This window comes from Crocinitomix algicola (assembly GCF_001661595.2).
Taxonomy (GTDB): Bacteria; Bacteroidota; Bacteroidia; order Flavobacteriales_D; family Crocinitomicaceae; genus Crocinitomix; species Crocinitomix algicola.
This window is the reverse complement of the sequence record NZ_LYPF02000016.1, coordinates 115,344-173,014: the sequence shown is the minus strand read 5'-3', so window position 1 is coordinate 173,014 and position 57,671 is coordinate 115,344. Positions and strand designations below refer to the sequence as shown.

Below are 57,671 nucleotides of genomic sequence, written 5' to 3'. Positions count from 1 at the left end.
CCTGATTTGCATTATTCATATATGAGATATTTTTTACATTTTTTAACATTTTTAGTTGTTGTTAGTTGCCAAACAGAGGTTCATTCAACAGGATTTGAAGAAACGAAATTAGAGCCGTCAATTACTATAAATGAACCCATAAGTGAAGAGTTTGGTCGATCAGCCATAAAAAAACGTATTGCCCTAAAAAAAGCCAATAATGAACCATTAATTGTACATGGTTATATTCCACTTTGTGATAATGAGCATCAAGGAATTGTTCCAACCAGTGAGAGCTTAGGAAACGGTTTAAGTTTAAGAACAAATTTATATTGGGCGACAAGCGGTGGAACGAAAGCTTATTTCGCAAAGGCTCGGGACTGGGAATTAGTTTATAATCAATTGGATCTTGATACGAATGTTTTAGAAAGAGTTGTTTTCAAAAAGAACTATCCTGAATCCACCGTTTATTTTATTGCAGATGCTTACCGTGGAGATCGGATGGAAGAAACCATGAACGACTATCTAGCAGCTATTGCAGGTCATCGTTCACAACAAGTGAATTTACCAAGTCATAAAACCTTAAATGTTGCCGATGAAGCCGATTTAATAATTTTCAATGGACATAATGGGGTTATGGATTATATCGATATTAAACCATGGATTAACAACACCAGTAAACGAACTGATGTCGTCATGAACGCATGTGTTTCCTACGGATATTTACAAGAAGAATTGATGCTGGCCGGTGGTTATCCATTGGTCAGAACTAATTCCCTACTTTTTCCTGGCGCTTATGTTTTAGAACAAATAATTGATGACTGGGTGAATGATATCGATCCTGTTCAACTCTGTTTAAATGCAGGCAGAGCTTATTGTAAAAAACATGACTGTGGTGTAGGAACAAAAGTTTATATCAGTGGATGGTAAAAAAACCTCGCCGAACTGACGAGGCTATATCATCTTACTGTTTGATTAATCGAAGCGTTTGGTTGGATTCATTCTGAATTACTTCAACAAAATAAATTCCGTTGGCAAGTGGCAAATCCAAAGTTAAAATTTGATTTCCAACCACAGTTTGAGACAAGATGATTTGTCCATCTGAACTTGAAACAACCAATTGCAATTCACCAGAAACTCCCAACAAATCGACATTAAATAAACCGGTTGTTGGATTTGGGTAAACGCTAAATTTAGCGCTACTATTCTCTTGAATTGTCATTCCAGTTATCGCAACACATGCTGAAGTGTCAACACACTCACCAATACTTACTTCAACCGCGTAATTGCCGTTTTCTGAAGGCATAAACTCCATATTTGTTTCGCCATCAATTGTTGCATAATCATCGCTACAATCTAACCACTGATATGTTGCATCTTCTTGGTTTGAACTGATTGTAAAGCCGGAAGTACTCGTTCCATTATCAAGATTTGTAATTGTTACTCCAATATTGTCGAATTGTGTACATCCATTCGCGTCAATTACAGTTAAGGTGTATAAACCCGAGCTTGTTACAGTATCAATTTGATCTGTATCACCATCCGACCAATCATAAGAGGCAAATCCAGGGCCAGCATCCAAAAATACGGTATCACCACAATTTGAAATATCCTCACCTAAGTCTAACAACGGTGTTAATTCATAAACGTCGATTGTCGTCACAATAGTACTGTCACAGCCAAATTCAGCAGTCATAAATTCACTGGTATAGCTAATTTCATCCAAAATAGATTCAATTACTGTTCCATCAGGAAACTCAAAAGACTCACCAGAACAAATCGTATACCCTTCTTCTATATAAAATGATTCACCAATAGAAACATCTACAGAATCAGTCTGTTCGCAACCTTCATCATCAGTTACTGTTAGATAAACCCATCCATCAGCGAGAATAGTTTCAATTTGCTCATCACCTCCAGAACTCCAATCATACAAAATGTATCCTTCACCAGCATCCAAAATTCCTTCTTCACATGCCAATAATTCTGACGGTAAATCTAATGTTCCTGCAGGTGAAAATTCTCCTAAATCCCCAACCTCTAGTGTTGGTGGAATAGCGGCATACTTCCTTACACGAATCCAATCCATATTCATTGAACCGGCACCAGAAGATATTCCACCTATTGCTAATCTTAGATCCTCATCCTTAGCATACAAATCATTTGAGGAAAGGATTTCACCCGCGGTTGGAAAATTTCCTACAAGAGATCCCGTTTCAATCCAAGTGAATGACCAAACTCCTTCAGGATCAGTATACCCAACGAGAGGCGAAGCCCAATTATGACCTGAACACCAATCAGATCCACCACCAGTCAATGAAATTCGAGCTTGATCAGCCGCCCCCATTAAACCATAATTTTTTTTACTTGATTCTTTCGCCCAATAAATTGCGGGCCAATTTCCAGAAATACTGTTCATCTTAACCTCTGCAGTATATACTTCTTCAACTGGAAAGGTGCTGTTTGAACCAAGCATTCCACTTGCAGTCCAAGCTAAATTAAAATCACCTTCAAATACAGCGCTATCCGAGATTCCTCCACATAAATATTCTAAGTTGAAATCAGCATCAACAAAACCTTCGTAGAACGCAAAAGTACAGGCTGGATCAGACACTGGATCAGCATCAGGATTACCAATAAAAGCATATAAATCAATCGTCTCACCCGCTCCAATCTCAGGAACCTTAACCCAAATCACCGTTTCAGTTGTATTTATTCCACTTTCAATAAAATAACATAAAGGCTCACAGCAAGTTCCATTTGTAACACGTAAGTCCCTTCCGTCTGCTTCCATTAATCCCATCATTATAGGTGTTTCAGTATCTAATATTACTTGAATTTGATAGTCAGTAAGAGCATCACCAGCGCTATTATCTATTGTTAACGGAATTCTGTTTTCCCAATCTTGCATGCATTCTTGTGCAAAAATTTGATTGTTTAACAAAAAAGTAGAGCTAATAAAAAATAGCGATAGAAGCAGTTTTTTACTTGTTTTCATAGGGATAGATTTTGGTTTTAGATTTTTCAAATATATTAAAAAGCATTGAGATATCCCACATTAATAATCAATCATTCAAATCTTTACAAGCTGAAAACGATCAAGTTTTCAGTCAAAAAGGAGCGCGAATTTCGGCATGAAAATTATCACGAATAATCAACAAAATGCAACATTTATTAAAAACAAGCCATTTTTATAGATAATAAACCCACGAATAGCGCCTAAAATAGTACCTTTGTATCTTCTATTTTACAGAATCGATTTTAAACTGGTAATGGCCGAAAGAAAAAGGATTAAAAATGCATTAATCTCTGTATTTGATAAAACAGGATTAGATGCAATTGTTAAGGAGTTAGACGCGCAAGGTGTCACAATTTATTCAACTGGAGGAACGGAAAAATTCATAAAAGATTTAGGGATCGCTGTTGAGCGCGTTGAGGATTTAACCTCTTACCCTTCTATATTAGGAGGACGTGTTAAAACATTACATCCAAAAATATTTGGGGGTATACTTTCTCGCAGAGATCTTGAGGAAGATCAAAAGCAGGTAGCTGAATATGGAATTCCTGACTTAGATTTGGTAATTGTTGACTTGTATCCTTTTGAGGCAACTGTTGCATCAGGAGCTTCGCATGAAGACATCATTGAAAAAATTGATATAGGAGGAATATCGTTGATTCGGGCAGCGGCAAAAAACTATAAAGACGTTGTTATCGTTCCATCAAAAAAAGAATATCAGAATTTATTGGAAATACTGCAAAACCATAAAGAAGGTACAAGTTTGGAAGAGCGCAAGGAGTTTTCTCGTGCTGCCTTCGAAGTATCTTCTCATTATGACACGCATATTTTCAATTATTTCAACCAAGGTGAAGTAGACGTGTTTAAACAAAGCATTTCAACAGCCAAAGTTTTAAGATACGGAGAAAACCCTCATCAAAAAGGTGTGTTTTACGGTGATTTGGATGCGATGTTTGACAAATTACACGGCAAAGAACTTTCATACAATAATTTATTGGATGTTGATGCCGCTGTTCAGCTCATGGAAGATTTCAAAAATGACAATCCAACCTTTGCCATTTTAAAACACAATAATGCTTGTGGACTAGCAACTCGACCAACAATATCTGAAGCTTATACAGATGCTTTGGCTGGAGATCCAGTTTCTGCTTTTGGAGGAATTTTAATTTCCAATACGGAAATCGATGTAGAAACGGCCAATAAAATTCACGAATTGTTTTGCGAGGTTGTTATTGCTCCAGGATTCGTAGATGAAGCCTTAACTATTTTAAAAGGTAAGAAAAATCGTGTTCTACTCGTACAAAAGGAAGTGTCTTTACCAAAAAAGACTTTTAGAACTATATTGAATGGAGTTCTTGAACAAGATAAAGACTTAATTACGGATCAACAAGTAAATTTTGAATCGAAAACTGAGCAAAATCCGACAGCCCAAGAACTGAATGATTTAGAATTTGCAAACAAACTTGTTAAGCACACAAAATCGAATACAATTGTTTTAGCCAAAAATGGACAACTATTAGCAAGTGGAACCGGACAAACATCGCGTGTCGATGCTTTACGTCAAGCCATTCACAAAGCAAACTCATTCAACTTTGATTTAAAAGGAGCTGTAATGGCATCAGATGCCTTCTTCCCTTTCCCAGATTGTGTTGAAATAGCAGATAATGCTGGGATTACGGCAGTAGTTCAACCAGGTGGATCAATTAAAGATCAAGATTCGATTGACTATTGCAACAAGGCAGGAATGAGTATGGTGTTTACCGGAAATCGACATTTTAAACATTAAACGCACTGAATATCTAATTGTAAAGTGTATATTGAGTAACTTTTTTTAACACTTACAGTAAAAAACAAGATAATTTACAGACTTAATAAATGCCTCAATGGGACTATTTGATTTTTTAACACGCGAGATTGCGATTGACCTAGGGACAGCGAATACCTTAATCATAATGAATGATAAAGTTGCAGTTGACGAACCCTCGATTGTCGCAAAAGATATACAAAGCGGAGCAATTGTTGCTATTGGAAAACAAGCACAACAAATGCATGGGAAAACCCATAAATTAATCGAGACTATTAGGCCTTTAAAGGATGGTGTAATTGCCGATTTTGAATCTGCAGAACAGATGATTAGAGGAATGATTAAAATGATTCATACTGGAAATCGTTTAATTAGTCCTTCGCTTAGAATGGTTGTTTGTATTCCATCTGGTATTACTGAAGTTGAAAAACGTGCCGTTAGAGATAGTTGTGAGCATGCCGGCGCAAAAGAGGTTTATTTGATTCATGAACCAATGGCTGCTGCAATAGGTATTGGAATTGATGTGGAAGAACCGATGGGTAACATGATTATTGACATAGGTGGAGGTACATCAGAAATTGCCGTTATCGCTCTTGGAGGAATTGTATGTGATAAGTCAATACGAGTTGCTGGAGATGACTTTACAACAGACATTGAAGAGTACATGCGCCGCCAGCATAATATTTTGGTCGGTGAACGTACTGCTGAACAAATTAAAATTGAGGTTGGAAGTGCGTTAACTGACTTAGGAGATAAAGCACCAGCTCCGTTTGCTGTTCGAGGTCGTGATTTGATGACTGGAATACCTAAAGAAATTTCTATTACCTATTCAGAAGTTGCTCATGCTTTAGATAAGAGTATTTCGAAAATAGAGGAAGCAATTTTAACTGCATTAGAAATGACCCCACCTGAATTATCAGCTGATATTTATAAAACGGGGATTTATTTAGCGGGGGGTGGATCAATGCTAAGAGGACTGGATAGTCGTATATCAGAAAAAACTAAATTACCGATCCATATCGCAGAAGATCCGTTAAGAGCAGTGGCTCGAGGAACAAGTATCGCACTGAAGAATATCGGTCGTTTCCAATTCTTGATGCGATAATTTTATTCAACGTACGTGACAGAAGAATGTTAATCTACAATGCGAAACTTAATTCAATTCTTAAGAAAGTTTAGAGATTTTTTAATCTTTTTCATTCTTCAGGTAATTGTTTTGACGCTTTTTTTTAACAGTAAAAATTATCATCGTGCAAGAATGGCGAATACTTCTTCGGCTTTTATTGGCTGGTTCGTCGAGAAAAAACACAACATTACTAAGCATTTTGGTTTAGAAGAAGCCAATGAAGCACTTCTGGAAGAAAACGCACGCCTTAGAGCACTTTTACCAGAGAGCTATTATCATTTACAAGGCGACCTATTTTACGTAAATGACACCCTTAAAAAACAACAATTTCAATACATACCCGCTACAGTAATTGATGCCAAATACACCAAACGCAATAATTATTTTACCTTAAATCAGGGCAGCAATCAAGGTGTTGAAAAGGGCATGGGTGTAATTTCATCACAGGGTGTAATTGGCATAGTAACGGATGTCTCCAAACATTTTGCCATTGTAATGACCGTTTTATCGGATAAAATTAGAGTAAATGTAAAGCTTAAAAAAAACAATGAATATTGGTTGTTGAACTGGGATGGGATTGATAATGAATATGGCCAAATTCAAGAAGTTAAAAGAGATATTCCACTCGAAATTGGAGATGAAGTGGTTACGCGGGGCGGAGCTACAAAATTTCCTGAAGGAATTCCCGTTGGTAATATAGCTGAAATTGTAAAAAAAGAAGGCGAACAAACCATCTCATTAAGAATTAAGCTTGCTGTAAATTACAATGCCGTTTACAACGTGTACATTGTAAAAAACTTAATGCAACAAGAACAACTAAAATTAGAAAGTAGGATAGAAGAAGATGAATAATACATGGATAAAATATGGTGTATACTTCGTGTTAATTGTTCTCATTCAAGGACTTGTGGTGGACAATATTCAAATCAATGAATATCTAAATCCGATGATTTATCCGATTATGATTATGATGTTGCCGTTTGAATTGGGTGTCACAGTGACGATGCTTGTCGCGGTTATTTTAGGACTTTCTGTTGATATGTTTAGCAACACATTTGGTTTAAATGCATCTGCTGCTTTGGTAATTGGATATTTAAGACCGGGAATTTTAAATTTAATCAAGCCTCGTGATGGATACGATACGGTGCTTCTTCCCACCATTCACGATATGGGCAAACTTTGGTTTTTAACTTATGCAAGTATTCTTTTATTCATTCATCATTTGTGGTTCTTTGTCATCGAGATTCTTCGATTTGATCAATTTTTTCACATTGTCTTAAAAGCATTATTTAGCATTGTTTTTTCACTTGCTTTGATCATTTTATTTCAATACATTTTTTACAAGCCTTCTAAAAAATGAAAAATATTGATAACAGAAAATATGTCATCGCACTTCTCTTTGTTCTGATTCCAATTACCTTTATTGTTCGTTTATTCTACATGCAAGTGGTGGATGATAAGTGGAAAGAAAGAGCTGCACAAATATCCGAAAATAAAATTCTAACTTATCCTTCTCGCGGAATTGTCTACGATCGAAATCAAACTAAAATAATCGGCAATGAAATTTATTATGATATAAAAGTAGTACCGCGCCAAACCAAAAACACAGACAGTGTCGCTTTTTGCAAATTGGTTGGCATTAGTATGGAAGAATATACCGCTAGAATGATTAAAGCGCGAAAATATTCCATGCGTAAACCTTCGGAAATCGTTCGACAAATTCCACCGGATGAATTTTCTCTTATTGCTCCAGAACTCTATAAATATCCTGGATTTTTTGAAGTAGCAAGAACATTACGCGTATATCCTAAACAAATTGCGGCCCACGTTTTAGGATATATGAATGAGGTCAACAAAGGAGATATATCCAAAGACAACTACTATAAATCGGGTGATTATATTGGAAGGATGGGGATTGAGAAGATGTACGAAAAACAACTGCGTGGTCAACGTGGTGTGAAATATTACTTGCAGGACGCCATTGGTATTGCAACTGGAGAATATGAAAATGGCAAATACGACACATTAGCAAAGCAAGGCAAAAACATCAGTCTTTCAATCGATTGGGAATTGCAAGCTTATGGTGAAAAACTAATGCAAAACAAGCTCGGAAGTATTGTGGCTATTGAACCTTCAACTGGCGAAATATTAGCCATGGTTTCAGCCCCATCTTACGACCCCAACCTACTTGTTGGAAGACATCTAGGAGAAAACTACACGGCACTCTATAAAGACACCTTATTGCCTTTGATTAATCGATCAATTAATACAGCATATATGCCAGGCTCAATTTTTAAAACAGTAATGGCGTTAGCTGGAATGCAGGAAGGGGTTATTACAGAAAATTCGAGTTTTGCTTGCAATAAGAGTTTAATTGGCTGCCACAATCATCCAACAGCACAAAATGTTTCTGATGCGGTTAAAATGTCTTGTAATCCTTATTTTGTTTCATTAACACGAAGAATAGTACAACAGGGTAAAAGCAATAATATTTTTAAAGATGCTGCAATTGGAATGGATATTTGGGCAAAATATGTGAGAAGTTTTGGAATTGGAACTAATTTACATACAGATTTTCCCACTGAAACACGAGGAAACGTTCCGGATACAAAATACTATAATGAACATCTCAACTTCAATTGGGCTTTTAGTACTGTTCAATCAATTGCCATAGGTCAAGGGGAGGTAACTATTACGCCGCTTGAAATGGCAAACCTTGCAGCCATAATTGCAAACAGAGGCTATTATTATTATCCTCATTTCATTAAAGATATTGAAGGAGGAGACGTTCCAGATATATACAGCCAACCCAATTACACCATGGTTGATTCGGCCTATTTTGAACCGGTAATTGATGGAATGTGGCGCGTTGTACATGAGGCGGGAGGAACAGCCCGTCGAGCTAGAATGGACAGTATTGCTGTATGCGGTAAAACAGGAACCGTGGAAAACTTTAAAAATATAAATGGCAAACGTTATCAGCTAACGGACCATTCTAATTTTATGGCTTTTGCACCTCGAGAAAACCCGCAAATTGCAATTTCCGTATTTATTGAAAATTCAGGTTTTGGAGGTACATGGTCTGCACCAGTTGCAAGTTTAATGATCGAAAAATATATCAACCGTACAATTCAAGACACCGTTAAAGAAAATCGAATTTTAAATGCCAACCTCATTCCCGACGAGGATGATATTATAAGAAAATGAGAACGCAGGACAATAAATTATTCTCCAATATTGACTGGGCGCTGCTAGCTACCTATGTGATACTTGTTATATTCGGGATTAGTAATGTATACTCTGCTGTTTATAATCCTGATAAACCTGGCTTGTTTAATCTAGACACCGAACATGGAAAACAGATTATGTGGTTTGGTGTTTCACTTTTTTTAGGAGTCATTGTCCTCTTTCTAGAGTCATCATTCATTCGGAAATACGCTTATTGGGCCTATGGTGCTACCATGCTCTTGTTAATTGGAGTATTGTTTACTTCACCTATTAATGGTGCACGCTCTTGGTTTGGTTTTGGCAGTGTGGGTATTCAACCTTCTGAATTTGCAAAAATTGGTGTTGCTCTTGCTTTAGCCCGCTATATCGACATTAATAGTAGTGCGAAAACCAGAAAAAGAGTGACAAAAAACCTAGGATTAGCCAGTTTATGGGGTCTTGTACCGTTCATTCAAAAAAATAAAGGCATTGCCCTTATTTTAGGTTTGCCTTGTGCGCTTGTATTGCTCCAACCGGACGCGGGAACATTTATTGTATTTACCTCTTTTATTCTTGTTTTATATCGTGAAGGCTACGCAGGTAATATATTACTTTTTATTCTCGTTGCGGTCATAATCGCGGTCATTACTTTACTTGTTTCTGATTCAAGTTTTCTATTTCCAATATTTAAAATTAAACTATCCGGAAATACAGGCATCATCTTAGCACTTATCGTCATCGCCGGAATTCTCGCTTTACTGGTTAAATCTTTCATCTTAAAAAGGAATCGTAAATCACTTTATCGCTCAATCATCGGCAGTTTTATTGTTGCCGTAATTTTTGTGAATTTCGTAGAATTGGGATACTCCACAATTCTGCAGCCGCACCAAAAAGTACGAATTGATTTATTACTCGGTAAAATTGATGACCCAGACGGGAAAGGATATAATATTAACCGAGCAAAGGCTGCAATTGGATCGGGCGGATTTATGGGAAAAGGTTACAAATCCGCCACACTAGCAAATGCCAGTCAGAAGCATGTACCAATGCAAAGTACTGACTTTATTTTTTGTACTTGGTCAGAAGAGCGAGGCTTTGTAGGCTCTTTATTTTTGGTTCTTTTGTACACGTTTCTATTGCTGAAAATTGTAGTAATAGCCGAGCGTCAACGTTCAATTTTTACAAGAGTTTATGGCTATTGTGTTGGAGCCATTTTCTTTTATCACTTTTTAATTAATGTAGGAATGGCAATCGGTTTAGCCCCAGTGATTGGAATTCCTTTACCATTCTTTAGTTACGGAGGATCAGCAATGATGTCATTTTCTGTCCTCATTTTTATTCTTCTCAAATTAGACTCAGAACGTAAAATTGTCTTGAAATAATGCCTATTCGATCATTCTCCCCAGGAGCTCAAGTAATATTTTTCATTTTTATCATGATTTTCATGTCGCTTATGGGTGACTTGATTTTTTCGCTGGCATTATCCGCTGTTGTTGATTATGATGTACTCCTAAATATAAATTGGAAAGATCCTCGAATGTTAATAAGCCGAATTTTCTTTTCTCAGGTTTTCTACTTTCTACTATCCTTCCTTTTGTTTTTGAAATTATCTGGTCAACGATATTCAGATTTGATTCATACAGACCGTTTAAAATGGAGGCCCATTTTGTTCACGCTAATAGCCTTGATTTTATTGTATTTCTCAATGCCAATACTGTCATGGATCAATGAACTTATACGTCCCATATTACCGCCTGGAGTATTAGCATACCAGGCTAAAAATGAAGCATTGCAAGAATTAATCGTTTATCACAATAATCCTGTTCAGTTAATTTTTTCAATTGTTGTATTAGGACTAGTTCCAGCTATATTTGAAGAGCTAGTATTCAGAGGTTTTTTAATTAATAAAATGCTTGCCTCTGGCATTAGTGAGGTGGGGGCGATTCTAATGTCTTCAACAATATTTGCTATGAGTCATATGCAACCTTTAAATGTACTTGTTATGTTTGCTGCGGGATGCTTACTAGCTTTTATCTATCTGCGCTTTAAAAATATAAAATACAATATCATATTGCATTTTCTTTTTAACGGTGTACAACTCTTTATAGCTTATTCGATAGCAAACGGTTATTTTGAGTTAGGTTTTTGATAATTTATCAACAGGTGTTGTCATAAACATCTTAGATTAAACGATGTTAACTGTATGTATTTAATACATATTCATAGCGCTTACTAACCTGCTGCCATTAGCCAAAAAATAGAATTACGTAAAGAAGGATATCAAACCCAAACGGTAAAAATTAGGAAACTGGAACTATTTATACGGTAAACGAGGATCTTTCCTTACAAACTGAAGTTGAAGTTAATAACCTAAGTAACTCGATTGCAATTGATGGCTACATGGTAGGTGATACCAAACGAGTAGTTGAGATGGATCCGTTTGAAAATTCAATAACAATCTCCTCAATTGGTGCATCAAATGAAGTAAAAACAACAACCATTAAAGATGTAATGTACCTTGATCATCTTCAACTTGATGATTTTATATACGGCTATCGACGCTCTCCTGTAAACAATAACTTTATTTGTTATGATGGAAAAAAATTAAATCTGTATAATGAGAATTTAGACCTAAAGAATTCTTACCAAACAAAGTATTCAATTATCGAAGCTCACTTACTTTCGGATGATGTAATTATTTCATTAGAAATGAATGACAATGAATTGTATATCGGTGTACGTGATCATGGGAAGGAAGAATATCATGCCGTGGAATTGGATAAGTCCCAAGACAATAATTTTTTTAGATTGAATGTAAATGAAGAAGATGTAAAACGCTACGTTTCTTCCATTATGGGTGAACATAAAAAGTCTGATTTTTATCCAAATAGTACACAAATATTAACCTATAATTTAGTAGACCTGAAATTAGAGGACACAAAAGTGGAACGATTGAGTGAAAAAGTTACGTCAAGCAAGCGATCTAAATACTTGGTGAACAAAGGTGTTGTTTCAGATAAAAACAGTGCTTTTTTGAATTTAGAAGAACAATGGATTGTTACTACCACATCATCTACAGGAACCGGATCACGCACCTATTATACAGGTAGATTAGTTATTGTAAATGGCACCATTGGTAAACACAATGAAAAAATAATTGACAAATTTGCTAAATCTATGATTAATCAAGATAAATTATCTTTTCAAGTGGAACTAAAAAATGATAAACTGTTCTATTTATTTAATTCACACTTGAAAGAAAGACCTGCGATTAATCAGGTGGTTCTCAATAAAGAATTAGAGCCTCTGACGTGGAATATTCAGGACATTTATGCTGATCAAGGAACATTGTTATTGGGGTCAATTGGTTTTGATATGGAAGATGGTAGAAGAATGTATGTTCACCAATATAAAAGTAAATTAGGCTTTGCTATTTTCGATGTGAATTAGTCTTTCTTCTGAAAATTAAGAAAAGTATTCCCGCAATAATTATGGCACCAATTATAAATATCATTTTATAGTTGGTGCTGTTGTTTTCAGGTGTTGATTCCTCATGTGTTTCGAGTAATTCGTTTTCTGCTTTAGCTATTTCAATTGATTGGAAAGGCTGGATTGAATCAAGTTTAACCAAAGACAATAAGGATTTGGGATCGTGATTATGTTTTGTCCAATCAATTTTAAATTCATCAGAATTATTGTCGTCGATGATGTCTCTATAACGTACTCCTGAAATAGTTATATCCATGCCATCATGGAACGAATCATCAGCTTTAACTCCTTTATTTTTTGCTCTTAATTCCAACATTTTTTGAGTTTTAGCTCGAACGAGGTCTTGATCTGCTCCATAATATCCTTCTGCCATGTTATAAAATGCTTTTGCATATTCAAACGAAAATGTTTCTGCGTAACAATCACCTAAATCAATAAGCAAAGAAGCCATGATTGGGTCGGGCCCAGGACAAAATGGAAAGCGCTCCCGAATTTGAATTTCGATATGGTTACGAACTGAAGTATCCACAATTTCTTTCGCTGTGAGTTGCAAAACAGATCGATTATCTAACAAATTAGGTTGATCCAACATAGCGATCTTAGTCTCTAAAATTCGCACATGGACCCATTCGCTACCTTCATGCGAGTTTGGGTTGATGTCAAGTCCTTTTTGTATATAAACTAAAGCACTATCCAATTGTCCGTTTAGTTCATAAGCTGTTCCTAAATTGGCTGCAATTTTATATTCATTTGGCAGGTGAACACTTAAAACTTGCAAAATTTCTAATGCTTCTGCCGTTTTTCCTGCTTTCATTAACAAAATGGCGTAATCGGATAATAGGTATGGAGATTTTTCAACTTCTATTTTTTTTAATAAATCGGGAAGATTACGGTTAATTTTAGGTAAGTTGAAGTTTTTATTGAATCCTCTAAACCCAGTTTGCCCTAATTCATGAATATTTCCATGGGCGTCAACAGTGTGGTAGGTGTTAACACAGGATTGACCATTAAATCCGAATAGAATAAATACAAATAATAAGCACAATTTTATTTGCATAAGCTTATGTTTTATGTGTTGATATCCTCTTCTTCAACCAAAGGTTCATTTCTAAACCTTAAAAAAAGTTGTATTAAGGCCACAACATCTTTCTGACAATAGGTTACTATGCGTTCCAAGTCATTTTCTTCATAATAAACTCTGGCTACATCAGCTCCAGAAATGTCATCTTTAGGAGTTGGTACATTAAACAGATGACACAATAAACTCATTGAGGTATAATGCTTATAATCTCCAAACTTCCAAAGTTCCATTGTATCAAGATGATTAATTTCCCATGGTTTTTTCCCGGCAATGTCTAAGGCCGCTGGTAAATCTATACCAAGCACTAACATACGTCTAGCAATAAATGGAAAATCAAACTCTTTGGCGTTGTGTCCGCACAAAATGTGAAATGGAGAATTATAATGCCGATTTAATAAGTCTGCAAATTCGGTTAATAATTCCTTCTCATCATCACTGGCAAATGATTTCATTCGAATTGACTTTGCTCCAGACTGTTCTGTTACAATTCCGCAAGAGATGCAAACAATTTTACCAAATTCAGCAAACACCCCTGCTCTTTCGTATACCTGTTCATTGGTTAGTTCGTCGCGTTCTTGAATAAATTTGTTCTTGTGCAAGTATAATTCGGCAGTTTTATCGTCTAGATCTTTGAATTCATATACTTGCGGAACAGTTTCGATATCCAGAAACAGTACTTTTTCAATATTAACTTTTCTTAATTGCATGGGTTATATTTTAGTTTGAAATTACAAAAAATAACAACCGATTCAAACTTATCATTTTTATTCCTGATTCAACCTTTACCCAATAACATTGATTGCCTTAAACTTATTTGCGTAGGATAATAAAAAATCAAGTTTGAAAAAAATCTTTATTTACTTACCAAGGATTACTAAATGCGGGGTTTTCAATAAAAGAGCTATCAGAAAGAGATAACAAAAACATTTTTAAATAGTATTTCTCTTCTGGACTTAATTGCACACCACCTTCGTCAACTGATTTCATTAAAGGGTCAATTGTTGAGGAATGTTGTAAACCTTCAGAATAATGATTAATCACTTCATCTAAAGTTTCAAAACGACCGTCATGCATGTAAGGAGCAGTAAATGCTAAATTTCGAAGTGTTGGTGTTTTAAACTTTCCATCGTCCGCAGGGTTACCCGTAAATTCTCCAAGTCCTTTATCCGTTATTACAGCATCTAAACCGTTATTGTGAAATAAATTATCTGTCCATAACGGATTAAAATTATCGCCATGACAATGAAAGCAATCCCCTTTTTCTTCATCAATGAATAAAACGAAACCTTGATATGCTGCAAATTCATCGGCCGTACTCCAACCACTACTCCCAATTGCACGGTTAGCGTTCATAAATTTATCCATTGGTGCATCTCCTGAAATTAATGTACGCTCAAATTGAGCTAATGCATTTGCCACCATTACCGAATCGATTGTAGATGTACCATAAATTTTTTCAAAAAGTAAGGGGTACTCTTCATCTTCTTGTAATTTCTCAACAACTTGATTCCAATTGCTATGCAATTCAACCGGGTCATTTACTGGAGCAAAAGCCTGATCTTCTAAGGTAGCCTTTCTACCATCCCAAAAGAAAGAACTCATCCAACCTAAATTAACTAATGACATTGAATTTCTCCGACCAGCTATTCCATCTATTCCAACACTTGTTGGTTTATTTTGATCACTAAAAGATTGATCTGGAGCGTGACATCCTGCACAAGACATTGTATTGTCGGCCGATAACCGGGTGTCATAAAAAAGCTTACGACCCAATTCAACTCCCTCAACGGTCATTGGGTTGTTTGAAGGAACTGAAATAGGGGGCAAATATTTCTCAATTCTTTCAGGATAATTAAACTGATAGGGTGTCGTATCGCCTAATTTTATATCAGGATCCTTACGGCATCCCGCTACTAATATTAAACACAAGAACAAAAAACCTATTTTATTAACCAGAGGCATAGTACAAAATTACGGAAAGTTTCCAGTGTTATCAAACGAATTAATAGAGAGAATATTTTGACAAAGAAGAATTCATTTTTTACTTATAACTTTGTAATTCGAAGGAAAATCATGACAAGAAAAGTAAACTACATCCACAAAGGACTAATTGATTACAAAGAAGGGTGGGATTATCAAGAGACACTTTTTAAAGCAGCAATTGATCTAAAAATTGACCTACGCGATGGTAAAACGGAAGAGTTACCGCAAAACCACTTAATTTTTTGTGAGCATCCTCACGTTTATACTTTAGGTAAAAGTGGTGCTGAAACTAATCTTTTAATCTCAGAAGAGGCATTAAAACAATACGGCGCCCAGTTTTATAAAATTAATCGAGGTGGGGATATCACGTACCATGGCCCTGGGCAATTGGTTATGTATCCAATTTTTGATTTAGACCAGTTTTTTACGGACATTCATAAATACATGCGCTTTTTAGAAGAAGCTGTGATTTTAACCTTAAGTGAATTCGGTATAAAAGGCGGCAGGGTTGAAGGTTTAACAGGTGTTTGGATTGATGGAGGAACACCAAATGAGCGAAAAATATGCGCAATGGGCGTTAAAAGCTCTAGGTGGGTAACTATGCATGGAATTGCTTTAAATGTAAACACAGACATGTCTTATTTTAATCATATGGTTCCTTGCGGAATTGTAGACAAAGCCGTAACTTCCATGGAAAAAGAACTAAATCAAGAAATTGACCTAAAATTAGTGGAAAAAGCGCTTAAGATTAACATGGCCAATATTTTTGATTTCGATTATATTGATTAATTATGATCCGCTTCATTAAAAAAACCTTAAAATGGTTGGGAATAGTTATTTTAGGTCTCCTAGTGATTGCTAATTTGGCTATCATCTTTTCTGGTAGAACGTATATCTATAAGGGAATAGCGAATACCTATTTTAGAGGTCATATCCGACCAACAATTCACGATTTGGAAGTGTTTAATAACCGAACCGTTGAAAATGGTGTGCCACAGCCATGGCTGGAAGACAAAAATTTAGGAGAATATGTCCTCTCAGCAGAACAACGAAGAACGGTAGAATTATTAGAGCCAGCATCATTTTTGGTTGCATGGGGAGACACCCTTATCTATGAAGAATATTGGGGAGAAAATAATCGAGAACAAATTACCAACTCTTTCTCGATGGCAAAATCCATAGTTTCATTATTGATTGGAGTTGCGTTGGATGAGGGCTATATAAAATCGATAGATGAACCAGTTGCCAATTATTTACCCGAATTTAATGATGAAAAAAAGAAGATCACAATTCGACACATTCTTACAATGAGCTCAGGTTTATCGTGGAGTGAAAGTTACGTCAGTCCGTTTTGTGATGTTGCTGAGTTATACTACGATACAGATGATAGGGATTTGGCCTTAAACCGAAGAACGATTGAAGAGGAACCAGGTCATACTTTTCAATATAAAAGTGGAGATACGCAAGTGTTAATGTATATCTTAAAAGAAGCAACAGGCCAGTCAGTTTCAAAATATGCCGCTGAAAAACTCTGGAAAAAAATGGGAGCCGAATCAGAGGCAATGTGGAGTTTGGCAGGCGATGAAAAAAGTGCCGAAAAAGCGTTCTGCTGTTTTTATGCAACTTCACGGGATTTTTTAAGACTAGGAAAACTGGTAAATAACCGCGGAAATTGGAATGGAGAACAATTGGTTAGTGCAAAATATATCGATGAATTTTCAAGTTTAGCTCCATTAAAAAAAACCAACGGTAAACCTAATCAAGTTTATGGTTTTCAATATTGGATTTATACAGGATTACCGTATGATGTAACCTATTTTAGAGGAATGTCGGGTCAGTATATTATTTCTATTCCATCCAAAGATTTAGTGATTGTTAGAACAGGTTCTAAAACTTTTCCCAATTGGAAAAACACCGAAGACAAAAAAGACGATGCGCTTGAAGGACATTATCAAGAATTACCCACCTATATTGGCATTGGATTGAGTGTTATGGCGCAAGCTGATGGTGTGTAAATTCCTTTATAATTCACTTTCGGTAGGTAGAAACTCTTGAATGCAATAAATGGTTTATTAACGAGGTTTTTTCGGAATCTCCAAACTTAAAACACGATTTTTCTTCCGTGGATAACACTTATTTTAGTGGTTTTTTTCAATTTTTAATCATATAGCATGTTTAACTCGCCTTTTATGCTCTTGCTATGATTTCATATGTATAATTATTCCTACTTTTAAATGATAAGCCGTTAATTAGTTTTAATTGATATCAACCGTATTATTGACCTGTAAGATATCGTTGAAGAAGAAAATGGTATAGCCAACGGTACGTACCTCATAACCGTTATCGATGTAAGAACACAAGAACGATTTGAAACACAAAAGGTGGTTGTACAGCATTAAAATGCATGACTAAGTTATTACTCCATATCACGCTTATTGGTAGCCTTTTTCAGTTGCCAAATTTATTTGGACAACCCCCAATTAATGAACGGTATGTGATTGATGATGAAACTTATTCCGTTTTTTCGACTGTTTTTAGTAATGACTCTTGTTATTATGTGAGTGGGTTACAAGGCTCAATTCCCAGTTTTACTAACGCCTCAAGTGCATTAGCAAAATATCGTTTTGACGGTACTATAGAAAATTTGGGAGTGATCCACAATGATACATTGGGAATAGCTTTTATGAATATGAGTCATATGATTAAAACCATAGATGGTAATTTTACTCATATTGCTATTGCTCAAAAATCTGGGATTCCTTCCTCTTTTATTTTTGTTAAAATGAATCCGAACGGAGATACGCTATTAACTAATTACTATTCAGAATTTTACTCAAGTGATGGATTAATAGGGAAAAACCCTGGAAAATTAATTCAAAAATCCGATGGTACTTTTTATGGTTTTGTAAGTGTACAGCGCGAAGATGATTTAAGAGGGGCAACAGTTTTTTATAAACTGAACGAAAATGGTGTTTTACTTGATTATAATATATATTATGGTTTAGACCCTATCTATTATCGTATTTTAAACCCTCACGGTCTAGTAAAATACAATGATGACGAATTTATTATCTTGGCATCACTTCAAAAACCTAGCGTTCCAACTGAAGAGCAACGGTTTCATACTAAATTAATAAAGGTGAACAGCGAAGGCGAAATACTTGAAGAGCACACCTACTGGGATGATCCTTTAAGTTTTGACTGCAAAGGCTTAACCAAAACACCCGATGGTGGTTTATTGTATTGTGGCAGAATTGGTCAATATTTTCCAGATTTTGGAGGATATAATGATTACAAATTAAGAATTGTAAAGTTAAACAGTGATTTTGAAGAAGAATGGGAAATTGAATTGGGTGAGTATACAATTTTATCGTATTTAGGATTTAATCAAATAAAACCAATTAATGATTCGGAATACGTGGCAGTTGGTTTTCATACTACCTCAGAAGATTATCAAACTGGGATTTTAGTAAAGTTCAACCTTTCTGGTGAAAAGATTTGGGAAAGACGTTACCGTAAAATCCCGCATTACGGATCCGAAATTGCTCAACACAGGCTCTATGATGTAGACATAACTCCGGACAATGGATTTGTTATGGTGGGTGATGCCATTAACCATTATGAAACCGAAGACCTTCCCGGTCAGAAGGCATGGCTCATTAAAGTAGATAGTTTTGGTTGTTTAGTACCCGGTTGTCATGAATTAGATTTAGGAATAAGTGAAAATATAACAAATTACGAAAGCGTTCCGGTCTACCCTAACCCTGCCACAAACAGTCTTTTTTACTATCACCACCAGGATAATTTTGAACCGGTACAGGTTACAATTTTTTCTGCTAATGGACAAACTGTTCAAACTTGGCAAATAAATACCAATGACATTACTTGCGAGGTGGATGTTTCCGATTTCCAAGTAGGAATGTACATTTTAAAAGTCACTGACAAAAAAGGAGTTGTATTAGAAACTCAGCAGTTTGTGAAAGAGTAGTTTTCAACGGACAAAACAGCGGCTTTCAGTGTAACCTAATATAAGAACGGTATAGAGCGTTAGTTAGCCATAGCCCTGATTGAACGGCATGTTTGAAATCCTTTTTTAGATTTCGAAAAAAGATTGAGTAGTGAAAGCAGGTTCCCGGCTTCTAATAATTTCCCTCTAAAATAAGACACAACCAATCATCATAAAGTACATTTAAGCGCTTATCATTCTTTAGCTCTTCATACGACGGGTAAATATCAGCAGTTATTCCATTGCGAACCCAAATAATTTTTAAACCGGGAGTTTTTTGGATGTGCCGTATCATTTCGTCATGCATCGTCTTATAATTGGAGTTGACAATTAAGGAATGGAGGTTATATTTTTCGTTGAGTAATTTTACCTGTTTTTTATAGTTAGAATAGTAATTTACTGCTGCTTGATCATTTGTATAAATGATATCTGCCTCTATTTTTTCAATTTCAGAAGTAAACGAAAATTCGTCCCAAGAGGCTGAATTATAACCCGTACCAACCTTACTAAATTGGTATAAATAAGTAGCATTAAAAGCAAATAATAATGTAACTAAAACGGGGAATAGGAATTTTAATTTTGACGCTTTTTTCCAGTGAAAGATTTTACTTTTTGAGGCCACTATAAAGAAAACTAAAAGGTTTATATAGAGGGGGAAGAGTGTTCTGAACTCCACAGGAATACAGGCGTCAATAAAAGCAATACAAATCCAAATGAAAGCAATATAACCGTAAAAATGAAGGCATAAAAACCAATCTATGACATGAATAGTTTTGCGCTTTATGGTTTTTGCAAGGAGGTAAATGAATGGCAATAAACTAAGTATGCAACCTGCAAAAAGTCTTACTGTTGCATTAATTTGAACTGGGAGAATAAAGTTACCTATTTCCGTTGGCATTGACACCCAGTTCTGCGCAGTGATGGGATTATAATGAATAAACCGTGCTTGCGATTCATGAAAAAATTTACTGTATAGTACGTAAACCAATACACTCAAGAAAAAACTCAGAAATATGAGTAAGGCGGTACGGTTGTTTTTTTTTAAGATATAGGCAAGTCCTAAGGCGATGCCAACAACAACACCAACTAAACGGGTAAGACACAAGAGCACCATAAAAAGCAAAAGAAGTCGCAAGTTTTTTTTTAGTGGTGCGTTACTTATTAAGCCTATAATCGAAAGTAAAAGCAATCCATAAAGTCCTTCTGTCCATAAGGAGTAATAATTCGCTAAGAAAACATAGCATCCAAAAAACAATAGAAAAAAGACAGAGCCATGGTATTGTCTAATCAAACGATTTAACGCTAATAAACTACCTAAAAAAAGTATCGTTTGGATGAAAATTAAAGCGATTTTATGCTTGGCAAATGGCGCTATTAACCAGATGTAAAGCGGAAATCGTTCCGAAGCAAATTCCAACCCGTTTTGACCGGTGTGCAAGTAATTTCCGTCAGCTATAAGATGATGAGAAATTTGTAGAAACGATACTGAATCAAATGTAATACCTGGTCCTTGCGGAAGAACTAAATACAAAAACCAACCCAAGAGTGCCACAATAAATCCCCATTTTTTGATAATCTCAACTGGACCTACTTTATTTGCTAATTCTTTCATGTTTGACAGAACAATATAATTCAATTAATAAAATCAAATACCATCAATTTCCGTAAATTTGCATTTTGATATGCGAAAAGACATAGATATACCTAAAGTTGAGGGCGTTTCGGTAGCCGTTATAAAGGAATTGAATGAGGAAAAAACCCAAGAGGTTTATAATGTTTACTTAATTAATTTGAAGGGAGAAACATTGCGAAATGTTTTAGTTTCATCAAAAGGGTATGGCGAGAATAAAGAAACCGGTGTTCAGATAAAGACATCCGTTTTACGCCATTTTATTGGTGATGTAGAAGGCAATTCATACGCTAAAATTGAACCGATTATTGAGGATGTTTTTGGAATAAACAACGAATATTGGGTTAGTTTTTCTCAAAATGATCAAGTTTTTGATAAAAAATTCATTTTTTTACCAGAAACTATTCTTGATGACAATATGAAGTCAGTACCTATTTTGGAAAAAAAAGGAGTAATGATTTAGTGGTTCTAACGCAGAATTAACTTTTTCATAATAAGGAGGCTGTTATTTTCTTTTGGTCTCCAATTATTTTCGCGGAATGATTTTTCGGGAAACGTTGGCATCTTTATTCTTAGGAATATTCTCACTCGCATGTTATAGTCAGGATTCGTTACACACTCCAATCAAAAAAGTAAAAGTTTTACCCTTACCGGCATTTGGGTATTCACCGGAAACAAGCACTTATATTGGAGCGGTTGCACTCTTAACCCTAGATTTATATGAAGATACGATTACACGAACTTCAAATACAAAATTTGAGGTCAATTATACATGGAACAATCAACTCATTTTAGAAACGGAATGGAATTATTTTTTTCGTGAGGAAAATTGGTTTACGAAAGGCAAAATTCATTTTTCAGATTATCCAGATGTTTTTTATGGCATAGGTCCCTACAGTTCAGTGAATGATAAAGTAGGGTTTGAAAGTGTTCGCCTGCAATTTATTGGAGAAGTCTGGAAAAAAATTGGATCAAAACTATACTTGGGCATTGGTCCTAGATTTGCTCAATTTCAAATTAAAGAATCTAAAATTCCTACTCTGGTATCCAACCATTTTTTCGGTGGATTAATTAGAATTGTGAGGGATAATAGAAACAATATTTTAACACCAACTAAAGGGCATTATATAACGGTAATGAACAACCACAATTGGAGTGATCGCTATTATTCTCAATTCGAATTTGACGCACGTAAATACCTACCGCTAAATAATAAATCAAGCGTTTTTGCGGTCAGATTTTTACACTATTCTGTTTTTGGCAAAGCCCCTTTTTTTGATTTAGCAACGATAGGCGGCGATAAAATTTTGCGTGGTTATCGTTTTGGAAGGTTTAGAACTAACCACCTTACTAATTTACAAATGGAATATCGCAGTCCCTGTTTTTGGAGAATATCTTTAGCAGGATTTGGTGGAACAGCATTAGTTTACGATTCTTTTAATCAGATAAACGAAAAAAATATTAAGCCTAATCTTGGGGTAGGTCTTCGCTTTATCGTGGACAAAAATGAAGGGACTAATCTTAGATTTGACTATGCCATTGGGCGGCATGGAGAAAATGGTTTCTATATTAGTTTTGGAGAATCATTTTAGTTCGAATTAGCAAGTTGGGATAATAAATTGTATACGCAAAAAACCATTTTGATTAATTTAGGGGAATAAATGAATAATTCAAGGAATTTAATTTTTAACAATTTTAGAATTTAATGCAGCCTAGCGCAAAAAAATTATTCCTAATTGACGCATTAGGTGCTTTAATTTCCGCTTTTTTATTGGGGGTTCTTTTGGTGGAGTTTAAGGCATATTTTGGTATTCCACCTGGAACATTATACATACTTGCCGCTATACCTGTTTTTTATGCAATTTATGATTGTTATGCGTTTCTTAAAAAAGATAATTTCACGAGAAACCGTTTAAAAATCATTGCCATTGCAAATTTATGCTATTGTTTTGTATCACTCTTATTTACGATATACCATTATCATCAAATATTATTTTGGGGATGGATTTATATAATATCTGAACTATTTATCGTTTGTTTACTTGCAAATTTTGAATTAAAAATGGTGAGAAAGTTGAGTTTGGTAAAGCATCAAACTTTATAATTTATGATTAGTGTTGGCGGTGTGTACAAACAACACTTTTTATCTTAAGTAATTAATCGTATAGTTTTTGAAGAATTAGAGCCAAACACTGAAACTAATAAACCTTTTTCTTGAGGTATTATTTGCCATTGGTTTTAGATCAAGCATAATCAACCAAATAAAAACCACTGACCAAGTATTAACAACAATAATTTCGCCCAATTGTGATTGATAGTTTATTGGGGAATTAAATCACAAAACCAAAACCCATTCTTTGCATTACCATGTTCATATTCTCTATACACTTTTGCTCCTTTTTCGAATTTAACAGGATATTTAAAAATAGGACCGTCAAAACAAAAAGTATGATATTCTCCATTCTCACCGCAAGGATCAACCCCATCCGGCAGTTCGTTGATAAAATCTTGATCAATTTCTCTCCCCAAAAAAGACTTATCCAATACCTCAGCGTTGATTGATACAGTTATTGCTTTAAACCCCAGGTCAATAAATTCCTGAATTAATGTCTTTGTATCTCTTTTCCACAATGGAAATACTGAAGTGATTCCAAAAGGAGCTAATTGCTGCTCACGATAAGCTCTAAGGTCCTCCAAATAAATATCTCCAAAAGCAGTGTTAAGAAAGCCCGCCTCTTTTAATTGATTGACCTTATTCTTCATTATTTTTTCATATTCCTCATTACTCGGATGCGCTGGCAGTTCAATTAAATCTCCATTAATGCCAATTGCTTCAACTTGTTTTTCCAGTAATTCGCGCTTTAGACCATGCATACTTACACGGTCAAAATGCTTATTAATTGAAGTTAATAAACACGTTACATGATATGAATTATCTTTCAGGAGATAATGTAGCGCTAAGGCAGAGTCTTTCCCACTACTCCAATTAAAATATGTTTTATTTTTTGTCATTTAACGCATTTTAGTAAAGTCAATTTCAGTGATGAATAGTCATATTAGATAAAACACACCTTTTTTTCAGCACTTTTAATGCAGCTTGACGCTTCAGTCAGTAATTAACGCTACTCAATAATTCGTTAAAGTTAATCTTTTGCGAAATTACGCTCACACTTCATCGATTTTCAGTTTAATTTTGTCACTTTTTTGGTTGATTCATTTGATTTAACCTCGAAATTACTCATTCAACATTCCTTTAAAATTATTTCATTTTTCTATTTTTAAGTTTTCAAGCGGATAACCTAAATTATGACAATAAACTACACAAAATCGTTTAAATTTTTAATGTCAATCATTTTTTGCTCAGTTTGCGTTTCCTGTAATTCGTCCAATCAAATGGATCATGAAATTAGTGCTCCATCTAACCAATCAAACTTTACAGAATACTCATTTAGTACTGATGACATTAAAGAATTTGGTACCTTAAACAATGGTATTTTAGCTGTTCATTGTGAAAATAGTGTTTACTATGTAGACACGAGTGGAGCTCCTCTATTCAATCAAACTTATCATTACGCAGGTGATTTTAGGTCAAACGGAACGGCACTTGTGAAAAAAATGGTTGATGGAGGTATTCGCTCGTTTCTTATTGATACTAACGGAGAGCAAATTGTAAGCATTGATCCGAGTTATCAAAATATTTCACATGATTTATCTGGTGAATATCTCCAAGTTTCACCCAATAAATGGTCAGACTTTGCTAAAAAAAATGGACTTATCGATAAGAATGGAAAAACTATAATTCCTGTGGAAGACGGTTCTATTTACCTCACTAAGCACTGGGCTGTTAGAGATGTTAGGTTAGAAAAATGTACTTTTATTGATCTAAAAACTGGAGCTATTGTCGCGACATATGACGGCCAATTTGGAGGAAATGCAGAAGGACTAGTTTCCATTATTTCTGATCATCATTTTTATATTGATTCAACGGGCAAAAATCCTTTCCATAATTCCTATTATTGGTCTGACGATTTTAAAGAAGGTTTAGCAAAAGTAACGGACCGATTTGATATTTGGTTTATCAATTACAAGGGCCAGCGCGCCTTTGACAGGGTCTTTAGATACGAGTCCTTAGATCATTTTCAACGTGGATTCTCAGAAGGACTTTGCCCTCTATTTACCGAGGGAGAATGGCATATCATAAATCAGTCGGGAAAAACATTGTTCAAAGTAAATTATGATGACGTTTGGGAATTCGAAAACGGTTATGCAATAACTGAACAAAATTATCAATTTGGGTTAATTGATAAAAAAGGAAAAACAATTTTTCCATGTGAAAATAAATTCATCATTGAACCCATTTACGAAGGCTTATTTATAAAATATGATGACATTAACACAGCTGTCCTCATAAATGAAGAGGGTGATCAGTATCCTTTAACCTTTGATAAAATCTCTAATTTCGAAAATGGAGTGGCTATTGGATTAATTAATGGGGAATTAAAGTCTATTTACCTAAAAGATGTTTGCGAAGCATTAAACATTAAATACAAGTAAATAAAGGATGTAATGTGAACCAATAAGTCGAACATGTGCAACGTTCATTGTACCTAAACAACACTGAAATTCAGACAAAAACCTAGATTTTCATTAAATTAGGGCGCAAACCACCAGCTTAATACTTAAGAATGTCCTCAAGTAAAGACAATGAAAAACATCGCAATCAAAAATCGATTGCTGTACTCCCTTTTGTTAACTTCAATGAAAATAAAGAGGACGATTATTTTGCTGATGGATTTACGGAAGAACTCATCAATGCACTCACGACTATAAAGGGACTAAAAGTCATTGCTCGGACATCTTCCTTTTCCTTTAAGGATAAAAATATTGACGTACGAAAAATTGGCGAGCAATTGGGTGTAAGTACAATTTTGGAAGGTAGTATTCGAAAATCCAAAAATAAAATTAGAATTACTGCTCAATTGGTTAAAGCAGATGATGGAACACATTATTGGTCTAAAAATTTTGATCGTGAATTGGAAGATGTTTTTGTCTTGCAAGATGAAATCAGTCTTTTAATCGCGGATCAAATTCGTGAGAATTTCGGCCATTTTATTATTCAAGACCATCTAATTGTGGCGCCAACAAATAATCTATTAGCTTACAATCTCTACCTGAAGGCGCGTCATCATCACCTTAAATGGAATCCCGAAGATTTACGAAAAGGTGTCCGTTATTATGAAGAAAGCACTCAAGTTGACCCTACATTTGCATTGCCTTATTTTGGAGCCGCACTCACCTATGGTATAAATGCTTCATGGGGATTTATGCCTTTTGATGAAGGAATTCGTGCGGCGGGCATAATGTTAAGTAAAGGACTCCAAATTAACAGTGATGTTTACCTTGGTTATTTTGCTCGTGGCACAGTGAGTTTATGGGGGCATTGGGATTTTAAATCAGGATATGAATATTTATCCAAAGCTGTTAAACTTAACCCCTCTTTTACGGATGCGGAAGAAGCTCTAGCAGAATTATTTATCGCCACAGGAGATTTGCAACGAGCTCTCGAGCATACCGAAAACATTCTCTCCCTTAACCCGCTAAGTCCTAATCATCATTATACAGCTGGCACAATTCATTACCTTTCTAAACAGTACAAAAAGGCCATCGCTTATTTCGAAACTAGCTTAGAACTGGATCCTCAATTTGCATTATCAATTGAAATGATAGCGCTTTGTTACATTCACCTCAAATCGATTGACAAATTGTTGCCTTTTTTGAAAAAACATCCTACCGCTGAAGAACCAAAAAAATGCTTGTTACTTTTTAAAGCTATTTATCCAGAAATTGACTTTCCAATCGAAACGCTTAGTCAAACCAAACCTAGTTTTTCTTCCAACCTAATTCCTTGGGATTTATACCTAAACGTATACTGCGGAAAACACCATGAGGCCTTTAAAATTTTGGAACAGGGAATAAAAATTAAAGGTGGTCAATTTATTAATTTTAAAAGTGACCCTTTTTTAACTCCACTGCATCAAAACAGAAAATTTAACGAATTGATTAACGCTGTTTTTAATTCCCAACGACTTCCAAATAGCGAATTGAATCTGAAAGAAAACAAAAATTCAATAAAACCTTTAATTGCAGAACAGGAGGCACAGGACTACCTCGAAAAGTTAAAGCAACTACTTTTGCGAGAAAACTTGTTTTTGGATGCAAATTTATCATTAAAAAAATTAGCAGAACACCTTCAAATTCATCCCAATAAATTGTCTTGGCTTCTTAACGAATATTTAGGTAAAAATTTTAATGAACTTATAAATTCATATCGCTTAGAATCGTTCAAAAAAAAGGCTGTTGATCCTTCCAATAACCATTTAACTTTATTGGCACTAGCCTATGAAAGTGGTTTTAATTCCAAATCTGTCTTTAACGCATTCTTCAAAAAAACAGAGGGTACAACTCCGCGTGCCTGGTTAAAAAACAATAGTCCTAAGTTTTAATTGGCTTACGTCCTGTATTCTTAAAAAGGTGCTGAATTATTTTTTAGGACGATTCTAGCAGTCAATCCTCTCATCTTTGTGCCGTTAAAAATTGATTGTACAAAATTGAAAAAATGAAAAATTCAAGAAACCGCTTATCCATAGGTAAGCAAATTGCGACAATAATGGTTGTCATATCTGTTTTTGGTGGAATAAGTCAAGAAAATTCAACACAAAATACACCTCCAACCCACCAAAAATATAGTGTCAGTATGCCGTTAATTATTTTACCTCAACTGGCAACAAAATCCTGGAATGATAGAACCCATACCCAACATTTTGAATTTCATATAAAACGAAATTTAGATCAAAAAAATATTGTTGGATTAAAATTTGCCACCTGGCGCTTATTTCAGCCTATGGGTATTACATGGTGGGATGGATTATTGGATAAAATTGAAACAAAAAGCGAGTTTTATCCTGGTCACTTAAGAGAAATTGGCCTCGGTATCTCCTATCAGCGGATGATTTATAAAGGTTTATTTGCGACTGTTGAAGTCCTGCCTCAATTTAAAACGTATTTGGACGAAAATAAAATCAAGGTTGGCAATGGGTTTAAGTTGTATAACTCTTTTCATATTGGTTATCATTTTGATTTTGGAAAGAAAAAACAATTCTTTTTACAGCCTCAGGTTCATTCACAGTTCTGGGTTTTTGACACCAATACGCCAGCAGCCTTTAATCAATTAGACCAAAAATGGCGCAACTACTTTTTATTAGAGCCAAACCTTTATTTCGGGATAAAGTTTTAACATAAAAAACGATACAAGCGATGACCAATCAAGGAATAAGCTATAAGGAGATACTTTTATTATTTTTAATTGTTTCTCTCACAATTGGACTTGTTTTAATGGGTGATTACTTTCAAAATGTGATACTATTTAAAAATTTATCTAAACCATTGAATCATCAAATTATTTATCAATGCTCTAGTGTTTTGCTAACAGGAATATTCCTTCTCTTCTTATATGTCATTAAAAAAGATATGTTTCTTACCTATTTCCGAAAAGGGATGACAGATGCTCCTATTAAACCCGTTCCGATTGTGGGAATACGACCTAAGCCTCATGAAAATTGGAAAAATTTGGGAAGAAATTTTGCTTTTATTATCTCAATGGTCACCGCAGCCTTGGTTTATTTTCAACTTATTCAACCGAGCAACTTTAATTATAATCACTTTTTGAAACTCCTTCCTCTAAGTTTGATTTTTGCTCTTTCAAACGCCTTTGTCGAAGAAATGATTACACGGTTTGGGGTAGTTGTTGTACTTCAATCTTTGCTTGGTGATAAATACATCGCACTTATCTCCGGTTTTATTTTTGGATTTGTTCATTATTGGGGAAATCCAGGAGGTGTTTTTGGGGTGATTTTTGCGGGATTTTTAGGCTGGTTTCTCGCAAAATCTATACTGGAAACGAAAGGTGTCTTTTGGGCATGGCTCATTCACTTTTTGCAGGATATCATTATTATTTCTGCATTATTAAACATCCAATAATTTAACAAAAGAACGATGAAAAATATAAATACACTCTTAATCGCACTCGTACTTGTATTTTATGGTCAAGCACAGGATTATAACAAGACAAAATATCGCGTTGAAAAACTGTTAATTAAAGAGCTTAAAAATAAAAGCATTCATAATGCCTTTTTAGCTGTCTATTCTCCTTCCAATAACATCGACTGGAACTTTGTAAAGGGTACTTATCGTAATGGTGATGTTCTGGATGAGAATACTACTTTTCATTCGGCCAGCATTGGTAAAACATTCACCGCAACTGCAATTGCTATTCTGTACGATCAAAATGAATTACATTTTGACGACAAAATTTCGGCTTACCTCCCTGATAGTACCCTAAACGGTTTGCATATTTTAGGAGACACAGAATATTCGCATGACATTACCATTGCGCAGCTATTACAACATACATCTGGCATTCCAGATTATTACGAAGATGTAACAAAAGATGACAGTCCAAATGCAAGCGAACTTTTGTTTAGTGATACTGCCAAATTTTGGTCACCGAATGATATGATTAATTTATCCAAAGAAAAAATGGAGCCTAACTTTAAACCTGGTGCTTCTTACCACTACAGTGACACAGAATACATTTTGTTAGGGTTAATTATTGAAAAAATAAGTGGATTAACACTTTCCGAATTTTACGATCGAAACTTTTTTAGGCCATTATCGATGAAATATACGCACCTCCATTTACGGTCAAATTCAATCAATAACAATGCGAATTTAGCAGAATTATATGCCGAAAATATTGAAATATCTACCTATACCAGCCTCAGCCTTGACTGGGCCGGCGGTGGATTGGCCACGACATCAACTGACTTAAATAAATTTCAGACTGCTTTACATAATGGACAACTGATACGACCCGAAACTTTCTTAAAAATGCAAACTTGGATACCAGAAACCAAAGGCATGTATTACGGCTTCGGTTTACGCAAGATCAACTTAAAAGAATTATTTCCAACCTTACCCAATCTAAACATTATTGGTCATACTGGAAGTACTGCCTCATTCATGTTTTATTGTCCCGAATTGGACGTTTATCTCTCAGGATCATTGAACCAAATGAGTGAAGTGAAAAAATCCGTCCTTCTTCCAATTAAAGTATTAATACAAATTAGAAAAGCGAAAAAATAACAGCACATCTCGTTATCTTTATTTTTTTATGGAACAATTATTAATGGCTATAGATCCGTATATCACGTTGCAAGATGAAGAAATATCTTTACTTGAAAACGCCATAGTGAAAAAAAAATATGCCAAAAAAGAGAATATCTTTGAAGCAGGAAAAATTGCACGTGACATCTATTTTGTATGCAAAGGTTGTGTTCGTTTATTTTATAATGTCGATGGAAATGATAAAACAGGATTTTTTTATACAGAAGGACAATTTATTTGCGCTGGGGAAAGTTTTACCTATAAGGTTCCTGCCGTTGAAAATTATCAAGCCATAGAAGATACGGAGCTCATCGTTTTTAAAGAAGCCGAAATCCTCCAGTTAACTAAAAAACTTCCAAAAATAGAGCTCATTGCACGTATTGCCGTTGAAAATGAATTAATCAAAAGTCAAAAGGTAATTGCCTCATTTATAACAAAATCTCCGTTAGAACGATATGTAGAACTTTTGAACGAAGAAAAGGAGCTTTTTCAGCGGGTTCCTCAGCAATATATTGCTTCTTTCCTAGGTGTATCACCCGAAACATTAAGTAGAATTAAAACCCGGGTAATTAAAAAAATACGTTCTTGATTATCGTCAAGAAAAAAAAGAGCTGTTGAACCTAACTTTGCATAAAAACAAGTAAAATGAAAAGAGTATTAGTGGCAGGTGCAACAGGTTATTTGGGTCAATATCTTGTAAAAGAACTTAAAAATAGAGGCTATTGGGTGAGAGTTTTAGTTCGGAAAAATAGTCAAATCAACCTGTTTAAACAGTGTGATGATGTGTTTATTGGTGAAGTGACTAATCAATCGAGTATCAATGGAATCACAAAAGACATTGACTGGGTTTTTTCAAGCATTGGTATCACACGACAAAAAGAAGGGTTAACCTATATGGATGTCGATTATCAAGGGAACTTAAATTTGTTGCAAGACGCGCTGAAGAATAAGGTACAATCGTTTCAATATATATCGGCGATTAATGGGGATAAATTAAGAAATTTAAAGATTTTTGAAGCGAAAGAAAAGTTTGTAGATGAATTAAAAATCGCAAACCTCAACGAAGTCGTTATTCGCCCCAACGGCTTTTTCTCTGATATGAAAGATTTTTTAAAAATGGCTCAAAAAGGAAGAGTATATCTTTTTGGATTGGGTGAATTAAAGCTAAACCCTATTCACGGTAAAGATTTGGCCAAAGTTTGTGTTGATAAAATGGAAGAAGGTGTTAAAGAGGCTATAGTTGGTGGACCCGATTTACTTTCACAAAACGACATTGCAACAATGGCATTAGAGGCCTGGAATAAACCCATCAAAATAAGTCACCTTCCAGATTGGACAAGACGATTTACCATCTGGTTGTTGCGTACTTTTACACGTTCTAAGACCTACGGACCTTATGAGTTTTTTTTATCTGCCATGGCGATTGACAATTCGGCACCTCAATATGGGACCCATCATTTATCTGATTTTTTCAGAAAAGAAATTAATTCTAACGGTTTTGAATCATAACACCTATTCAACCCATTAATCAATCATTTAACCTTGTTCTTTTATGCTTTTAGGATAAAGTGCACTAAATTCTCCCCTGCCTTTTTCAGTTAAATAAGGATAAACACTTTGAAGAATCACCTTACTAAAGTCCTTAATCGTAGTCTCTTTTATGGTATCTTCCTGAATAAGGATGGATGAAAACCAAAAATTACTTAATATTTCAATCCGTTTGTATACGTTTCTATATTCGTCATGGAGCAATTCTTGCCTGAACAAACCTTCTTTAATCAATTGATCAAATAGCGCTAAGGCTATTTGCTCCCTTTGCTTCGTTAGGTCCCTATAATGATATTTTATTTTTTGATGCTTTCTTGAAATTGATACGAAATCAAGTAAAAAAAACCGATACGCATAAAATCCCTCAATCACCTTTTCAAAGGTGCTTAAAAAAGATGTGAAGAGTTTTTCTTTAGGAATTATAAATTTATGATTCATCTCCTCAACCAGCTGAAAATATAACGCTTCAACAATTTCTTCGCGCTTTTTGAAATGGTACTGTAAATTACCAACACTTATTCCTGCCTTATCAGCAATGCCTCGTAAAGAAGTTTTTGTAATACCCATTTCATTAAATAAGTCCAAAGAAGTTTTTAATATTTTCTGTTTCGTAGCGCTCATACCACAAAAATACAAATTTTAGTACAATTGTACTATGTTGTCAATTTATTTAGTACGTTTGTACTAAAAAATTAAATGTTCATGGTTATTGATATAATTGGCGCAGGTATAGGTGGACTTACAACAGCTATTGCGCTGTCCAAAAAAGGAATTCATACAAGAGTTTTTGAGCAAGCTGAAGAAATCAAACCGATAGGTGCGGGAATAATTTTGGCGAATAACGCCATGCAAGTCTATCAGAAATTAGGTCTTAAAGAAGAAATTGAAAAATACGGGAATCCGATATCGTCTTTAAAAATAACAAAACCCAACCTTCGCCCACTTTCAAAAATAGACCTAACATATTTTGAACGCAAGTACCAAACCAAAAACATTGCAATTCATAGAGGAATTTTGCAACAATTATTGCTCAACCGGTTAGGTAAAACTGAACTGTATGTGAATCATCAACTCTCTTCTATAACTGAAGATAAAGAAGCTACTTTTCTCCATTTTTCAAATGGCAAACAAATTCATTCGTCTGTTACACTAGGCGCAGATGGAATTAATTCTAAGGTCCGAGAGTTTATCTATCCGAACATTCCTATTCGTAAAGCAAATCAACTTTGTTTACGAGGGGTAATTGACTTCGAATTACCTGTGCAATTCAGACATGAGTTAAATGAAGCTTGGGGCACCTCAGAACGTTTTGGCTTCGTTCAAATAGAGAAAAACAAAGTATATTGGTACGCCTTAAAATCATTCGAAAAATCACCAAATGAATTTTCATTTAGTCAATTAGAAGATTCCTTTTCGAATTATCATCCCCTGATATTAGAGATCATTAAATCCAGTAATAAAGAGCAGATTAACACTGCGGAAATTGCAGATTTAACTCCAACTGATAAGTGGTTTAAAAATAATATTTGTTTAATAGGAGATGCCATACACGCAACCACTCCAAATATTGGTCAAGGTGCTTGTCAGGCAATTGAAGATGCATATGTTATTGCTGAATGTTTAAATAAATACAACATTAACACTGCTTTTTCAACCTATAAAAACCAGCGAATTGAAAAAGCACATAAAGTAGTTAAAACCAGTTGGGCAATAGGAAAAATGGCACATCCCAAAAAACCTCTTTTGGCCAATTTACGCAATCAACTTTTAAAAATCACTCCTTCGTCTTTGAGCAAAAAACAAAACGAGCGAATTTTTCAACTTACTTCCACATGATTTCAATTTTAACGGCCGTTTTAGCCACAATTTTCTTTGTCTTAAGTATCATTCACTTTTATTGGCTCTTTGGTGGGAAAAAGGGGTTGGCAAGTGCAATTCCAACAAAGAATAATCGCTCCAAACCTGTAGCTATACCTCACTTTGCAACATTGATTGTTGCCCTCGGCTTAGGATTTTTTGGACTGCTCTATCTTAGTAGATTTATTGATATCACACTTCCTCTTCCAAACTTTATTCAAAAATTCAGCTACTGGACAATACCTACCTTATTCATATTAAGAGCAATTGGCGATTTTAATTATGTTGGAATATTTAAAAAAATTAAATCCACCCCGTTCGCTAAAGCAGATGCCAAATGGTTCGTTCCTTTGTGTATAATTATCGCTGTTATAGGTTTTTTAACTCAACTTTTCCATTTAGTACGCGTTTAATCTTTTACAAAGTAACTCTATATAGCTATTTGTAACTTGTTCTTATTATGAAAAACGATGGTTACGGCGTAGAAGAAATGCTGGCTTATGAAAAAATTTTATCTCTCAATTATAGCATTGATCTTTGGCGTTTATTCCTATGCTGATCAATTGGATGGACTGGCCATTTTCGAATTCTTAATTTATGTCATTATGTTCGGAGGGGTTTGTTTTATAACATTAATTATTACTGCTTTAATTCGATTTTCATACAAGGAAAATAAGGTTAGTCCTTCCCTCAATATTTCAGCAATTTTGCTCATACTTTGTGCTATTATTTCTATTGGAAATTTGGGATCTAGTATCGATGGCGGTTTCTTGGCATTTTGCCTAAGCACAATTGCCCTAGCTTTGCTATTAATTTTTTTAAATTATCGGGTTGGTTCTAGCCACAGAAACAGTCAAGTTGAGGATTAATCGATTGTTACTTAATCCATCCAACTTAATTCAAAATACTTTATATTTATAAAGCGGATTTTGTATTCCATTTTCGGCACGATAAAAACCCCTAATTCAAATATGATTAAAGTTCATCAATCGCGGATTATTCTGTTGCTCGGCCTTATTAGTTTCATAATGCTAAGTCATGCAAGGAGCGATTTTGAAGCCTCAATTCATACAGGAGTTCATCTTATAGATACGACTCCATCAAAATCAAATCAATTTTTAAAAAATCTTAAAAAAGGATTCAATTTAAGTCCTTTTTTTATTGATAATTGGACTTTTTTGTTTCACGAAGATAATCGCTGTGATGGTTCTACCGATGGACAACTGCACGATTTAAAAAAAACTGCAATAGATTCTACTATCAATTTAAAAGTGGTGAATGATGGAGATGGTTGGGCATGTGACAAAAAAGAACCAAGAACATATCACATGGATTTTAATTTAAAGAAAAAAATAACTCTTTGGGATCGTTTTGAAATTCATCACTTTAGCAATGACAATAAAAAAAAGGTATATCTATTAGGTGCAGGGGAATCTGATTATATAATCCTTCACTTTAATTCTGATGACTTAATCTTTTTGTTTGAATACAGAAGCGAAGATCCTGGATAGAACATGGTCAATTCTCATTGAATAAAAGGATGTGTTTAAACCTTAAAAAAGTTCGAAATCAATTGAATCATTAACTTTAATGGGCTAAAAGGCTTCAGCTGTACTTCGTAAATTATGAGAAAAAAGATAAAAATAGGATTTTCAGAAATTGGTGGGATTTATATTGGCGACAGTATAGAAACGAACCAGCACTTCAATCATACCATTACAATTGCAGTTTCTTTTTCTGGAAAATTCGCGTTTTGGACTAACCATCAAACAATTTACAGTTCAGGAATAATTATACAGCCTCATACGACTCGAAAATTTAAAAGTCTAAATAAAAATTACGTCGGATTTATCCACATATCGCCCTATACAAAACAAGGCTTGAAACTAATCAACAAATTAGAAACCCATCGACATTTAACCGACGATCAGTTAAAATACATAAGAGAAACATTGTCTCAATGGTTTATACAAACAAAGAATAATCAAAATATCACTGAAGAAATAATTGATAAAATTTCTGAAAAATTTGGCTTTAAAGCGAGTATCAGCATAGATGCACGCATTCAAAAATCGATGGATTTTATTCGTAAAAGCGAAACTACTACCCTCAAGGAAATTGCCGATTACATTAATTTATCGAAGTATAGATTCTCCCACCTTTTTAGGCAAGAAACCGGAATGTCCTATAGAGAATTTGTATTACAGGCAAAACTAATAAAATCCCTTCAAGCAATTTATAATAAGCAAAACCTTACACACTCGTCTTATTCAGGAGGATTTGCTGATCAAGCACATTTTACTCGGACCTATTACAAAACATTTGGCATATTACCGTCCAAAAGTGTAAAATAGCAAGTTCATTCAATTTTTCGCACTACCAAGTTTCCATCTTTGTAAAAAAATTAAATATGAAATCATTAGTCGCATATTTTACAATTAAAGGTAGATCTGAGGAAGCTCTTAAGTTTTATGAACATTGTTTTGACGGACAAACAACCTTTATACAACGATTTTCTGAAACCCCATACCAAGTTTCAGAAGACTATAAAAACAAAATTGCTCACGCTGAATTTAAAGCAGAAAATGTACATTTTTACATTTCAGATGGATTTGAAAAGGAAGATGTCGTTTTCGGTAACGGTATTGGTATAACTGTAAATTTTGATAACCGAGCTGAACATCAATCAGTTTTCGAAAAGTTAAAAATTGATGGGGAAGTGACATACGACTTTTTTGAAACCACTATAGACACCAGTTTGGTTTGTGTTATCGATAAGTTTGGTGTGCACTGGTATCTTAATTATATAAAGGAATAAATTACTCAAATCGTAAAGATGTATTCAAACTTCTTGTTAAAAACATTCTAAAAAAGAACCTACTATTCCCGACTACTTTCCAAATTTAATAGTTCTCTTGAACTTTATTCGATTGGAAATAAATCGTTATATTAGCGCTAACCAACCCAAAACATTCAGCTTAATAAATGTGCTTTTCATAATGTATGTTAATTGGCTTTATTGAACTTTAGTGTGAGTACTGCTCTTCTTTTAACGAATATAAGTAATACCAAACCTGTAAAAAATGACTTAAGACCCACCATCCTTTGGTGAATAAACAAAAAAGAAGTCATAATACGGTAACGTAAAACTCATATCGGAGAAAAATATGACCTGAAAACTCCTTAACCCAAAGTAAGGCAACCCAAAAAAAATGTAATGAAAAATTTAAAAAAATACTTTACGCTATTTTTAGTTACACCTTTGATTTTCAGTTGTTATAAAGAAGAGCTCATCCTGCAAAATACTAAATCTAGTACAAAAGAAATAATAGTTGATTCTAGCAGGTACCCAGGACTCTCAATTCAACAAGGTGTATTGAATTTTAAAGTATCGAATATTATACTTCCATCGTTTCGAATGAATTAGGTAGTTCCGGAACAGATGATTTAATATCATACCTCAATGAGATTAATTTTGAATCTTATGGGAAATCGGTAAAAATAAGCGAATATAATGATCCTTTTATGGATGCGATTATGAATTCAGATCAAATTATAAAAATTGAAGATTGGTTTATTCATGTAGATATGGAATCTGAAAGTGTATTTACAGTTTCAGCAAAGGAAGAAAATGCATACAAATCTTTAAAAAATCGAACCAATCGGAATATGAAAACCTTTTCAATATCTGATGATGTTCTTGATCATCTTAAAAATGGAACTCACCCTAATGAAAGAGGATGTGGTGGAATTGGAGGAAGAGATAAAATTTCACCCAAAATTTATATTGATGGAAGTACTTGGTACCGATCCGAAATGCATTTCAACAGATTTGGAGTTTACTACGTCCTAAAAGGAGGATTTGATTCTAACGATATCGCGGGGTTTGGTGGCACTGTTAAATTAGAAATTAAAGGTCCTGAAGGGTGGTGCCAGAGAAGGCCATGTGGTGAAGACAAAATAAAAACCGTTGATTCACAAGAATTCAATTACACGGGTACACACCAAAATTCGTATAAGTTTTATCAAAATGTCCGTAATTTAAACGGGTTTTACTTTTACGTTCGAACAAAAGTTGCAGGTTTGAGTACATCTTGGACTGGCGACAAAATTAATTCTCCCTATTAATTTTAACTTATGAAAATATTCATATTATCAATTTTAATGTTTTTGGTTGGGCAGTTGACTGCCCAACCAAATTTTTATATTCGTCCAAAAATTGAGAATAAAGTAAGTCAAAGTTTGAGCGATAAGCCTCAAACCAAATCAATTTTCAACAATCATTATAATACCAATTATTATCCTAATCCATACTGCGAGGTTTGGTCTCCAATGTTTTTCACAACCAAATCATTTACGCTTGGGTTAAATATTGGTGTTAAATTTGCGAACAACGATTTGGTTGAAATTGGTTATAATGAAGATCAGTCAGGAAGTAAAATAATCAGTCGGACTCTCGGTTATTCCGCTGATTATCCGGATTCGTATCATATGCAAAATAGACCATCACATAGTGTCAATCTCATAAATCATAGGTTTGAAATACTGTACTATAAAAATCTAAATTCAACTAGCGATTCTACACTTTTAAATTTCCCCAATTCTCATTTTCTATTTGGAACTGGTTTGAAATATTTGCCAAGCGCAGTAACCAAAAAAAAACCGCACAATGGTCAAGTTTTTTATAATCCAGGCGGCTCTTATGATAATATTTCAATGTATTGGCAACACAGCGTTTTTGGTTGGAGTAAGTTTTCATCCTTTTTAACATTAGGGTTTTCAACTGACATCTATTTTAACAAAACATATTTATTTTCTAGTTCCATTTTATACACTGTCGGTTTTAATGTTTTACAAAGCACTAAGGATAAACTATCTGTTTACGAGAACGATTTATTAATTAAAACATATAATTACGAAACATATAGTAGGGGAAGTGGGTTTCAATTCCAAATTTCTCGGAAATTAGAGTTTTTTCCTTGGAAGAAACTACGTAAAAATTAGTCATTTTTTTGTTCCTATTTCTTGTTCTTCAGTTATTTTATTTCAAGTTTAGTAGCTATTTGTTCTCCAGTTTTTACACCGAGGTTCGATCTCCAATATATTTCACAACAATATCATTTTGACGTTAAACATAGTCCTCAACAAATACTGATATGATGTTTCTTTGATCGAAATAAAAACCCGGGAAATACCCAATTCAAAAACCAAATCATGGATTTAGAACAATCACTAGATTTAATTCAAAAGGTTAACCAATCGATCATTGTGCGCAACGAATCAATTCGACAAATAATTGAATATTAACCGCATCTTGATTAAAAAATCCTCTATATTTAGTGAAACTCAAAATCTAGCGCTTAAAGGAGGTTGTCAATGATTAAGAGGGTAGAAAATATGATTTTAAACATGCTTCTGAAAAAATATATACCGAAATAAATAATGTCGAAGAAATATTTGTAGCGTCGGTAGGATCTTCGAACGAGGTTGAAACGGATCAATATAACAATAGTTTTGGTTTTCCGCTGAAAAGTAATTATAGTACCCCATTTTGGGAAAAATGCAATTGCGAACTCTATCGATATCCACCCTATTTAGCAACAGCTTTGATAGCTAAATACCCTGTATCTACAAACCGAACCAATTAACAATGGAATATTTTGAAACAAATAGGTTATCAAGGTTAACCGCTACACTGATTCAACTGCAAACTAAACGCATTGTTACTGCTGCTGAATTAGCAGAAAAATTTGATATCAGTAAACGAACTGTTTATAGGGATATAAGAGCATTGGAGCAGTCAGGCGTACCAATTTTTACAGAAGAAGGTAAAGGTTATTCGCTAATGGATGGCTACAAAATTCCACCTGTAATGTTCACCGAAAAACAAGCCAATGCCTTAATCTTAGCAGAACAACTTGTGTTAAAAAGTAAGGATGCCTCTTTTGTTTCTGATTATTCCGATGCCATCGACAAAATTAAGTCAATCCTGAAGTACACGATCAAGGACAAAACAAATTTACTGACCGATCGAACCCAATATAATCAGGTTAAACAAAAGGCACGAAACAGTAACAACCTATCTGATTTGCAACACGCTTTAACCAATTACGTCCTGGTAAAAATTGATTATTTGGACAAAGAAAATACCTCAACTACGCGTGTGATAGAGCCGTTTGCTATCCTTAATTCTGAAAACTGGTACTTAATTGCCTGGTGTCGTTTGCGAAAAGAATTTCGGTTTTTTAGGCCCGATAGAATTCGAAAAATGGAACTGCTTTCCGAAACTTTTGAGCCACATAACATGACTTTACAAGCGTATTTTGACAAATATCATTAAGATCTTTTCACCCTTGTCATAAGGCTGTCACAAGTCGGGTCTAATTTTGCTTCATAAACTTAAAAACAAATCAAAATGAGCAAAATTTCAAATGCAATTGACTTTCCAAAGGCTACCATAGTTTCAGTGAATAATATTGAATTGGAAGTCTTTGAAGCCGGACGAGAAAATAGTGGAAATCCTATTGTACTTTGTCATGGTTTCCCCGAAAATGCCTATTCATGGCGTTTTCAAATTCCTGAATTAGTTGAAGCAGGATATCATGTCATTGTTCCCAATCAACGTGGTTATGGAAGTTCTTCTTGTCCTAGTGAAATCACGGATTATGATATTGAACAATTAACGGGAGATCTGGTCGCGCTTCTGGACCATTATGGTTATCAGCGCGCTTCATTTGTTGGTCATGATTGGGGAGCCAATGTGGTTTGGTCCCTTGCCTTACTTCACCCCACTCGCGTGCATAAAATAATTAACTTGGCCCTACCCTATCAAGTCCGTGGGGAAAAACCTTGGATTGAATGGATGGAAGAAGTGTTTGGAGGAGATAATTATTTTGTTCATTTTAATCGACAAGCAGGTGTTGCGGATGCTATATTAAGTGATCACGCCGATAATTTCCTTCGGAATTTATTTCGGAAAAACCTGCCGTTATTGCCTCCACAACCAGGCATGTTAATGATTAACCTTGCGAAGGCAGTAAAGCCACTTGGAGACCCCATCATGTCAGAAAGTGACTTAGCAGTTTATGTTTCTGCTTTTAAAAATTCAGGCTTTACTGGTGCCATTAATTGGTATCGGAACCTTGACCGAAATTGGCATTTGCTGGCCGATGCTAACCCAATAATTAATCACCCGAGCTTGATGATTTATGGCGAACAAGACCTCATCCCAAAATTAGAAAACCTAATTGATTTTGTTCCGAATGTAGACGTCGTCAGCTTAAATTGTGGCCATTGCATCCAACAAGAAAAACCTGCAGAAACAACAGCAGCCATCCTCAATTGGTTAACACCATAACTTGAATTAACCTAAAATACAAAAGCAGTTTGAGTCTATCTTCAAACTGCTTTTATGTTGGTTTGTTTTAAAGATGATGTCAATATTTTTTAGGAAGGACCCAAGTCAACACACCAAACTTAAAGATTGGACGAATTGCAATATGCTGTTTTATAACTTCAAAGGAATATCACCTATATATTTAACGGTTATAGGTTGTATAAATCGCTGACTGAGTGAAAATTATTAAAGAATTAGACCAAAACTCCGACTACTTTTTTTCTGAGAAGGGGAATGTTAGGTTGAGTAAGTTGAATCTAAGCCTTGAAAATCCAGAGCTTATTGAACAGATTAAGAAAATTTCATGAGAAAATATACATCCTATTTATCACCAATGCTGAACAGAAAAGAAGAACCTGTCGTTACTGCGATTGAAGAATAATTCGACCTACTGAAATTATTACAACTACCCCAAAAATGTTCCAAACCGCTCAAAATGACAGGTATACCCGTCTGGATTTTTCTCCAAATAATCTTGATGTTCGGGTTCTGCAGGCCAAAAGGTGCTATAAGGTTCAAGTTGTGTGACAATTTTACCATCCCAACGTCCCGAAGCATTAACCAATTCTATCATTTCTTCTGCAATGGCTTTTTCTTCATCGTTTTGAATGAAAATAGCAGAGCGATAGGATGATCCACGATCATTACCCTGTCGATCAACTGTAGTTGGGTTGTGTACACGATAAAAATAATCTAAAATCTTCCTAAAATTAGTTATGGAAGGGTCATAAACCAGTTCAATTCCTTCGGCATGACCTGGATGATTTCTATAGGTCGGGTTATCATTTTCTCCCCCAATATAACCTACTTCGGTGTCAATAATTCCGGGCTGCTTGCGGAATAAATCTTCCATCCCCCAAAAACAGCCCCCGGCGATATATGCTTTTTTATAATTGTTCATTTTTTTCTCCTCAATTCGTTATTTTTTTCAATGAAAGTGCATTTACGCAATACCTCAATCCACTTGGCGCTGGTCCATCTGGAAAGACATGTCCCAAATGTGCTTCGCAAATATTACACGTGGCTTCAATTCTTTTCATGCCATAAGACGTGTCTATATGATACGCTACTATATCTTCTTTCATCGGTTGATTAAATGATGGCCAACCTGTTCCACTATCAAATTTTTCATTCGAATCAAATAAAGGTGTTTCGCAGCAAACACAGGCGTATTTGCCCGGCTCGAATCGGGTACACATGTCAGAACTATGCGCACGCTCTGTACCTTTTAATCGCGTAATTCTAAAAACCTCATCGTCCAACAAAGTTTTCCATTCTTCCTCACTCTTAACAACGCTGCGCTCGGGTTGTGGGTTCCCATTACTAGCGATACGAATAATATTTGCCCAATTCAACATAATAATTCTCCTATTTAATTCAATTACTAATTTACACGCTCTGTATTTATTTAAGACGAAAAAGAACCGCTTTTTTTACTAAAATTTAGTTAAACTTTCGGTTGGGCATAATACTGCATTTTACTTTCTAATGTAGATTTTGTTTGTAAACCAACCATTTTTTCTAATATTTCACCTTCTCTTATAAAAAAGAGCGCCGGAATACTTCTAATTCCAAATTTTGCAGCCAATTCTTTTTGTTGATCAACATTTACTTTTACCACTTCAAAATCTTCTTGATGAAGTTGAGATAAATCTTCAACTATTGGAAGTTGCGTTTGACAAGGACCACACCAATCGGCATAAAAATCAACTAATACAGGTTTTGTACCATTTACTATTTGATCAAATTCTACTTGATTATTTATTGCTTTCATTTTTTATAAATTTTAAATTCAATACAAATTTAGATGGATTTTAAAGCATCGAGATAGTCAAGATTTCCTGAAGATTTAACAATTATTCCCTTTGCCTATTACTTCAGTCAATAGGTAGATGCTTTTAATCATCTTCTCAATTTAATTGGATTAAAAAAAGTAAATTTATTAAATGCTAAAAAGCTTCTTATTTCTTAGTTTTTGGATGTGCTCCTGGATGTGCTTAGCTTATCCTAATCCTTATTATTTTGAAAAGGCAGAACAGCATTTTATTGCTCGTTTTATAGACTTTAAAAAAGATAAAATAAACGTTCAAGTCTTGGCGTATTTCCCCTATAAAAGCGAGCCAATTAAAGTCAAAACAAACGTAACTTTCAGCTGCTCAATTCAGCACCATACGTTAAAATCATTAAAAAAAGGCTATTTACTATCAGTATTTACCAAGTCATCTCCCCGGTTACTAACCGTAACTGATATCCATTTTTTAGGAGAAAATAACGTATTTGTTTATGACAGAAAAGCGAACAACGGACAAGGACGAAGTGCTTATATTGATATACAAGACTATACCAAAATTTGGCGTCAGTTTTACGATGATTTTAGGATAATGGATGGCTGTTTCGAACTTAAAATTCCGGAAGTTGATTTAGAAGCAAATACCCAAGACAATCCATTTTATGAAAGTTGGATTTACGCGATGAGCAAACAAAATTTTATCTGTAAACCTTTAAGTTTTGGCTATTGGAAAGAATTAGATGAAGAAATTGCATCCATTGTAGCTGACGAAAATTCATTAGGTTATAGCCTCTATCGTAAGAGTAAAAAGGGGGAGAATAGTCACTTTCTTCATTTTATTCGACAAAATGACGATTTAAGCATATTAGAAGATAAAATTATAATAAAACAACAATTATACGATGGTTTTGAGTGGAATTCTAGCTTTTTATTTAAATATGACTCTGCACAAAAAACTCCAATTGAATGGCAAATCAACAAAAAAATAAATCACAAGACCTTTTTTTGGGGCGATGATTTTTTGCCTGAACAAAACCGTATCAATGGCATAAAATTATTGCTGGAAGATCCATCTCAATCGGCAAATGGCACCTTTGTTTCTCAACAAAAAAACACCATCATTCATGGCAAATTCGTAAATGGAAAGCTAAACGATAGTTTATCGATTATAGAAAATAATCACCCTGTTTTAACCGCATTTTTTGTATTCGGAAAAGCAAATGGCAGGTGGATAAATCACCAATCTTCAACCAAAGATGGTTTGGTATATCATTACATCAACGACTCATTAAATGGTCCAATCTATTTTTTGAAACATGATGACACACTGGCTACTGGTTATTTTAAGCGTCATCTTCCTGTCGGTCAATTCAAAATATGGAGTCAAGATAACCATAGACTTATTAGAACATACGAGTTTACCCAAACCACAAAAGAATACCCCCTACAAACGAATCAATATTACAATTGGAAAGAAGCCGCTCCAATGTTAAAAACTACCTTTTATGAAAATGGAAAAAAATACAGTGAATCCCTAATAGATGATGGGTATGAAACGCAGCGCAAAATGTGGTATTATCGCAATGATACAATTTGGACAGCTGAATGTTATTTTAAATATGGACGTATTGATCATGGACAAATCATCACTGGTCATGCTCAACCACAACCCAATGAACTTCGAATATTGGGTTCAGCAAGTGGAAAACGGCCAAGTATTAACGTTGAACGATTGACTTATAAAAAAGGAAATATCGTAGCCCGTGAGCAGTTGTATTTTTTACAAGGCGATTATTATTTTATCGATGGCATCAAGGTAAAAAAATCAACCAAAAAATTTAAATCAAAGTAGTTTCAATTTGCACTTCCCCTTCCAAGGTTCGGTGCACAGGACATTTACCTGCAATCTGCCTTAAACGTTCTTTTTGCTGGTCATCTAAATCTCCAATAAATTGCAGTGTCTTTGTAAAAACATCAATTTTTTTATTGTCAACGGTTTCTTTTTTATGACTGATATAAGCAAAAGCTTCTTGAAGATTCCATTTTTTTCGTTCAGCATATAGCTTAACAGTCATTACGGTGCAAGCCGCCAGTCCCGCTGAAACCAATTCATAAGGTGACATTCCTAAATTATCTCCTCCCACATCGAGAGGTTCATCCGCAATTAAACCATGATTTTGAGAATGGATACTCGTCGTAAAATTATCTTCTATCAGGTTTAAATGTCCCACAACTTGATGTTGCTCTGGATCATTTTTAGGACTTTCCTTTAAATTAATATACCTTTTGGCCCAAATTCCAATTACTTCGCCCACGTACAGACTATCAGCTTTATTGGATAAAAGATGATTGGCGCCATCTAATGATACAAAACTTTTAGGATGCATTGCATTTTGGTAAATTTCATGAGCATTTTCAATGCCTACAATTTCATCAAAAGGAGCATGCAGAATCAAGATCGGTTTTCTCAGTTTTTTGGTAATTTCTGGCAAATTATGTTGTTTAAATCCTTCAACGAACCGTCCCGTAATCACGAAACTTCTTCCTCCAATAGTAACCTCAGCTTTTTCATCTGTTCCCAAGTGACTAATTTGATCTGCAAAATGTTTCGTAGTATGACCAATATCTGAGGGCGTTCCAATAGTTGCTACGGCTTTAATATTATCCAATGAAGAAGCCGCTACAATTGCCGCTGCACCACCTAAAGAATGGCCAATGATTAATTCAGGCAACTGATAGTGTTCTTTCATGTAGTTATTTACCGCCAAAATATCATCAATATTTGCCTCAAAATGACTTTCAGAAAACTCTCCCGTACTTTTTCCCAAACCTGTAAAGTCAAAACGTAAAACCGCAATACCAGCTCTATTTAAGCCTTGTACAATTGAACGAGCAGCATTAAACTGACTATTACATGTAAAACAATGTGCAAAAATGGCATACTGCTTTGGTTGCTGATTATTGGGAAAGTCAATAAATGCCTGTAAATCATTCCCTTTCTGGTTGTCAATTTTTAATGCTGTTGTTTTCATTATTGATAAAAGATTAAAATGTTGGAGTAGCCATAAACTACTCCAACATAGTTAGATTTCCAAATTATAATTCTGGGGCTATTGGAAAGTCAATTTCAAAACCAGTTAGGTTATGAATGTAGTTACTGATAATTTTATCTCCAACCAGCATTACTACATCTATCAGGTTTGCTTGATCGTAACCTGCGTTAAAAAATGCTTCTTTCGTCGCATCATCAACTTTTCCTTTATTCTCAACTATTGCAGCGCTCAATTTTACCAAGGCTTCCAATTTTTGATCAAAACTTGCTTCACCCTTCCTGAGTTCAAGAATTTGCTCGTCTGTAAAACCATTCATTTTTCCAATGGCGGTATGCGCTGATTGACAATAACGGCAACCATTAATTTGACTTGTAACAAGGTTCACGACTTCTTTTTCTTTCGCTTTTAAAGTCGATTTACGATTTTGTAAAGCTAAATAGTCTCCTAATGCCGTTTCGTTTTTAGCATAAAAGGCATAAAGATTGGGTACAAAGCCGATTTTACCTTTTAATTGATCAAAAATAGCCTGGTTATTTTCTGATACTTCTTCTCTTTTTGGAATGTCAAATGTTAATCCTGTAGTGTTCATATAAATAATTTTAATTGTTTAAATTTTAATGACACTACAAAGTTGCGGCTTATTAAAAGCGTATCGCTAGGCAGTTATTCCTTGCGAATTATCAATTTTTCCCTTCCCGTAAATTTCGATATTCACGCGGTGAGATTAATTGGTTTTTTTTGAAAAATCGACTGAATGATTGAATGTCGGAATATCCAAGGTCGTATGCAATTTCAGAAATATCTTGTTCTGTATACCATAATAATCGTCGTGCCTCAAGCATTATTCGATCATGAATAAACTGTAAAGGGCTTTTAGATCCTAATTTTTTGAAAGAATTGCTGATTGTTTTCGGTGATTTATACAGTAAGTCAGCATAATCACTAACCGCATGTTTTGTTTTAAAATGTTTTTCAACGAGGTAATTAAATTCCCGTATTAAATCGTGTTGCTGTGTATCAACATGCTCTCCAATACAACATTTCTTGTAAACACGAGTACAAAGTATCAGAATTCGTTTTAACATCATTTGCAACATTTCCATCTGTAAGCTATCTTGCATTTCAAACTCAAAAACAGATAATTTCCAGACAGTTTCTAATACTTCTAGCTCTTGTTTTTCCATTTTTATCCGTGGAATTTCACTTGAACCATAGAATAGTACACCTTTACAGCTCACCTCACTATCATGGTCGATAACACAATAAAAAGGTCGATTAAAACGTAAAATCTCAGCCTCAAAATCGCTTACAATACTCACTTGGTGAAACTGAGTTAAAAAAATGATTTCATTTTTATTAAAAATATAAGATTGACTGTCTATTATCAATTCTGCTCCATCTGATTTGAACCAAATTATTTTCAACGTTTCATTTCGTTGTGCCGTCAGTGGATTATAATTATTGGACTTGACCTGTTGAATGTCAAAATACTCTCCTGAATTACCTTCAAAAATCATGCGTTAAAATTAAGACTGATTTTAGAATTAAAAACAAAAAAAGGAAGTAAACCTTAACATCCACTCCCCCTTTTTATTGTTCCGGGTGACTATTTTTAGAAAATCAAACATCGAATCACAGGGAGCGTGCGAGATTTTACTTAATTATCATTTTTTTAAAAAACGATGATTAGTAGTTCGATTAAAAAAGATAGGATAACTTACTGGTTGCGTAGGCAATAAATTACCGAGCAGCAAGGTAGAGAATTAATTCAATGAAAGAAACTCGCGATTAAGGAACGGTGTTTTTTTGTTTAGCAATGGATAAAATAACGCGATTAACGCCCCTTATGCAACAAATATGCATGATAGTTAGCCGTTTATAATCTCTTTTTTTTAATTCAGCAGAGAAAACCGGTAATACGTCGAATAGTTATTTAAAAACCGAAGTAGAACCCTTTACAATTAAACCTTAATCACTTAGTTTTGATATTGATTAGTTTAAATTAATCAACCTCTCAAAAAACAAAAACATGAAAACTAAACAATTATTAATAGGTTTAACCCTTATTGGATTAAGTATAACTGGTCTCACAAGTCTATCTTCTAAAGATACCATGGTTGAAGGTCAAAAAACAGGTAATCCGGCCTGCGAAATCTACGGTAAAATCAAAGTGGTGGACTATGGGGAAGATTATAAAGTGAAGGTAGTCGATTACGGAGAAGACGTTAAAGTAAAATGGGTGGATTACGGAGAAAACAATAAAGGTAAATGGAAGTCTGTGGACTACGGCGAAGATTTTAAGATTAAATGGGTGGATTATGGAGAAGATTTTAAAATTAAAGAAGTGACCTATGGTGAAGGTTGTTAACCTTCTCTTCTACCCCTTTTTACTCCTACTCTTATAACCAAAATTGATTATTTACTTTTTTTAACATTTTCTCACGAACTTATTTGATGTTCTTGTGTAATACGAGAAATCAAATCTTGAGAATATGAAATTCATCACTTATTTATTCGTTTTTGGAGCTTGTTTTTTAATGTTTCAAAATGGACGAACACAAACACAACCTGAAAAAGTTTATTCCATTGTTAAAGTTTTCAAAGACTATGAATGGTATGTGTCGCAATATGAAGCTTGGGAAAAAGTGATAAAAAAAGACCGTAAGAATCCTACGGCTTGGGAGAATTATTATTGTGCGGCACGAATGGCAAAAATAACAGCTCCATCTGAGGAACTTCTTTTTAAATGGGCTTCAAAAATGGACGATGTAATAGAAAAGGTAGAAAAAAACATCCCTAAAACTTATGAATACTATCATTTAAAGTGCTGGCATTCCAGTATTTGGGGATCAAAAAAGGATAAGGTTGATGAAATAATATCTTGGAGTCAAAAAGCCTATGAAATAAATCCAAATCGCACAGAAATATACCCTGATTTAATGAATGCTTACATGATTGTAGGAGATAAAAAAGGGATGGCTAAAATAGGCCAAAAATGGTTAAAATCTGGGGATCTTTCTCCCAGTCTTATTGCAACCACATATAATATGTTAATGTCTGTTGAACAAGACGCAATCTTATTAACCGCTGGCGATAATGATACCTATCCCGCACTTATTTTGCAACACGCACAAAACATACGTCCCGATATCACAATCATTAACATATTTTGTGCCTACGGTTCAAACAACTATCGTAAAATACAATTCCAAGAAAAACAATTAATTCCGCCGACAAATGTGCGAAGCGAACGAGAAATCATTGATACAATTATTGAACAAATCAACCATAAACCACTTTATTTCTCTTACGGAGATTATATTAATAATATGGAATCTCTCCAACAAAAAACATATACTGTTGGATTAGCTTTTAAGTATCATGATGGCCCTTACAATAATATCTCAAGAATTGTAAAAAACTTTGAACAACATTTCTTATTGGATCAACTGATTTTTAACAGTTATCCTGAAAAGTTCCCTGAGCAAGTTAAACGAAATAATTTAACCTATCTCCCCGCATTAATGCAATTGTATGAACATTACAAAACTGTAGAAGACTCCAAAAAAATGCAACGAACAGCAACAATTATTGAAAGAATCGTTGAAAACACTTCTCATGAAGCAACTATTTCCAACTTTTTAAATGCAGAATAAGTCTTAAAATATAAGTAAACCAAAACGCGAAGGGAGTCTTAATTTTCGGATTTCCTTCCGTTTGATTTCTATGAAAAATCTTAAATCCAAATCAGATGAAGATTTAATGCTTGCTATTCGTAAAAGAAAGAGTGAAGAAGCATTTAATGAGCTATATGCCAGGTATAGTCATAGGCTATTATTGTTTATGTATAAAATGCTAAATCAAGATGAAAACAAAGCTCAAGATTTTCTGCATGATATTTTCCTACAACTTATTAAAAGACCAGATCAATTTAATCCGGAAAAAAAATTTAAACCATGGATTTTTACGGTCGCAGCTAATAAATGTCGAAATGAATATCGTTTAAAAAAACTCAATGATCTATCAGGGATGGAGAATCACCTCTACATTAACGAAAGGTCAACAAACAATATTGACCATGCTCTATTCGCCAACGAACTGAAAATTGCCCTGAACGAACTCATTCCAATCTATAAAGAGGTTTTTATTTTACGATACGATGACGGCTTAAGTTTAAAAGAAATAGCCGCTGTCCTTGATTGCCCTTTGGGTACTATTAAATCCCGCCTTCATTCAGCCACAAAATTACTCTCTGATAAACTTATCCATTTTCAAAACCATTAATATGAATTATTCGATAGACACTTTACTGGAAACTAAATCGTTTAACGACTTAAATTCATCGGAGCAAAAATTTGTTCTTCGTCAAATGAGCTCCGAGGAGTATCAAAAACAATACTTGCTGATCCAAAAAACGAGAGCTTCATTTTCCGCGGATAAAAAAAGGTTAACACCTCACCCTTCGAGTTTAGGAACGCTACAACAAGAATTAGCAAAAGAGCGAGGAACTTCGAGTATTATAGGAGTTATAATTCAACATAAAACACCTACTTGGGTCACGATTGCTGCTGGGGTTTTAGTTTTTATTTTCTTCCAATTTTCAAAAATTTCTCAACTCGAACAAATTGATTCGCATAGAATAGCCACTACTGATACTGTATTTCTTGAAAAGGAAATAATAAAGTATGATACGATACAAGTAGAAGTTAAGGAGCCAACGCAAAAATTAGAGATAGCTAAAAGTCCTGAAAAGTCAAAATCAAGTAGTTCAATTATCCCCGAAACCATTATAACACCCACTTTTTACGATGATAAAATGTTGAATACTGGTCAAATGAACACACATTTTTTTGTCTCTAATTACCAGCAAACAAACGGCGTTCCTTTAGCAGAAGACACATTATCACAACAAATAAATCAACTCGTCAATTAACTAATTACGCTTGGCGGTACACATAAATGTTTTAGCGCGTGCGAGGTTAGACACCGTTATTACAATATCCTTACCATTGAAATTTACTATTTCCATGTCTTTGGTATCATTATTTTCAAAAAAGCCTGATTCTTTTGGACTCAATGCTTTAAGTTTTCCCGTTCCATCACCTAGAAGTAAACATCCTCTTCCTCCGTCATAACGCATTGTTTCAACCTCAACCGAATAATTATTACCAACAATCAGTGCATCCGTAAAACCATCTCCGTTAAAATCATCAACCAAGGTTTTATTAATTGGTCCCATTTGGCTGTATGCAGGCAATGCTTTTACTTCAAATCCAGCCTCATTGCTCAAGAAAATCACAGAACTAAAATTAGTTGCTTGGAAATGCAAAGCTTGGTTTAATTGATCTCTCCCATAAATAGTTTCGATAGAAGCCGTTGCAAAATCAGCATAGGTTCTAAATTTTTGTTTGATAAAAGGCATTTGTTCCGATGAACATTGTCTTCCCCTTACAGGATAACAAATGTCGTCTTGGTGTTTTGCTAAAACAATATCTTTTGTACCATTTTCATCAAAATCGTGGCAATATATTTCCAATGGATGGTTTTTTGAAGGATGAAACTTGTTATTTTCACCAAGGTTACCGATGATATAATCAGAACGACCATCTTGATTAAAATCACCTTTTTCGATAGAATAGTACCAGCCCACATCAAGCGATTTATTATACTGATTAGTGACATCACTTAATATTCCTTTTTCATTCTCAAAAAACACAACAGGCAACCATTCTCCAACAACAATCAAATCTTGATCTCCGTCAGCATCAAAATCATCAAAAATTGCATCTGTAATTAAACCGGGCGAAGCAACATTTGGAGATTTCGCCGTGATATCTTTGAAATATCCTCCCTCATTTTCCAGTAAATAACTTTTTGGAATAAACGGATAATAACCGGGTATTTGACGCCCACCAAGATACAAATCCAAGTCTCCATCATTATCAATATCCCCCGCAGCAATTGATTGACCGGACACAATCATTTCTGGTAAACGTTTGTCAGATTCATTTTTGAAATTCCCTTTACCATCATTTATATACAATTGATCCTGCAAATCTTTCGACGTTCTAAAAGCTTCATTTCCTCCACTAACTACATACAAATCCAAATCATTATCCCCGTCAACATCTATAAATAATGCTTCCATTTCTTCCCGCAACTTTTCCTTCTCCCATGGACCCTTTTTTATTTTAAACCCATCTTTGGTTTGAATGAATAATTGTCCTGAACTGCCATGCGAACCGCTGATGTAAATATCTTCTTTCTGATCCCCATTCACATCTCCTTTGGTAATAAACGGTCCTAATTGCGACATTTTATGAGGAAGAAGAATTTCAGATTCAAAATCATTAAATAAAACCTCCTGATGTTCAAATGAGAAGAGCGAATCACTAATGTCTGTAAAAAAGGGTTCTTTTTGATTTCTATTAATTTTCTTTTTATGGCCATTAGCATGGTCAACGATAATGGTTTGATTTGATTGAAGGTTCTCTTTAACCAGTGTTGTACCATCCAGCCATTCAACTTCTATTCGGTCGATCTGGTCATTTTCACCAAGTCCAAAATGTAAAAAAGGTTCTACTGACGAAATATAACCACGTGCGGTATGAAGTTCTTGATGTTGTAACTCATCTTTCGTGTAAAGTGTGACCTTAGTTCCTATTCCTTGCTGATTTTCAGCATATCCTTTAATTTGGATTCTTAAAAAATTAGAAGCAGGTCCATTTAATAAGTTTTCAAAAATGGAAGCTTGGTCATCCATATTATTCAAAACCAAATCCAGGTCTCCGTCATTGTCCAAATCTGCATAGGCAGCACCATTCGAATTTAAGGGCATGTCTAATCCCCAATTTTCATGAACTTTTTCAAATTTCAGATCCCCTTGATTGTGGAACAAATAATTCTTGATTTTAGCGGTAGGCACTAGATCCAAACCTTCTTGAAAACTTTCTAATTCTCCGGTTTCTTTTTTATAATTATATTCAGCGTTATAATCATTATCTCTCATATCTCTTTTATACCCATTAGTCACAAAAAGATCCTTTTTCCCATCATTATCAAAATCAGCAAATAACGGTGCCCAACTCCAATCAGTTTTAGCTACCCCAGCCATTTGACCTACATCTGAAAAGGTACCGTTTCCATTGTTTAATTGAAGACTATTGAACATGTATTGCAAATGATATCCTATTCCAACAATATTCCAAAATTTATCCGTGTTCATGGCCCCCATATTTCGTTTAGATCGGATATGATCTTCACTTGCCATGTCCAATGTCATGATATCAATTAAACCATCGTTATTAAAATCAGCGACATCATTTCCCATAGAAAAATTTGAAACGTGTTTCATTTGATCAATAATTTGGTCGGTAAATGTGCCGTCTCCATTGTTAATATACAGTAAATCAGGATCGATATAATCATTAGAAACGTAGATATCTTGAAAACCATCCTGATTGAGATCACTAATCGCAACTCCCAATCCAAACATATGGGCTTTAATTCCAGCTTTCTCAGTCACATCAACAAACTTTCCTTCTTGATTTTCAAGCAAAACATCCATATCAGGACCTTGCCTTTTCATCTTTAATACCTCTTCATTGGTATATACTTTTGAACCTAAATAATCGGGATGATTCAGTACATATAAATCCAAATCACCATCATTATCATAATCAAAAAACGTTGCACTTGTTGTTCGCTTGTCAATTGCAACACCATATTCTTCTCCCTTTTCAGTAAAGGTATTGTCCCCATTATTGACAAATAATAGGTTTTTTAAATTTTCACGTTCGACATTGCCTCCCGACCGGCAAACATAAATATCTAAAAAGCCATCTGAGTTAATATCTACCATGGTAACTCCGGTGTGCCAATGACTTGCTAAATCATAATCAAAAGCGGTAGCTGTAATATCTTCAAATTTTAAATTCCCTTTATTTAAATATAATTTATCTGATGTTGCATTTCCTGTAAAATAAAGATCAGCTAATTGGTCATTATTAATGTCTCCGATGGCAACACCTCCTCCATTGTAGATATATTCAAAATTATAATAATTTAACTCCTCTGTTTCTTGAAAGGTATTTGTAAAAGTGACCCCAGATTCTTCTGGAGATAATAATTTAAAACCAACCGTCTTCGATTGCGGGGTATTTAGGTTTTCATCTTTATCCTTTGCTTTGTTTGAGCAAGAAAAACCAATTGTCAAAATTAAGCCGTAAAAAATATATTTCATATTAAATGTGTTGCTACTCAAATATAATTAAAAGCATTATGAAAATAAAAATATGATTTTTTTTCAATTATAAATGGTTCTTTCTCAAACCCCCATGAATGAAGAGAAAATTAAATAATTCTAATAAAAAACTTTTAAATTTTTGTTAAATTGTTATTTATATGTTAACAATTATTTATAACTTGTGAACAATAACGTTGCGTCTAAAATCGATTTAGTTCTACAATAAATGGCTTTTCTACGCAACAATTAACAACTTTTAATTTACATCATGAAAAGAAAACTACTAATTGTGGGGCTTTTTGCGCTCCCACTTATCGGAAATGCGCAATATTGTGAAGGAGGAGGACCTTCATCTACAGGAGACTCAAATCTAGAAGATGCCTTCCTAGCTGGTGAAACTTCAAGCATATCTTATACTGGTTGTCCTGGAGTTGCCGGTGTAGAGTTACGCCTTGAAGAAATGGCCGACCTTGTTATTCTAAGCACGTATACAGCTGATATCACATGGGGAAGATGTGGCTCATGGGACTATTCAAAATCGGGAAGAGCTTGGATTGATTTTGATGGTAATGGAACATTCGACGGTGATGAAGTTATTGGTTCAATTTCCTATTCTTCTCCTACTGTTTCTGACTCGTATGATTTTACTGTTCCTGCTGATGCCGTAGTTGGAACGACAAGAATGAGAGTAATGGTACAAGAGGGTGGTGCAGCTACTGATCCTTGTGCAAGCTTTTCTTGGGGATCTGTTACGGATTTCTCTATTGAAATTTTACCAAATTGTACGGATGTTGAATACACAGCTTCAGCAACTGATATTTGTGTTGGAGAAACTGTTACTTTAACAGGAATTAGTCCTGGTACCATTACATGGGACGGTGGGGTAACTGATGGTGTTGCTTTTGATCCAGGACCAGCAGGTTCTTATACATATACTCCTACAAGTGATGATCCTGATGCATGTCCAGGTGAACCTGTTACGATTAATGTCTTAGAATATCCAGAAGTTGGTGCTAGTGTAACCGATACAGATGTTTGTGATGGTGATGCCATTGTGTTCACTGGAACAGGTGCCGCTACTTATGTTTGGGATATGGGTGTAACTGATGGTGTTGCATATACCCCGGCTGGAATTGGAACGGAAACGTATACTGTAACGGGAACAAACGAAGGTGGATGTTCGGGTACAGCCACTGTAGATGTTACTGTAAACCCAGTACCAACAGTTTCTGGTTCGGTAAGTGACGATGAAATTTGTGAAGGTGAAACTATTATTTTCACTAAAACTGGAGACGCTGATTCTTACGAATGGGATCCTGCTGATATTGTAGAAGGTGTTCCATATATGCCAGCTGATGGTGTTGAAACATTTACTGTTACTGGTTATTTTGATGCAACTGGATGTTCTACTTCTGATGAAATTACAATTACATTAAATCCTACTCCTTATGTTTCTGCTTCTGGCGGTGATGGAAATTTCTGTGACGGAACTCCAATCATTCTTGCTGCTGGTGGTGATGCTGATATCACTTCATGGGATCCTGCTGATTTTAATCCTGGTCCTGGTTCATACACTTACACGGTTTCTGGTCATTACGAAGGTTTTGAAGAATGTGTTGCTACTGCGAGTGTAGATATCATCGTTCACGATTTACCTGCTGTTTCAGGGTCTAGCGATTACGACGAAATGTGTGTTGGAGGAGCTGTAGTTCTTACTGGTTCTGGTGCTGAATCTTATACTTGGGATATGGGTGTAACAGATGGAATGCCATATTCTTTAGAAACGGTTGGTACTTCTACTTTTACTGTTACAGGTACAGATGAATATGGATGCTCTAATACAGCCACTGTTGATGTTGAAGTAGTAGAAGGTATAACTATTGCGGGAACAACTTCTTTAGTAACAGAAGGTAACGATGGCGCTATCAATATTGAACCTACTGGTGGTGTTCCAGCTTATACATATGATTGGAATATTGATGGAACTGGAGATTTTGATGATTCAGAAGATTTAACTGATTTAGCTCCTGGTTCTTACACAGTTGTTGTTCGTGATGCTACTGTTTGCCAAACGAGCAAAACTTTTGTAGTTGGTTCTCAATTAAGTGTGGAGAAATTAGCAATGGATGATTTATCAATCTATCCAAATCCAACGAATAATTTTATCAATATTCAGTTAGAAGGACAGTTTGATTATACATTATATTCAATCAATGGTAAAGAATTGTTAAATGGTAAAGGTGTAGACCAAGAACAACTAAACCTGGCTGATTTCTCTGATGGAATCTATTTCGTTAGCTTAAATAACGAAACTGGGTCAATTACAGTGAAAGTAGTTAAACAATAAATAAAGTTGTTTTATTTAAAAAGGGTGGCCGATTGGTCACCCTTTTTTTTATCGCTTATTTTTAAAGAAAGTCTTCAACATTAATGTTGCTTCATCAGCTAACAGTCCAGACTTAATTCTCGTTTTTGGATGATATAATACATTGTCATCATAACCATTGCGCTCATCTTTTGCTCCAAAAATTACTTTGTCAATTTGAGCCCAATTTAAAGCCCCAGCACACATAGCACATGGTTCTAACGTCACATACAAAGTACATTTCTTTAAGTATTTCGCGCCTAAATATTCGCTCGCTGCTGTTATCGCTTGTAATTCTGCATGGGCCGTAACATCCGTCAATTGTTCGGTTAAATTATGGGCTCGAGCAATTATTTTCTTATTCAACACAATCACAGCTCCAACAGGAACTTCATCTTTATCAAAAGCTTTTTGAGCTTCTTTTAAAGCTTCTTTCATAAAATATTCATCCGTATATACCTCTATCATAACTTTTTCTACCCTATGCTTTAAAAATTGTATTGGGTGTACCTTGCACCTGTGACTCGCTGGTGAGCATATGAATAACTTCATCAGCCATAGTTTCTAATATGGATTTACGATGAGTTACCATCAATATGGTTAGGGCAACCTCTTTTTGTAATCGTTTCAAACTCTTTATTAAAAAATCAATGGTATCATCATCAAGTCCCGCAAACGGTTCATCTAATAATACGATTTTAGGTTTTTGACATAAGGAACGAACTACCGATACATACCTTTTTTCACCCCCAGATAATTCGCTTGGATAACTTGTCCTTATTCCATCAAATCCTACCATTTTTAAATAGTGATAAATGGATGCTTCAACTTTACCTCCAGAAGCGTATTTTAAATTTTCTTCTACCGTCATATTT

54 protein-coding genes (1 of these 54 only partly in view) are annotated in these 57,671 nt (G+C 34.7%); 38 read left to right on the top strand and 16 right to left on the bottom strand.

Features of this window, described 5'->3' with window-relative positions:
• The first annotated feature begins 21 nt into the window (after positions 1–21).
• Positions 22–909 (top strand): hypothetical protein, encoded by an 888-nt coding sequence (locus A8143_RS10645; protein WP_066758873.1) that lies wholly within the window; start codon positions 22–24, stop codon positions 907–909.
• 34 nt (positions 910–943) lie between these two features.
• Here the strand turns inward: A8143_RS10645 and A8143_RS10640 are convergent, their stop codons facing one another.
• Positions 944–2,977, bottom strand: a complete 2,034-nt coding sequence (locus A8143_RS10640; protein WP_066758871.1) for a DUF2341 domain-containing protein — start codon at positions 2,975–2,977, stop codon at positions 944–946.
• A 274-nt stretch (positions 2,978–3,251) separates the two neighbouring features.
• Between A8143_RS10640 and purH the strand changes: the two genes are divergently transcribed.
• The 8 genes from purH (at position 3,252) to A8143_RS10600 (ending at position 12,582) form a co-directional block, all read left to right on the top strand.
• Complete coding sequence (gene purH, locus A8143_RS10635) at positions 3,252–4,781, top strand: bifunctional phosphoribosylaminoimidazolecarboxamide formyltransferase/IMP cyclohydrolase (protein ID WP_066758869.1); 1,530 nt, start codon at positions 3,252–3,254, stop codon at positions 4,779–4,781.
• 97 nt (positions 4,782–4,878) lie between these two features.
• Positions 4,879–5,904, top strand: coding sequence for a rod shape-determining protein (locus A8143_RS10630; protein ID WP_066758867.1), 1,026 nt, complete (start codon positions 4,879–4,881; stop codon positions 5,902–5,904).
• A 39-nt stretch (positions 5,905–5,943) separates the two neighbouring features.
• Positions 5,944–6,777, top strand: coding sequence for a rod shape-determining protein MreC (mreC, locus tag A8143_RS10625; protein ID WP_066758865.1), 834 nt, complete (start codon positions 5,944–5,946; stop codon positions 6,775–6,777).
• The gene (locus A8143_RS10620; protein WP_066758863.1) at positions 6,770–7,285 is read left to right on the top strand and encodes a hypothetical protein; all 516 of its coding nucleotides are present in this window, start codon (positions 6,770–6,772) and stop codon (positions 7,283–7,285) included. The genes mreC and A8143_RS10620 overlap by 8 nt, the downstream gene beginning before the upstream one ends.
• Positions 7,282–9,132, top strand: a complete 1,851-nt coding sequence (gene mrdA / locus A8143_RS10615; protein ID WP_066758861.1) for a penicillin-binding protein 2 — start codon at positions 7,282–7,284, stop codon at positions 9,130–9,132. The genes A8143_RS10620 and mrdA overlap by 4 nt, the downstream gene beginning before the upstream one ends.
• A complete protein-coding gene (gene rodA, locus A8143_RS10610; RefSeq protein WP_066758859.1) occupies positions 9,129–10,514 on the top strand; it encodes a rod shape-determining protein RodA in 1,386 nt (461 codons plus the stop codon). Before mrdA ends, rodA begins: the two co-directional genes overlap by 4 nt.
• Entirely contained in the window at positions 10,514–11,281 is a 768-nt protein-coding gene (locus A8143_RS10605; protein WP_066758857.1) for a CPBP family intramembrane glutamic endopeptidase, read from the top strand. Before rodA ends, A8143_RS10605 begins: the two co-directional genes overlap by 1 nt.
• A 251-nt stretch (positions 11,282–11,532) precedes the next feature.
• On the top strand, positions 11,533–12,582 hold the full coding sequence (locus A8143_RS10600) for a hypothetical protein (protein WP_066758855.1): 1,050 nt from the start codon (positions 11,533–11,535) through the stop codon (positions 12,580–12,582).
• Here A8143_RS10600 and A8143_RS10595 read toward each other — a convergent pair.
• The 3 genes from A8143_RS10595 to A8143_RS10585 form a co-directional block, all read right to left on the bottom strand.
• Positions 12,563–13,678: a tetratricopeptide repeat protein gene (locus tag A8143_RS10595; RefSeq protein ID WP_066758850.1), complete on the bottom strand. Its 1,116-nt coding sequence runs from the start codon at positions 13,676–13,678 to the stop codon at positions 12,563–12,565. The genes A8143_RS10600 and A8143_RS10595 overlap by 20 nt on opposite strands.
• A gap of 11 nt (positions 13,679–13,689) precedes the next feature.
• A complete protein-coding gene (locus tag A8143_RS10590) occupies positions 13,690–14,409 on the bottom strand; it encodes a 3'-5' exonuclease (RefSeq protein WP_066758849.1) in 720 nt (239 codons plus the stop codon).
• Between the two features lie 154 nt (positions 14,410–14,563).
• A complete protein-coding gene (locus A8143_RS10585) occupies positions 14,564–15,631 on the bottom strand; it encodes a cytochrome-c peroxidase (RefSeq protein WP_245676499.1) in 1,068 nt (355 codons plus the stop codon).
• Positions 15,632–15,775: 144 nt separating this feature from the next.
• On the opposite strand from A8143_RS10585, the gene lipB reads away from it, so the two are divergent.
• The 3 genes from lipB (at position 15,776) to A8143_RS10570 (ending at position 19,673) form a co-directional block, all read left to right on the top strand.
• The gene (lipB, locus tag A8143_RS10580) at positions 15,776–16,474 is read left to right on the top strand and encodes a lipoyl(octanoyl) transferase LipB (protein WP_066758848.1); all 699 of its coding nucleotides are present in this window, start codon (positions 15,776–15,778) and stop codon (positions 16,472–16,474) included.
• 2 nt (positions 16,475–16,476) lie between these two features.
• Positions 16,477–17,700 carry a serine hydrolase domain-containing protein gene (locus A8143_RS10575; protein WP_066758847.1) on the top strand — a complete coding sequence of 408 codons (1,224 nt, stop codon included), beginning with the start codon at positions 16,477–16,479 and terminating at the stop codon, positions 17,698–17,700.
• Positions 17,701–18,089: 389 nt separating this feature from the next.
• Positions 18,090–19,673, top strand: coding sequence for a T9SS type A sorting domain-containing protein (locus A8143_RS10570; protein ID WP_066758844.1), 1,584 nt, complete (start codon positions 18,090–18,092; stop codon positions 19,671–19,673).
• A gap of 151 nt (positions 19,674–19,824) precedes the next feature.
• On the opposite strand, the gene A8143_RS10565 is transcribed toward A8143_RS10570, so the two are convergent.
• Positions 19,825–21,303 (bottom strand): hypothetical protein, encoded by a 1,479-nt coding sequence (locus A8143_RS10565; protein ID WP_066758843.1) that lies wholly within the window; start codon positions 21,301–21,303, stop codon positions 19,825–19,827.
• A 70-nt stretch (positions 21,304–21,373) separates the two neighbouring features.
• Here A8143_RS10565 and A8143_RS10560 point away from each other — a divergent pair, with 70 nt between their 5' ends.
• From A8143_RS10560 to A8143_RS10550, 3 genes are all read left to right on the top strand, one after another.
• Positions 21,374–21,784 carry a hypothetical protein gene (locus A8143_RS10560; protein ID WP_066758842.1) on the top strand — a complete coding sequence of 137 codons (411 nt, stop codon included), beginning with the start codon at positions 21,374–21,376 and terminating at the stop codon, positions 21,782–21,784.
• 76 nt (positions 21,785–21,860) lie between these two features.
• Positions 21,861–22,913 carry a BamA/TamA family outer membrane protein gene (locus A8143_RS10555; protein ID WP_066758840.1) on the top strand — a complete coding sequence of 351 codons (1,053 nt, stop codon included), beginning with the start codon at positions 21,861–21,863 and terminating at the stop codon, positions 22,911–22,913.
• Between the two features lie 113 nt (positions 22,914–23,026).
• The gene (locus A8143_RS10550; RefSeq protein ID WP_066758838.1) at positions 23,027–23,425 is read left to right on the top strand and encodes a hypothetical protein; all 399 of its coding nucleotides are present in this window, start codon (positions 23,027–23,029) and stop codon (positions 23,423–23,425) included.
• 215 nt (positions 23,426–23,640) lie between these two features.
• Here the strand turns inward: A8143_RS10550 and A8143_RS10545 are convergent, their stop codons facing one another.
• Complete coding sequence (locus tag A8143_RS10545) at positions 23,641–24,333, bottom strand: Dph6-related ATP pyrophosphatase (protein ID WP_066758836.1); 693 nt, start codon at positions 24,331–24,333, stop codon at positions 23,641–23,643.
• A gap of 330 nt (positions 24,334–24,663) precedes the next feature.
• On the opposite strand from A8143_RS10545, the gene A8143_RS10540 reads away from it, so the two are divergent.
• The 7 genes from A8143_RS10540 (at position 24,664) to A8143_RS10510 (ending at position 32,052) form a co-directional block, all read left to right on the top strand.
• Entirely contained in the window at positions 24,664–25,875 is a 1,212-nt protein-coding gene (locus A8143_RS10540) for a WG repeat-containing protein (RefSeq protein ID WP_175437530.1), read from the top strand.
• Between the two features lie 131 nt (positions 25,876–26,006).
• Positions 26,007–27,824, top strand: coding sequence for a helix-turn-helix domain-containing protein (locus A8143_RS10535; protein ID WP_066758830.1), 1,818 nt, complete (start codon positions 26,007–26,009; stop codon positions 27,822–27,824).
• 113 nt (positions 27,825–27,937) lie between these two features.
• Positions 27,938–28,615, top strand: coding sequence for a hypothetical protein (locus tag A8143_RS10530; protein ID WP_217494804.1), 678 nt, complete (start codon positions 27,938–27,940; stop codon positions 28,613–28,615).
• Between the two features lie 20 nt (positions 28,616–28,635).
• A complete protein-coding gene (locus A8143_RS10525; RefSeq protein ID WP_066758829.1) occupies positions 28,636–29,358 on the top strand; it encodes a CPBP family intramembrane glutamic endopeptidase in 723 nt (240 codons plus the stop codon).
• A 15-nt stretch (positions 29,359–29,373) separates the two neighbouring features.
• On the top strand, positions 29,374–30,522 hold the full coding sequence (locus tag A8143_RS10520) for a serine hydrolase domain-containing protein (protein ID WP_066758823.1): 1,149 nt from the start codon (positions 29,374–29,376) through the stop codon (positions 30,520–30,522).
• Positions 30,523–30,550: 28 nt separating this feature from the next.
• The gene (locus tag A8143_RS10515) at positions 30,551–31,132 is read left to right on the top strand and encodes a Crp/Fnr family transcriptional regulator (RefSeq protein WP_066758820.1); all 582 of its coding nucleotides are present in this window, start codon (positions 30,551–30,553) and stop codon (positions 31,130–31,132) included.
• A 56-nt stretch (positions 31,133–31,188) separates the two neighbouring features.
• Entirely contained in the window at positions 31,189–32,052 is an 864-nt protein-coding gene (locus A8143_RS10510; RefSeq protein ID WP_066758818.1) for an SDR family oxidoreductase, read from the top strand.
• A gap of 27 nt (positions 32,053–32,079) precedes the next feature.
• Here A8143_RS10510 and A8143_RS10505 read toward each other — a convergent pair whose 3' ends face one another.
• On the bottom strand, positions 32,080–32,712 hold the full coding sequence (locus A8143_RS10505; RefSeq protein ID WP_066758813.1) for a TetR/AcrR family transcriptional regulator: 633 nt from the start codon (positions 32,710–32,712) through the stop codon (positions 32,080–32,082).
• 81 nt (positions 32,713–32,793) lie between these two features.
• On the opposite strand from A8143_RS10505, the gene A8143_RS10500 reads away from it, so the two are divergent.
• The 10 genes from A8143_RS10500 (at position 32,794) to A8143_RS10455 (ending at position 41,305) form a co-directional block, all read left to right on the top strand.
• Positions 32,794–33,927 (top strand): FAD-dependent monooxygenase, encoded by a 1,134-nt coding sequence (locus A8143_RS10500; protein WP_066758811.1) that lies wholly within the window; start codon positions 32,794–32,796, stop codon positions 33,925–33,927.
• Positions 33,924–34,361 carry a DUF3995 domain-containing protein gene (locus A8143_RS10495; protein WP_066758809.1) on the top strand — a complete coding sequence of 146 codons (438 nt, stop codon included), beginning with the start codon at positions 33,924–33,926 and terminating at the stop codon, positions 34,359–34,361. The genes A8143_RS10500 and A8143_RS10495 overlap by 4 nt, the downstream gene beginning before the upstream one ends.
• Positions 34,362–34,448: 87 nt before the next feature.
• The gene (locus A8143_RS10490) at positions 34,449–34,817 is read left to right on the top strand and encodes a hypothetical protein (protein WP_066758807.1); all 369 of its coding nucleotides are present in this window, start codon (positions 34,449–34,451) and stop codon (positions 34,815–34,817) included.
• Positions 34,818–34,976: 159 nt separating this feature from the next.
• Positions 34,977–35,459: a hypothetical protein gene (locus tag A8143_RS10485; RefSeq protein ID WP_070138049.1), complete on the top strand. Its 483-nt coding sequence runs from the start codon at positions 34,977–34,979 to the stop codon at positions 35,457–35,459.
• Between the two features lie 114 nt (positions 35,460–35,573).
• Positions 35,574–36,302: a helix-turn-helix transcriptional regulator gene (locus tag A8143_RS10480; RefSeq protein WP_066758803.1), complete on the top strand. Its 729-nt coding sequence runs from the start codon at positions 35,574–35,576 to the stop codon at positions 36,300–36,302.
• A gap of 56 nt (positions 36,303–36,358) precedes the next feature.
• On the top strand, positions 36,359–36,766 hold the full coding sequence (locus A8143_RS10475) for a VOC family protein (RefSeq protein ID WP_066758801.1): 408 nt from the start codon (positions 36,359–36,361) through the stop codon (positions 36,764–36,766).
• A 707-nt stretch (positions 36,767–37,473) separates the two neighbouring features.
• Positions 37,474–38,076 carry a hypothetical protein gene (locus tag A8143_RS10470; RefSeq protein ID WP_139134333.1) on the top strand — a complete coding sequence of 201 codons (603 nt, stop codon included), beginning with the start codon at positions 37,474–37,476 and terminating at the stop codon, positions 38,074–38,076.
• A gap of 9 nt (positions 38,077–38,085) precedes the next feature.
• Positions 38,086–38,952, top strand: a complete 867-nt coding sequence (locus A8143_RS10465) for a hypothetical protein (protein ID WP_066758797.1) — start codon at positions 38,086–38,088, stop codon at positions 38,950–38,952.
• A 646-nt stretch (positions 38,953–39,598) separates the two neighbouring features.
• The gene (locus A8143_RS10460) at positions 39,599–40,288 is read left to right on the top strand and encodes a helix-turn-helix transcriptional regulator (RefSeq protein ID WP_066758795.1); all 690 of its coding nucleotides are present in this window, start codon (positions 39,599–39,601) and stop codon (positions 40,286–40,288) included.
• Positions 40,289–40,363: 75 nt separating this feature from the next.
• A complete protein-coding gene (locus A8143_RS10455; protein WP_066758793.1) occupies positions 40,364–41,305 on the top strand; it encodes an alpha/beta fold hydrolase in 942 nt (313 codons plus the stop codon).
• 445 nt (positions 41,306–41,750) lie between these two features.
• On the opposite strand, the gene msrA is transcribed toward A8143_RS10455, so the two are convergent.
• From msrA to trxA, 3 genes are all read right to left on the bottom strand, one after another.
• A complete protein-coding gene (msrA, locus tag A8143_RS10450; RefSeq protein ID WP_066758792.1) occupies positions 41,751–42,245 on the bottom strand; it encodes a peptide-methionine (S)-S-oxide reductase MsrA in 495 nt (164 codons plus the stop codon).
• A 10-nt stretch (positions 42,246–42,255) separates the two neighbouring features.
• A complete protein-coding gene (msrB, locus tag A8143_RS10445; protein ID WP_066758790.1) occupies positions 42,256–42,702 on the bottom strand; it encodes a peptide-methionine (R)-S-oxide reductase MsrB in 447 nt (148 codons plus the stop codon).
• 89 nt (positions 42,703–42,791) lie between these two features.
• Positions 42,792–43,118: a thioredoxin gene (trxA, locus tag A8143_RS10440; protein WP_066758788.1), complete on the bottom strand. Its 327-nt coding sequence runs from the start codon at positions 43,116–43,118 to the stop codon at positions 42,792–42,794.
• 172 nt (positions 43,119–43,290) lie between these two features.
• Here trxA and A8143_RS10435 point away from each other — a divergent pair, with 172 nt between their 5' ends.
• The gene (locus A8143_RS10435) at positions 43,291–44,985 is read left to right on the top strand and encodes a hypothetical protein (protein WP_139134332.1); all 1,695 of its coding nucleotides are present in this window, start codon (positions 43,291–43,293) and stop codon (positions 44,983–44,985) included.
• Here A8143_RS10435 and A8143_RS10430 read toward each other — a convergent pair.
• From A8143_RS10430 to A8143_RS10420, 3 genes are all read right to left on the bottom strand, one after another.
• Positions 44,972–46,165 carry a bifunctional alpha/beta hydrolase/OsmC family protein gene (locus tag A8143_RS10430; protein WP_066758784.1) on the bottom strand — a complete coding sequence of 398 codons (1,194 nt, stop codon included), beginning with the start codon at positions 46,163–46,165 and terminating at the stop codon, positions 44,972–44,974. The two genes, A8143_RS10435 and A8143_RS10430, sit on opposite strands and share 14 nt — an antisense overlap.
• A gap of 64 nt (positions 46,166–46,229) precedes the next feature.
• Positions 46,230–46,775 (bottom strand): carboxymuconolactone decarboxylase family protein, encoded by a 546-nt coding sequence (locus A8143_RS10425; protein WP_066758783.1) that lies wholly within the window; start codon positions 46,773–46,775, stop codon positions 46,230–46,232.
• A gap of 91 nt (positions 46,776–46,866) precedes the next feature.
• Positions 46,867–47,703 (bottom strand): helix-turn-helix domain-containing protein, encoded by an 837-nt coding sequence (locus A8143_RS10420; RefSeq protein ID WP_066758782.1) that lies wholly within the window; start codon positions 47,701–47,703, stop codon positions 46,867–46,869.
• A gap of 512 nt (positions 47,704–48,215) precedes the next feature.
• On the opposite strand from A8143_RS10420, the gene A8143_RS16780 reads away from it, so the two are divergent.
• The 4 genes from A8143_RS16780 to A8143_RS10400 all read left to right on the top strand — a co-directional run bounded on the left by A8143_RS16780 (position 48,216) and on the right by A8143_RS10400 (position 51,119).
• Entirely contained in the window at positions 48,216–48,554 is a 339-nt protein-coding gene (locus tag A8143_RS16780; RefSeq protein WP_096348997.1) for a hypothetical protein, read from the top strand.
• Positions 48,555–48,678: 124 nt separating this feature from the next.
• Positions 48,679–49,842 carry a hypothetical protein gene (locus tag A8143_RS10410; protein ID WP_070138047.1) on the top strand — a complete coding sequence of 388 codons (1,164 nt, stop codon included), beginning with the start codon at positions 48,679–48,681 and terminating at the stop codon, positions 49,840–49,842.
• Between the two features lie 70 nt (positions 49,843–49,912).
• Complete coding sequence (locus A8143_RS10405) at positions 49,913–50,470, top strand: RNA polymerase sigma factor (protein WP_066758779.1); 558 nt, start codon at positions 49,913–49,915, stop codon at positions 50,468–50,470.
• 1 nt (position 50,471) lies between these two features.
• Positions 50,472–51,119, top strand: a complete 648-nt coding sequence (locus A8143_RS10400; protein ID WP_066758777.1) for a hypothetical protein — start codon at positions 50,472–50,474, stop codon at positions 51,117–51,119.
• Here A8143_RS10400 and A8143_RS10395 read toward each other — a convergent pair whose 3' ends face one another.
• Positions 51,120–54,428, bottom strand: a complete 3,309-nt coding sequence (locus A8143_RS10395; RefSeq protein ID WP_083261328.1) for a VCBS repeat-containing protein — start codon at positions 54,426–54,428, stop codon at positions 51,120–51,122.
• Between the two features lie 271 nt (positions 54,429–54,699).
• Between A8143_RS10395 and A8143_RS10390 the strand changes: the two genes are divergently transcribed.
• Positions 54,700–56,778, top strand: coding sequence for a T9SS type A sorting domain-containing protein (locus tag A8143_RS10390; RefSeq protein ID WP_066758775.1), 2,079 nt, complete (start codon positions 54,700–54,702; stop codon positions 56,776–56,778).
• Positions 56,779–56,826: 48 nt separating this feature from the next.
• Here A8143_RS10390 and A8143_RS10385 read toward each other — a convergent pair whose 3' ends face one another.
• Together A8143_RS10385 and A8143_RS10380 are read right to left on the bottom strand one after the other, a co-directional pair.
• The gene (locus tag A8143_RS10385) at positions 56,827–57,264 is read right to left on the bottom strand and encodes a nucleoside deaminase (protein WP_066758773.1); all 438 of its coding nucleotides are present in this window, start codon (positions 57,262–57,264) and stop codon (positions 56,827–56,829) included.
• A 13-nt stretch (positions 57,265–57,277) separates the two neighbouring features.
• On the bottom strand, positions 57,278–57,671 hold the 3' portion of the coding sequence (locus A8143_RS10380) for an ATP-binding cassette domain-containing protein (protein ID WP_066758772.1). The gene runs 272 nt beyond the window's last position; 394 of the gene's 666 nt are visible here — the last part of the coding sequence; its start codon lies beyond the right edge, outside the window; it ends in the stop codon at positions 57,278–57,280.

Excerpts from the sequence above, each read along its gene's own strand:
- A8143_RS10645 (WP_066758873.1), top strand. The coding sequence starts at position 22 with ATGAGATATTTTTTACATTTTTTAACATTTTTAGTTGTTGTTAGTTGC.
- A8143_RS10640 (WP_066758871.1), bottom strand. The coding sequence starts at position 2,977 with ATGAAAACAAGTAAAAAACTGCTTCTATCGCTATTTTTTATTAGCTCT.
- purH (WP_066758869.1), top strand. The coding sequence starts at position 3,252 with ATGGCCGAAAGAAAAAGGATTAAAAATGCATTAATCTCTGTATTTGAT.
- A8143_RS10630 (WP_066758867.1), top strand. The coding sequence starts at position 4,879 with ATGGGACTATTTGATTTTTTAACACGCGAGATTGCGATTGACCTAGGG.
- mreC (WP_066758865.1), top strand. The coding sequence starts at position 5,944 with ATGCGAAACTTAATTCAATTCTTAAGAAAGTTTAGAGATTTTTTAATC.
- A8143_RS10620 (WP_066758863.1), top strand. The coding sequence starts at position 6,770 with ATGAATAATACATGGATAAAATATGGTGTATACTTCGTGTTAATTGTT.
- mrdA (WP_066758861.1), top strand. The coding sequence starts at position 7,282 with ATGAAAAATATTGATAACAGAAAATATGTCATCGCACTTCTCTTTGTT.
- rodA (WP_066758859.1), top strand. The coding sequence starts at position 9,129 with ATGAGAACGCAGGACAATAAATTATTCTCCAATATTGACTGGGCGCTG.
- A8143_RS10605 (WP_066758857.1), top strand. The coding sequence starts at position 10,514 with ATGCCTATTCGATCATTCTCCCCAGGAGCTCAAGTAATATTTTTCATT.
- A8143_RS10600 (WP_066758855.1), top strand. The coding sequence starts at position 11,533 with ATGGTAGGTGATACCAAACGAGTAGTTGAGATGGATCCGTTTGAAAAT.
- A8143_RS10595 (WP_066758850.1), bottom strand. The coding sequence starts at position 13,678 with ATGCAAATAAAATTGTGCTTATTATTTGTATTTATTCTATTCGGATTT.
- A8143_RS10590 (WP_066758849.1), bottom strand. The coding sequence starts at position 14,409 with ATGCAATTAAGAAAAGTTAATATTGAAAAAGTACTGTTTCTGGATATC.
- lipB (WP_066758848.1), top strand. The coding sequence starts at position 15,776 with ATGACAAGAAAAGTAAACTACATCCACAAAGGACTAATTGATTACAAA.
- A8143_RS10575 (WP_066758847.1), top strand. The coding sequence starts at position 16,477 with ATGATCCGCTTCATTAAAAAAACCTTAAAATGGTTGGGAATAGTTATT.
- A8143_RS10570 (WP_066758844.1), top strand. The coding sequence starts at position 18,090 with ATGACTAAGTTATTACTCCATATCACGCTTATTGGTAGCCTTTTTCAG.
- A8143_RS10565 (WP_066758843.1), bottom strand. The coding sequence starts at position 21,303 with ATGAAAGAATTAGCAAATAAAGTAGGTCCAGTTGAGATTATCAAAAAA.
- A8143_RS10560 (WP_066758842.1), top strand. The coding sequence starts at position 21,374 with ATGCGAAAAGACATAGATATACCTAAAGTTGAGGGCGTTTCGGTAGCC.
- A8143_RS10555 (WP_066758840.1), top strand. The coding sequence starts at position 21,861 with ATGATTTTTCGGGAAACGTTGGCATCTTTATTCTTAGGAATATTCTCA.
- A8143_RS10550 (WP_066758838.1), top strand. The coding sequence starts at position 23,027 with ATGCAGCCTAGCGCAAAAAAATTATTCCTAATTGACGCATTAGGTGCT.
- A8143_RS10545 (WP_066758836.1), bottom strand. The coding sequence starts at position 24,333 with ATGACAAAAAATAAAACATATTTTAATTGGAGTAGTGGGAAAGACTCT.
- A8143_RS10540 (WP_175437530.1), top strand. The coding sequence starts at position 24,664 with ATGTCAATCATTTTTTGCTCAGTTTGCGTTTCCTGTAATTCGTCCAAT.
- A8143_RS10535 (WP_066758830.1), top strand. The coding sequence starts at position 26,007 with ATGTCCTCAAGTAAAGACAATGAAAAACATCGCAATCAAAAATCGATT.
- A8143_RS10530 (WP_217494804.1), top strand. The coding sequence starts at position 27,938 with ATGAAAAATTCAAGAAACCGCTTATCCATAGGTAAGCAAATTGCGACA.
- A8143_RS10525 (WP_066758829.1), top strand. The coding sequence starts at position 28,636 with ATGACCAATCAAGGAATAAGCTATAAGGAGATACTTTTATTATTTTTA.
- A8143_RS10520 (WP_066758823.1), top strand. The coding sequence starts at position 29,374 with ATGAAAAATATAAATACACTCTTAATCGCACTCGTACTTGTATTTTAT.
- A8143_RS10515 (WP_066758820.1), top strand. The coding sequence starts at position 30,551 with ATGGAACAATTATTAATGGCTATAGATCCGTATATCACGTTGCAAGAT.
- A8143_RS10510 (WP_066758818.1), top strand. The coding sequence starts at position 31,189 with ATGAAAAGAGTATTAGTGGCAGGTGCAACAGGTTATTTGGGTCAATAT.
- A8143_RS10505 (WP_066758813.1), bottom strand. The coding sequence starts at position 32,712 with ATGAGCGCTACGAAACAGAAAATATTAAAAACTTCTTTGGACTTATTT.
- A8143_RS10500 (WP_066758811.1), top strand. The coding sequence starts at position 32,794 with ATGGTTATTGATATAATTGGCGCAGGTATAGGTGGACTTACAACAGCT.
- A8143_RS10495 (WP_066758809.1), top strand. The coding sequence starts at position 33,924 with ATGATTTCAATTTTAACGGCCGTTTTAGCCACAATTTTCTTTGTCTTA.
- A8143_RS10490 (WP_066758807.1), top strand. The coding sequence starts at position 34,449 with ATGAAAAAATTTTATCTCTCAATTATAGCATTGATCTTTGGCGTTTAT.
- A8143_RS10485 (WP_070138049.1), top strand. The coding sequence starts at position 34,977 with ATGCTAAGTCATGCAAGGAGCGATTTTGAAGCCTCAATTCATACAGGA.
- A8143_RS10480 (WP_066758803.1), top strand. The coding sequence starts at position 35,574 with ATGAGAAAAAAGATAAAAATAGGATTTTCAGAAATTGGTGGGATTTAT.
- A8143_RS10475 (WP_066758801.1), top strand. The coding sequence starts at position 36,359 with ATGAAATCATTAGTCGCATATTTTACAATTAAAGGTAGATCTGAGGAA.
- A8143_RS10470 (WP_139134333.1), top strand. The coding sequence starts at position 37,474 with ATGGATGCGATTATGAATTCAGATCAAATTATAAAAATTGAAGATTGG.
- A8143_RS10465 (WP_066758797.1), top strand. The coding sequence starts at position 38,086 with ATGAAAATATTCATATTATCAATTTTAATGTTTTTGGTTGGGCAGTTG.
- A8143_RS10460 (WP_066758795.1), top strand. The coding sequence starts at position 39,599 with ATGGAATATTTTGAAACAAATAGGTTATCAAGGTTAACCGCTACACTG.
- A8143_RS10455 (WP_066758793.1), top strand. The coding sequence starts at position 40,364 with ATGAGCAAAATTTCAAATGCAATTGACTTTCCAAAGGCTACCATAGTT.
- msrA (WP_066758792.1), bottom strand. The coding sequence starts at position 42,245 with ATGAACAATTATAAAAAAGCATATATCGCCGGGGGCTGTTTTTGGGGG.
- msrB (WP_066758790.1), bottom strand. The coding sequence starts at position 42,702 with ATGTTGAATTGGGCAAATATTATTCGTATCGCTAGTAATGGGAACCCA.
- trxA (WP_066758788.1), bottom strand. The coding sequence starts at position 43,118 with ATGAAAGCAATAAATAATCAAGTAGAATTTGATCAAATAGTAAATGGT.
- A8143_RS10435 (WP_139134332.1), top strand. The coding sequence starts at position 43,291 with ATGCTAAAAAGCTTCTTATTTCTTAGTTTTTGGATGTGCTCCTGGATG.
- A8143_RS10430 (WP_066758784.1), bottom strand. The coding sequence starts at position 46,165 with ATGAAAACAACAGCATTAAAAATTGACAACCAGAAAGGGAATGATTTA.
- A8143_RS10425 (WP_066758783.1), bottom strand. The coding sequence starts at position 46,775 with ATGAACACTACAGGATTAACATTTGACATTCCAAAAAGAGAAGAAGTA.
- A8143_RS10420 (WP_066758782.1), bottom strand. The coding sequence starts at position 47,703 with ATGATTTTTGAAGGTAATTCAGGAGAGTATTTTGACATTCAACAGGTC.
- A8143_RS16780 (WP_096348997.1), top strand. The coding sequence starts at position 48,216 with ATGAAAACTAAACAATTATTAATAGGTTTAACCCTTATTGGATTAAGT.
- A8143_RS10410 (WP_070138047.1), top strand. The coding sequence starts at position 48,679 with ATGAAATTCATCACTTATTTATTCGTTTTTGGAGCTTGTTTTTTAATG.
- A8143_RS10405 (WP_066758779.1), top strand. The coding sequence starts at position 49,913 with ATGAAAAATCTTAAATCCAAATCAGATGAAGATTTAATGCTTGCTATT.
- A8143_RS10400 (WP_066758777.1), top strand. The coding sequence starts at position 50,472 with ATGAATTATTCGATAGACACTTTACTGGAAACTAAATCGTTTAACGAC.
- A8143_RS10395 (WP_083261328.1), bottom strand. The coding sequence starts at position 54,428 with ATGAAATATATTTTTTACGGCTTAATTTTGACAATTGGTTTTTCTTGC.
- A8143_RS10390 (WP_066758775.1), top strand. The coding sequence starts at position 54,700 with ATGAAAAGAAAACTACTAATTGTGGGGCTTTTTGCGCTCCCACTTATC.
- A8143_RS10385 (WP_066758773.1), bottom strand. The coding sequence starts at position 57,264 with ATGATAGAGGTATATACGGATGAATATTTTATGAAAGAAGCTTTAAAA.